This window comes from Shewanella benthica KT99 (genome assembly GCF_000172075.1).
Taxonomy (GTDB): domain Bacteria; phylum Pseudomonadota; class Gammaproteobacteria; order Enterobacterales; family Shewanellaceae; genus Shewanella; species Shewanella benthica_A.
In genome coordinates this window covers 1-57,671 of record NZ_ABIC01000009.1, presented here as the reverse complement: position 1 = coordinate 57,671, position 57,671 = coordinate 1, and the positions used below count along the sequence as shown (strand labels likewise).

Sequence of the window (57,671 nt, the reverse complement as noted above, 5' to 3'; positions counted from 1 at the left end):
ATGGTGCGATTCATCATACGTTTGGCTCCTATCGGTATTTTCGGACTGGTAGCGGCGACATTTGCTGAAACTGGCTTCTCCGCTATCGCAGGTTATGCCCAGCTGCTAGCGGTATTGCTGGGTTCGATGGCGATCATCGCACTGGTGGTTAATCCCATCATAGTGTTCATCAAGATCCGTCGTAACCCCTACCCGCTAGTATTTACCTGCCTGCGAGAGAGTGGAGTCACGGCCTTCTTTACCCGCTCGAGTGCGGCAAACATTCCGGTTAACATGGCCCTGTGTGAGAAGTTGAAGCTCCATGAGGATACCTATTCAGTGTCAATCCCCTTAGGTGCCACCATCAACATGGGCGGCGCGGCAATTACTATCACAGTATTAACCTTAGCAGCGGTTCACACCATGGGTATTCAGGTTGATATGCTGACAGCCATTCTCTTGAGCGTGGTCGCTGCGGTTTCGGCCTGCGGGGCATCAGGTGTGGCTGGCGGCTCTTTACTGCTTATTCCTCTCGCGTGTAGCCTATTTGGTATTTCAAATGATGTGGCCATGCAGGTGGTTGCGGTAGGCTTTATCATAGGTGTTATTCAGGATTCGGCCGAGACGGGCTTGAACAGTTCCACCGATGTGATTTTCACCGCGGCAGCGTGTGAAGCCGCCGAAATGAAACAGAAAAAATTAGCTGAATAATCCGTTAAAGCAGAGTTAAGTTTAGTTATTGAAAGCTCCCGGGTTCTGCAACCCGGGAGCTTTTTTGTTAGCTCTTGTGCTATCTCTAGTATTCCCCCTGGTGTCATGGTCTTGATAGAAAACCAATAACTCAACCATGCGATCGATTTGTTTGGGGAGTTGCTGTGCCTGGGTAACTGATACACGCTCGCCGTGATGAATAACCAGTAATTCTTTAGGCTTGATGGCTAAGCGCTGTAAACATTGGGTAATGGCGAGTGATCGGCGATGGCTCAAGGCTTCATTGTACTGCTGGGAGCCTGCTTCATCGGCATAAGCGTGCACCTCTATCCGCTCGGGTTCTGAGTCAAACTGGTTTAACCAAAGAGTCAGGCGCTTTATTTCACCGATGTTTAGCTGGTCTTGGTCGAAGTCAAAAAACAGCTGTAAACGTGTAAAGTGGGGGCTGGACTGCTGTGCTAGTTTGCTTTGGGTCGGCTTATCTGAAAAATCATATTCATGGGGACTCGGCTCCGTCATATAAAAAGTCAGTTGAGTTGGAATTGTCGGTATGCGCAGGCTCTGGATCTGGATGAACTGATGTTGGTACAGCGGCACCGCGATAATCTGACTGATTCTGGGAGCCCCGTGCCATAGCCAGATTTGCAGTGGTGAATGACCCATATATTGACCATCTTTATAAATGGCGGCCTCGGTTGGTTTGGTCTCTATGGTTAGCAGCTTGCTCTCACTGCCTTTGGGCACTTCTTTGGAGCCAAGCTGCGCACAGGCTGCAATTAACATGAACATAATGAACAGATATTTCACGATGAAATCTCTTCATACAGGTTCGCCAGTCGTTTGGATATGGCCTGCCATGAATAGGTTTCGACGGCTTTGAGGGCATGGCTTTGAATGTACTTATAGAGCAGCTTGTTTTGTAAGATGCTGAGCATTTTTTGGCAAAGGCAGTCCACAGACTCAACATCAAAGAACAAGCCATTTTCGCCGTTTGTTACAAAGGAAGGCAATCCTCCGACATTACCACAAAGGACAGGGGTGCCAGATGCCCAAGATTCTAATACTACAATGCCGAAAGGTTCATAGAGGCTAGGCAGTACAAACAGTTCTGCGGCGGCGTAGGCATTGGCTAAGCTTGGATCATCGAATTTCAGGTTGATGATAAAGCGAACATCCTGTTGCAGCCCTAGCTCTTTTCTCAGATTCTCTAAAAGGTCAAAGTAGTCTTGATCATAGATAACGCCAATTAAAACCAGTTTTAACTCAGGGGAATGCTTGTGTGCTTTGGCGAACGCCCTGAGTAAGGTTTGTTGGTTTTTTTGCGGGGTAAAACTACTGACGCAGAGGATTATCTTGTCGGTTTCGCTGAAGTGGTACTTGCTCATAAATGCGCATGCATTACCCGAGGCAAATCTTTGCTGGTCGACGCCATTGGGTAAATAGATCACTTTTTGTTGGGGATATTTTGCCGCTATCTTCTCACGCTCGTTTTCCCCTACACATATAACGGCATCTGCACCTTCTATCACCTTCGCGCTTTGTATTAGGAGGTCGAAGGGTTTACCCCAGTTAAAGCTACCTTTCAGAGGCTGCATCATATCGTCCAGTTGCTCTTTGGGCAGGCCCAAATAGCCCCCATGAATACTGACGACATAGGGAATACCTTTCAGTCGAGCGGCGATGCGGGCCAAAGCCCCTAATCTTCCCATGGTATGCAGGTGGATAATGCGGATGTTTTTACTGAAGATAAGATAAAAAAACAGCGGAAGTGAAAACATGTTTCCGCCGCGTTTATCGAGCAGCAGTCTATGCTTCTTCGATAGGCCCAGACGAGTATAACTATAGTTAAAACGTTTAACCGGAATACCGAAAATACACTCATGCTTATTATTGGATAACGCCAGTGTCGTCACGCTCTCAAGTCGGTATCCGATAGACTTAAGCTGATGCGCTGTTTCAGTTATCACTGTTTCGGTGCCGCCCCATTCATCTTTTACGAATCTGCGGGGGATATTGATAATGGTTCCTTTCGTCATATTCTTTCTCCAAAAAGTATATGTTGAAAATTCACTCATCTAGTTGTTTGATAAATACTAGTCATGTATTGGCTCGATTTACAATTTCAACTGCCACCTAGGCAGCATAGAACTGATTATGTGTTTCAATTGATGGCGCTCACCGGCAGACAGACAACATTTGTAGGCAGAAAAGAGCGCCGGGATCGCGCAGATCACGCTGACCGCAATGATATGCAGCAGTGAGTTATAATTTTCTGTCACTTGTTCAAATAAAACTAGCCCAGAGGCGAACGGCAGACCAACGGTAAAGCCGACGATAATCAGTGGCTTGTAGGACTGCCAATGTGATGTATTAGTAAATTTTCTTGTCATGGGGATGTTGACGAAGATGGCCAAGAGGATATTTGGGATCAGTGTGCCCAAAGCCACACCCAGGATGCCAAGGGGTTGTATCAGCAAACAGCTTAATATCAGGTTGGCTATGCATTCGGTTATTCCTATCCACATCAAAGGTTTTTGGTAACCACACATGAGTAAGATTTGGTTGGTGGTATTGCGATAAATAACCAGAATGGCGATATTCAGTAATAAAATTCGTGCACACCAAAAGGTTTGTTGATTATCAATCTCGAGCCAGATCCGCAGCAGATCTTCGATAAAAAACCATGAAGGCACAATGAGTAAGACGACGATAAGACAGACAAAGCGTTGACTACGGAGTAAGAGTTGTCGTAACGCCTGTTTATCTTGTTGTGCGTGATAGCTTGAAGACATAGGGGCTAGCAGGTCATGTATTTGTGAGCAGAGTAAGCGGAACATCTCGGCCACACGAGTCGTTACGTGGTAGTAGGCCACTATGCCTACACCAGCCAGGGCTGAGATGACTATTTGGTCGGTTCTAAAAACAATCAAGTTACTGATGGTGATCACATAGGCGCAGAGTGAGAAGCTCATCAGTTCGACCATTTTCGTTGGGCTGTATAAACGCCATGAGAGCCGTAAACGCGGCAAAGCACGCTTTGTGGCGATATACATGGCAATATTCGCTAAGCATTGACTGGTGACTGCGATAATGGCGAGTACACGTATGTCAGCATGCATTCTAAGGGCTATTACCAAGGCAATACAGTTGGCTATATCTCTGAGTACCTCGATACGATTGCGCACCTGGATGCACAGAGCGCCGCGCAACACCTCCATAAATATGCCGAAGGGGAAAAGCAAACCAGTGCCAATACCAAAAAAAAGAAAACATTGGGTGTATATGTGCCCTTGCCCCGGCTCAAAGACAAAGATCACATGCAAAAAGGGGGCACTGAGGCAGGTCAGTAACACGATGACAAAGCCTAATAAGAAATAAGTACCGAATAATGTGGATGCGGTGCGGTTGTAGCTATCCCAATCTTGATGCACCAATACTTCACTGGTTTTTTTCTGTAAGGCGATGCCAAAACCAAGATCCAGTAACACCGAGTAGCCAAATATGGACCAAAGCAAGGCCCAAAAGCCATAGGACTCCCTGGGTAATTGGAGAAACATCTCCCGGGTCAAGTACACCATCACCACAAACTTGATGATGGTGGCCAAATAGTTTGAAGCGGTTAATTTAATTAATTGTTTAGTGCGAGGCATATACATGTTCCTCCACCGTTTGGAGCAGAACTTGTTCCACTTTCGCTTTGACACTCTCCAGTCGAAAGTGAGCGTCGACATGCTGATAGCCGGCATTAGTGATGTCATGATAACGTGCAGGGTTGTCGATAAGCTGTGCCATGGCATCGGCTATGGCGATAGGATCCTCCGGGTCGATCAAAATACCCAGTTTATCATCATTAATTATCTCGGCAGGCCCGAAACGGTCACTGGCGATGACTGCCAAGCCATTGGCCATGGCTTCTATGATGACCAGCCCAAAAGGCTCAGGCATCAAGGTTGGCATCAGTAACACATGGTGTTGTTGATAAACATGCTTCATGTCATCAGTAGGGGGTAAAATCTGTACATGTTCACCTAAGTGCGCGTTATGGATCATCTGTTCGATAACCTGCTTGTAACGGGACTCTATCGGGCCTATACAGGTTAGGCTAAGCTGTCTGTTAGGGAATTTAGCTAATAATAATGTAAATGCCAGTAGGCTTTGCTCTATTCCCTTGATTTGACATAGTCGTCCACAAAACAGGAAAGAGGTAGGCGGCTTACGGTTTCTTTGCGGCTCTGCGCCCAGTTGAGTACCATTGTGTATGACGGCGACATTTCGTGCGTTGAGTTGCTCTTTAATGGCTTTGCCCACCCAGTGAGAGCAAGCGATGCAGGGGCCAAAATCGAACCTTCCGCCAATCAGACCCGGTAGCCAAGGTTTTACCTTGCGTTTTAGGGCATTAATAAAGCCTGGACGAATATAAGCGGCGGGCCAAAAGTCACCAATTTCATAGAGTTTAGCAATACCACTATTTTGGCTGGCAAGTGATGGTGCTAAAGAAAGGTATTGCTGATTCCACAGATAGATAAGGTCGGGTGATAGCTGATTAATATATCCTTGGCAGACTTGGTAGTTACCCGTTTCAACCTCGGCTCGTTGGCGATAGCTTGGGTTATCATAATCAATGTAAGTGAGTTCCCGGTGGACAGCGCCCATTTGCTCAATGTTTGATTGAGCCCCGTTGCCTTTATTCCCCGTCAGTACCGTTACCTTATGTCCTTTCTTAGTTAAGAATTCCACCGTATCTCTACAGGCGAGTTCATAACCGCCGATGTGAAAGGGTGGGTAGTAGTTACTGATAATCAAGATATTGAGTTTTTTCATAGTCATGACCTAATTAAATCGACAAGGTAAAAATTCTTAAACCGGTCGTTCCCCCTGTACACCAGCAGAGAGAAATGGCGCAAGAACCAGAAGCTAAGCTGCTGATAAAATGATTAGCATCTCTTTCGTTTGGCTTGGCCATGTAGTTCTCCTGTTTGGATCATTCGGTCCATGGTGGCAATAAGTGCAAATACCAACATCAATTGATAAAAATTATTGGTCTGTTTCAGCACCCACTCTAAGGTGGACTGCAGATAGATACAGGTCAGAGAGGCAATCAAGGCGATGCTGATGTAGCGACTCTGTGAGCCTTTCAATCGGAAATAATTTTTTATGTTTTTGATATAGAAAAAGAGTAGCAAGCTAATAAAAACAATCAGATTTAACCAGCCTGTTTCGGCTGCAATCATTAAGTAAACGGTTTCCACCAAACCATGTTTTTCATCGGGATCATTGTCGTCGACCATGGGGATATGTGATGAGTATGAATAGGGAGGATTGATTTTATGCGCGAAGTTATTTAAGCCCACACCAAGCACCTTGTCATTGGCCATATAAAGCGCTGCTTTGGCGAGTCGAATTCTCACTATCTTTGACTCTTCCGGAGCGGATAAAAATCGTTCCATAATGGTGTCTGAGGCCTTGATTAACACCAGAGTTCCCGCCAGCGGTAAGATGATCAGTAAGATCAGGTGACGCTTTCTGACCTTGGCATTGCTTTGTTTACTGCATACCGAGATGAAAAACACCATTAAACTATTGAGAATAAACAGGGCAAGGCCAGCGCGCGAGAGGGTGGCGAGTATGCAGATAGAGGCCATGCCGAAGATGGTGAACCAAAACCAACTTCGGCTGCTGGCAACATTGAGCAGATAGGCATGGGCCATGGAGCCGAAGATTGAAACGTACATCACCAATGAATTTTGATGGGGAAAGGGTCCCTTACATTGAAACATGCCGAGCAGATATTTTTGTTTCATGACAGAGAAAAATATGTAGATGATAATGGCGCCGATGGTGGTCATCAGCCACTGCAGTTGCTGCTCATTTCTCAGGTAATTTGCAATGGTCCAAAAGTAGACATACATACGGCACATCTTGAGTATTTCGAAGGCGGAATAGATTCCAACATCGGCATTGATGATCGATGCCAGGCTAAACAGAAAATACAACAGGTATAGACTCGAGCCCATTGGGAACCAGTCGATGGGCAATTGATGCCTGCGCTTAAGGACTAAACTCAACAAAATATACAGTGAAATATCCACCATGCCGAACTCAAATCCTCTGGTGGTGCCACGATAAGTCTCCATGGATACAAAGTTGATATCGACCATGTCGCAGGTAAAAAATATCACCAGAAAGAACACCAACTTCTCGCAATTTTTAGAATGCAGACAGCAGAGGTAACCCAGAGGCACCCCTATTATCAAGGTCATGAAGAAGATGAGGTACTTAAACTCAGTCATGTCCGCTCGCCTTAATTACGACTTTGTAAGTCGTGTACTCTGCGTTCGAGTAATGAGCCTGTCAGCATGGTTTCCAGGGTCGGCATTAACTGAGTGAGAAATGCATTCCACGAGCCGATCATACTCTTGGGCACGTAAACCAAATCGTTGGGCTGGATCAAAAAGTCGCGGGTTTCTCCGGTGAGAATCTTGTCTATGTTGACCTTATAGACCAAGGGGTGTTTGATGTTGCCGCGGATCACCAGTACATGGCTGTTGGCGGAAAGTAATAGGCCTTGCGCTCTGGACACTAGGCGCGCTAGGGTCATGCGTTCACTGTAGCCATAATAGCTCGGCTTATGGACTTCACCCGTGATGAACACTTCCTGGCTCATGGCAGAGGCAATATAAACGTAATCGCCGTCGATTAAGGGGACATTGTGATGCATATTTCCTTTACGAATAAGCTTGGTTAAATCAACGGGTAATAAGTATTCTCCTCGCTGGATATAAGAGTGTTCTAGATCCGCTAATTCGATGGTGTTGTCGTCAAAAATACCCGTGGAGAATCCGCCTGCCAGGCCAATGGCTTCGGCGGCTCTCAGTGAACCATCGAAGTAATATACGCCGGGGTGAATGACTTTACCTATGATGGTGATGGATGCACTACGCATGTCGTAGGGCATCAGGGTCACCTTAGGAAAGTGAATATAACGCTGTAATTCTTTTTCAATTAGGGCGGTGGCCTGTGGCACGGTTTTCCCCGCAATTTGTATATCACCAATGAGCTTAAAAGTGAGGCTACCATCGAGTTTTACTATCGCCTGTTTACTGTCTAAATCAGGCTCGCCATAAACAAAGACATTAAATTTATCCCCGGCTGAAATTTCATAAGTACCGGGTTTTACCTGATGTAACTTGGTTAATTCTTGCTCTCGGCGCTGTTGAGTAATGTGCATTGGCTCATCTAAAGTCTCAACATCAGCCATTTTTTGTAGCGCTAAGGGTAATTCAAGGGGCGCTTTACTACTCGGGTCCAGGCTGGTACAGCTGGATAACACAAGCGTCAGTGCAAGTAATCTAGTGAACAGGATGAAATTATGCATGGTAGATGTCCTTAGGTACTTGGGTGAGTATGATCCCTATGGGCTTAATATTCTTTTCGCTCAGATAATTGCTCACACGGTTGAGGTTGTCTTTTCGGGTAAATAGACTTTTTGCTATCAATAGAATTGCGGCAGGAGAGTTGTTGATCACGCTGTACAATTGCAAATGGCGCTGGGCAGGAAAAAGCTCCCAGATAACCACGTCATAGTCCTGAGATATGGTATTGATAGTGATGTCGAAACTGGTTTTATCCAGATAATTTAAATAAATGTCTTGATCGTAAACGAAGTAAGCATGATCGATACTATCGGCAACATTGAGGGGCTGCCATTGGGACTCTTTTCCGTAGATGAAGGGATTGAGTATGGCTTCATCGACCCCGTCGCCTTCTTCAACTGACTCAATATACAGCACGCGCTTGCCCTGACGCAGGTAAATATCTGTGAGGGCATTGGCAATGGTGGACTTGCCTTCATGCTGGTGAGTGCTACTTAAGGTGATCAGTTTACTTCGATTTTTACTCTCACTTCGAAGTTGCTCTAGGTTACTAAACAGGCCCTGGAATGCGCTGTAATAGTGGCATTCTTCGACGGTGTCTTTATCGGGAATAACACCGATTAAACGTTTGGGATCTAAGTCATTACGGGTTTTCACTCTTGGATCAAAAAGGACTCTGGCGATCAGTATCAGTGCGCTAACGGTAAAGCCAAATACGCCGGCTGTGATGGCCATAAGCTTGCGATATGCACGTTCAGGATATTTTGGCGGCAGCGCGTTTTCGATGATTTCAAAGTCACTGATATTCGACTCTAAAGCAAGCTTAGAATCGGTGACCCGTCCTTCCAATGTGCTAACCAAATGACGATATTCAATCATTTTGTCCTGATGACGTTGATGTTCTTGCCTCAGGGCACTGAGTCGCTGCAGACTGTCTTTGGTATTATTAATGCCTAGGCGATAACCGGCTAATGACTGATCTGAGACATAAAGATCAAATTCATAATGGATCATCTCCAACTCTAACTCCAGATAGAGGGGGTTTTGACCATAGATTGTTGTGTCGACCCGGCCGGTAACAGAGGTGTTATCGGAATTAATCTGCAGAGTGGCAATTTTTTGTTCCAATGCCATGACCTTAGGATTTTTAGAGGTGTATTTCAGTTTGAGCAGTTGCAGGTTCTCACGTAGCCCATTGATACGGTTCAGAGCGGCACCGGCAACCATGGTTTCCAGTGGGATCTCCTTTGGAATGGTGGTGAGTTTTGAGATTGTCGCTTTTAGCTTGGCTCTTTTTTCGTCTGTGGCGACCTGGCTTTCGATGTATTTAATTTCTAACGTCTGTATTTTTTGGTAGTTCGATGCCATCTGATTGTCAAATGATAACAAGTTGTGTTTCTGCCTGAAGTCGGACTCTGCTTGCTGCGCCGCAATGAGTGCCTTACGGCTGGTTGAAAGCTCATTGAGGAAGTAGCTATTGACCTTCTGTGCTGCCGAGTTTTGTACGCTGGAATAGGATTCAAGAAAGACCGCACTGACAGCGTCCGACATCTTGACAGCCATTTCTGGTTGGTGCCAGATAGCGGTAATATTGATAATATCTGCGCGATTCCCCCGGCTGATAATGATGTTTCTGTACAAGTCTTCGGGTGTGAGGGAGATCTCCAAGCGTTCGATAACCCTAAGCAGATGATCCCGAACCAATATCGTTTGCATTATGGTATTAAAATCAATTTGTAGATACAGGTAGGGGATGTTAGCTTGTGAGGACATGTTCTTTTGATGGCGGATGATGATGGTGTTGGCTTTCCAGCTATCTTTTATAAAATACTTAGTCAAGAGCAAAGTCACGGCGCCGCACAATATGGCCACCAGGAATGGTAACCATATTTTGCCTTTAACTTGCGACCAAAGCAGCTCCAGATCGATCTTAAGATCAGCTGTTTCAGTTTGATCATCCTCGGCGGAGGAATATTCAGGTACGGAGTTCATGCTCGATGATCCCGCGGATATCTGTGATACTTTTCACGTTTGCTGTGATGGGTTTATTGGCGGCGATCATGGCGTAAGAGTCTTTGTCCTCTGGGTGATAGCCATGCATTCCCGGAATGGATTTAAGCCCCATGTAACAAGGCGTGATGAGCATTCCTGGCTCCATCAAGAAGAACAGCTCACCAAATCTGTGGTCGTCAAAATACACATGCATCTTCTTCAGTTCATCGTCTTCGACGATATCGCCGTGGGTTTGCTCTTCGAGTACCCGGCGAATGATGGCTTCTGCATCCGGTTGCATAAACCAAAATCGCGCCATGGTGGAATCGTACATGGCAACATAATCTTTACCGTATTCCAGTCCGGTCGCCTGAATATCTGGAATAAGATCGATATCACCGGTGACATCCTTCATGCCGTGGTCGGAAATGATGTAGAGCGCTACTTCATCATATTGGCTTAGCGCCAGTTCATATAAGGAACGAATTTGTTGGTCTAGCCAATTTATCTGTTTTCTAACGGCTGGGTGATTGGTGCCATATTGATGCATGATGCCATCGAGACTGGGCAGATAAACATAGTTAAATCGGCTCTCACCTTTTTCTATTTCGGCGCGGTTACTGGCCAAAATCTCTTGTTCACTATGACGCCAGTTCGAACAGTAATAGGGAATATCTTGGTTGACACACCAGTCGAATATCGTATCGGTAGCCATGATGCCGCCTGGGACGAAGTAGTCACGTTTCTCCAGATAATCAAAATAGGGCAGATGAGCAAAGGGCACTGAATACATCTCGAAATAGCCCGTATAGCCGTATACTTTGGCCATGATCTTGCTCAGCCAATGGCGCACACGGCCACGATCGAAAATGGCACTGGGAAGATAGGCTAGGTATTTAAAGGCTTTAAACGGAGATTTTTCTGGGTTGTAGTTAAAGCATGACCAATGGGTATGTTCGTCCGGAAAGCGACCCGTGAGTATAGAGGGGTCTGCTCCGGAGGAAAAACCGAATGTGGTTTGTAGCGGATGGGCATCTTGGATGATCCCTTCAAGAAACCCGTATCTCTGATAAATCTCCCAACCAAACGCATCAATAAATGTAAAAAGAGTCAGTTTCTTTGTCATGGGCCTTGCTCCAGTTGTTTTTTGTATGCTTCTGGTAATACCCAATCAATCGTCGTGCCAAATCTTTCCAACTATACTTTTCCCGTACGAGATCAGCGCCTTGCTTTGAAATTTTAAGAGAAAATGGTAAGTCGGATAGGGTCTTTAAAATGTTACTCGCAAATTGGGATGCATTGTCTGCGTAGCAAATATGTTGCTGGTCGCATAATGCCAAGCCTTGTGCACCGACCCGGGTGCTAACCACAGGCCGCTCCATTGCTAAGGCTTCTACTAGTTTTAGTCGTGTTCCACCGCCTATGCGAAGGGGACAAATATAGACATCAGCCATGGCGTAATAGGGACGAATATCGGCGACTTCACCTGTGACGATAACTTGCTCACCATTTTGCCAACTGTAAACTTCTGTCGTAGGCTTAGTACCCACGATAATTAAGTGAGCATCAGGGAGTTTTTCTAATACCTTGGGCCAGATATCTTGTATAAACCAGCGCATGCCGTCTAGGTTTGGTTCGTAGTCCATGGTGCCAGTAAAGACCAAGGTTGGATGGTTATTCATGGGTTTTTGTTGTGGGTAAAAATAGTCACTGTCGAAGCCATTTTCTAATACTAATGGAGGAGTGTCGAGTTGCTGGTGGCGCATTATATAATCTTTGTCTTCTCTTGAGCACACGACATGAAGGGGGAATTGTGTACTTAATCGCTTCTCGAAACGGCGCGTTTTAAACATGTTCTCTCTGGCTGACAGACGGCGTTTCCAGCCTTGTAAGTAGGGCAGTTGTTCTAATTGGTATTCGCTATCTATCCTGCTATGGTCGTTAATTAGCGGGCATTGACAATTTATTTCCTGAAAATACTGAGTCATACAGATATCACTACAGTGCACTAGGTCAAATGAATTAGATTGCACCAACTTCCTGAGTGCGTGACTGATCTCAATATCAAACCAGTGGTGTAAGGTATCGGGAAGAGGGTCAAATAAGCGTTTTGACAGACTGCGCCAAGCTTTTAATTTTATCGGCTCAGTGTGGAACTGGCTAAATGGCAATAGTGACTGTAATTCTTTGGCCCGTGATAGCTCGGCATCGCTATGGGTCAGGCTAAAAAAAATCACCTCATGCTCATCACATACGGCCTTAAGCAGATTAAACACGCGTTGGTTCGTGCCGCTGTTAAGGGGATAGGGGATATAAGGTGTCACAAAAAGTACCTTCATCATGATCTCCTTGTCTCGGTTGTTTTTGAGACTTGGTTACGTTATTGAGTGTTCATTTTTTCCTGCTTGTTGCTTAACGTATTGAGTAACATTCTGGTATGAACTCCCCAGTCGAACGCGGTTACCCGCTCGAGTCCCCGCCGGATCAGCTCTTGCTGAAAAGACGGCTGTGTGAGTATTTTTCCTAGGCATTGGGCAATACTTGTTGAACTTTCCGGGTCGAAACAAAGGGCTGCCTCTCCCACTACTTCCGGCATCGCCCCTCGATTAGAGCAAGCCACAGGTGTGGCGCATGCCATTGCTTCCACCAGAGGGAGTCCGAACCCTTCATAAAGTGAGGGCATCACAGTCGTTGCAGCGCCGTGATACAGGCTAGGCAGATCGCTGCTATCAACAAAACCAAGTACCCTAATGGAGTTTGCTGCAGGTGAGTCGGCAATGCGTTTAAATACCACTTCGGCACCAGACCAGGCACTACCGACAAACACCAAGGGGTGCTTGTTACGTATTGTCTCGGGCAGCTTTTCATACGCTTGAATCAGGCCGATATGATTTTTGCCCGGATGTTCTATACGCGAGACATATAACAGGTAATCCGGTTTAAGCTGCAGGCGCTTCAAGCGTTGGGCTAAATCCCGAGGTTGTTGCTCATTGAACAGACTCTTGTCGTATCCATTGTGTAACACACTGATATGATGAGCCGGAATGTGCAGAAACGTTTCCATATCCTTACGGGTATTGTCACTCACGGCAATGAGATGAGGCCGGTAGGGACTCGCTATGGGTTGCAGAAATTTTGGGATAAGGTGACGGATGTAGTGCATACGAAGAATATCGTATTTATTGGCGATATAGCATTGGGACAAATCGTGAAACGTGGCAACCGTAGGTAAGGGATAATGACTCAATACTCGGCGGTTGGCAGCCGGTAAAATAAGCGCATCATAATGGTTAGTCTTGAGTCGTTGCTTGAGGCTGTGAGGCAGTATCCAGGTGTGGTAAACCATATTGGCGATGGGGTGGTTTAAATACCACGGGAGTACCACGAGTGTTTGCCTGGGGTGTTCAATGGGCCAGAACGGTTGATCGCTGTTATTGATTAACACAGTAACATGATGTGATTTGAGTAATTCAGCCACCACATTTTGCATATATTGAGAAATGCCTGATTTGCCGCAATCGAAGCCGCAAGCACTAAATATAAGACGCATATCCATCCCTCTTGTTAATATCTTATCTATGGAACTGGTTTAAGAGCCTGCCACCTGAAATTCGCTACTTACTGTAATGCCAGTTCTCTACGGTTCGATAAAATGCCTCTAAATGGCAGACAAGCTGAGGCCAGCAGTATTCGCTTGCAACTCGAGCAAGCCCATGTTCGCTCAGACGTGTCGCCAAGGATGGTGAGTTCAATACCTTGCTGACATTCGCCTGCAGTGAGTCCAGGTTGTCTGGATTAAAAAGCAAGCCATCATGATTGTGCCTGATCAGGTGAACTAAGCTGCCAACACGACTGGCAACCACAGGTAATCCGGCGCTCCATGCTTCCAATACCACAATGCCAAAGGGTTCATGAGTGGAAGCGAGTAAGAAGCAGGACGATTGTTGATAGAGTGCTGGCAGCAATTCATTATCGGGCTCAATGCCTGGAATAATCGTGACATGGGCCTGCAGTCTAGTGTGCTCTATGCGTCTGAGTAATTGACTCAAGTAACTTGACTGGATCACCGGGCCGGCCAATATCAGTTGATACTGAGTCTCTCCCTTAGCATGTAACCGGCTGAGCAAGTCGATAAGCATCAATTGGTTTTTCTGACTGTCGATACGCCCGACGGAGAGCAGTAATTTTCGGCCCTTGGGTATGTGCAGATGTTGGTGTACATCCAGGCTTACCGGTGTTGAGAAATGGTTAAAGTTCACTCCGTTTGGCAAATAAATTACCGGTTTATCAGGGAAGCATGCTTGGGTTTTTAGGTATTCATTGTAGCCAATACAGATGATGCCACTGGCATCGGTCAATACTTTCTGCGGTTGCAGAAGCAGATCGAGAGCCTTACCGGCATTGAAGGTGTTTTGCAAAGGTTTGCTCAGGCTGTCTATTTCGCTCTTAGGAACCGTAAATTGACCGCCGTGTAAGGAGATGACATAGGGGAGTCCACGCCGCCTGGCTGCATATCGCACCATAGCAGCCATACGCTGCATGGTGTGGCAATGATATAAACGAAATTCACCTTTCAATAGTCTCTGGCTAAGGGAGAAAGAGTAGGGATTGCCCCCTTTTTTATCCAGATTTAGCCTCTTTTCTTTGGTTAACCCTATGTAAGGGTAATGGTAGCGAAAGCGTTCGATAGGGATGTTATCTATCACCTCTGATGGAACGCTATTGAGTGCTTGTGTACACAAAATATGGCTATTGATGTGATGTTGTTGTTTTAAGCCCAGGCTGGTATTCCAGACGGCACCTTCCATGCCGCCCCATTCCTTTATATGGAATCTACGCATGACTTGAGCGATAGGATATTTGTCGCGATTTTTCATATTAGGTCCCTGATATAACTTGCGCCATGTAGGCATCTCTCTGAGTTTCTGAAAGTATTCAAGATTTAAGATCACTGGTATCGGGATAACACGGCTCGTTGACCTGTCGAATCATTTTTTAACTGCTGGCTAATCCGGGTGTTACCCCAGCGTAAGCCGGAATAATATGCCCAGTGGTAGACAAACGCTCGACATGGAGTGGCGAGCAGCCCAGCTAAGTCAGCGGTGATGATGTGGTGATAACAGCCGTGGATAAATCCTTTGGCAAAATTGGCGCAGGCTGAGATAAACTTATGTTTTTTATGATAGATAAACGCATCCGCTTCTCCCTCCACAAACCGTCGACCGTACAGTTGTTTTAGCGTGTAATTATGAGAATGCATAACTAGTGCCAGGGGGACATAGGCTAATTTGTATCCGCAAGTTTGCGCCCAATGCCCCCATTCAGTATCTTCAGATGCCCAGACATCCTCATAGAAAGGATGTTGTAGCCAATATTGTCGGCGAATGGCGGCAAAGGGTAGAGACAGGGTGATCCAGCTTGGGGGAGTGCCTGTTGCTGGAAAGCTGGTGGCATAATCGCGCTTTACCCATTGATGGGCTTCGGGGCGGGGGAGCTGACGGCCGAATGCTGCCACCGTGTCGGGATCATTAAATGCATCGAGTAAATTAGACAGGGAGTCGTCCCTCAGTAATACGGCGTCGGAGTTGAGAAAAACCACGATATCAGCCTGACATTGCTCAATGGCCTGATTGAGCACCTTACCTGGGTAGTAATCGCCTGGCTCTATATGGATCAGTTGGCAGTCGTAAAAGCTGGCGATTTCCAGGGTTGTATCTGTCGATCCTGAGTCTACGAGAATCAAATCATAATCTTGGAAATCTTGTGAATGGAGCGCCGCAAGCGTGTTGGCAATGACCCAAGCTGAGTTTTTTGAGCGCATGATGATGGCGATTTTGGGGCCGCTGAAATTAAGGGACGTGACTATTTTTGCTTTCTTATGGTCTTGTGAGGATGATTCAGGCATGGCGAGTTTCCTCTGTGAAGTCCTGCGAGGGGTGAGGGACTGGGATTGAGTCACTGAGCCAAGCCGTCTCTTGTGTACTGATGTAGTCGAGTATCTTGTCGAAGCATTGAAACTTGTCACATAAGTACATGGTGATGGGGTGGATCAATAAGTTGGCATCAAGCCCCTGAGCTGCACAACTTTTCAGTTGGCTTAACACCCGCTCTGTCCATTCGCGGATATAGTAGCTTTGGCTGCCAAAATCATCGGACCATGAATAACGTTTTTGCCAGTGTTCGACCCATTCGGGGGTGCGCTCTGCGTGATAGAGGTGCTCATGGTCAGGAATGATGTTGATAGGGAAGTTATAAATTCCATGCTTGGATTCTAGGGGCTGAAAGTTGTTGCGTTTTACGCCATCGGAGCACAGCTTGATCCCGAGTTTGCTCAAGACTCTGTCGGTATGGGGACCGTGCATATACATGTGGTTTCGCCAGCAGGATATCCGTTTACCAGTCTTGCTTTCGATGATCTTGATGGTGCCTAGAGTATCTAAATATTGATACCAGTGTGGGCCGTTATAGCTGCCTAATAGCTTGTTACAGATGCGGTGCCAAATCTGTGGCGTAAACCCACTCCAGGTGTGGCCGCCAATTTCAACCCAATCACTCATGCATAACACCCGTGTATCGGCCCATTCTTCGACGAAACAGCGACCGGTAATAAAACACGTTACCTTAACTTGCGCCTGTTCGATACGCTGAAGAAATAACTTTGCTGTGCCTAGCTCTGAGATATCACAATGGGCTTGATTGCCCGTTCGCAAACTGGCGTGATGAATATCTGCACTGAGATAAATCATAAGTTGGCCTCCTCCAAAGACAAGCCTAAGCCGTCCAGTAGGTTACTTAGGTTAGCATCCACAAAGTCCTGCCAGTTTTTAAGGTAGCGCCGGGTCAGGGTATCGGTAGAATTTTCTGTTTGCTTCCCTTGGCGATAGAGCACATAAGGAAAGCACAGCGGCAGTTTTTCAGCTTGAGTCAATGCCAGATAGGTCCAGGGAGAAGGCTGTTGGATAATGGCAAGCCCTGGCGTCTTCCTTCTTTCCACCATTAGTCGACCCAGAGTTCGCTTCAGCAGATTCTTAACCTGGTTGTCGTTATGCCAAAAGGCATCACTGGCTGCGTATTTAAGGTAGCTTGTCCAGGTGAGATTCGGTTTGTTCAGACGCTGGCGCTCACAGCGCAGATGGACAGGCTGCAAGGCGGTTATTATGGATTCGTTCCAGGCTGTGAGACTGATATCCTGAAACCGAGTATAACTGGGAGAAAAGCGAAAATTCATTGCCTCTAGATACAGCTGTTTGAACTCAGGTTCTATGCTGGTTTCATTTGCCATACGCAGCTGTTTTTCTGCATAAGACCAATGGTATTTCCCCAGGGAGAACAAGAGTGCATCACCATAGCCAATGATCGCTTTCATGGTATGTTTAATGATGGTAGAACGATAACGTTCGGGTTCGTTTTGAGCCAACAAGAATCGATTGATAAGTAAGAGAGACCCCCTGTTAATCAAGAGGTTTCGTGCATCCCAAGCCGGGATGTTCTGTAGCGTATGTTGGCTTAATGACGGCACGAAATCTTCATCCCCTAGCAAGGTTCGATGACCGTGTCGCATGTCATACCAAATCACGCGGCAAGCCGCATTACGCATCTTAGTTCGGGTGGTAAAAGAGATATCAATTCCCAGCCCAGCTTGCTGGCTAATAGGCTGCAACGCCTGATTAATAGACTTTTTTAGCTGTGGATGTGCATTTATCTGCTGGTTAAGGATCAGTAGCAGATCGAAATTATTGTGTGGATAGAGCCGGCCACTCACAGGGTGCGAGATCAATCCTCCTTCACCGCGGCCATAACCGCCTAATAAGACTAAGGCGCAGACTTGGTTTTTATCCAGATATCTCGCGACGGTAGCGCACACCTGTGTCAGTACATCTTGGCAAAAGGCTTCCGCTTGGGGATCTTGTAGCAGAGTGACGTGTTTAATGGTTAACATGGCTGCTCCCTTCTGTGATTGACCTTGCCGTGATGGTGTGGCTTGAATTTTCCTTGAGGACATGGTTAAAAACCTGTAGCAGCTGGTTAATATGAGTCTCTATACTGTATTGCCGCATAATAACTTGCTGAGCATGCAGGGCATGGCCCTGAGTCGTTTGAGGATGTAGCAGCAGCTGCTCAATAGCGTCGCTGAGTGCGAAAACATTATTACTCTCTACTAGAGTGCCGTTCACTCCATCTTGTAACCACTCTGGGATAGCGCCGACACGGGTTGCGATTACGGGGCAGGCGTAGGAAAGTGCCTCTATACCAGCCAAACAAAATGTTTCTGGTGTGCGAGACGGGATCACCAGTGCCGATGCTTGTTGGTAGTATTGGGCCAATGTATCTGGATGACACTGGCCCTTAAATTCCACTCTGGTTTCAATGCCAAGTTTTTGGCTGAGTTGTTGTAACTCCACTTTTTGCGGACCTTCTCCGCAGATCAGTAAGTTAGCCTGCTTATTCTGCCTAGCAATTGCACCTAATAAGAGGTCGACGCCTTTTCCCCGCGTCAGGCTGCCTACGTAGAGCAATTGGTTCGAGTATCTGGGCTGTGATGGCTTGATAGTTGCGATGTTGGAGGTGGTGAATAGCGGGATCACATGGGTTTTATTAACGTCAAACTCATGTTGCTTGAGGACCTGTGACATATATTGTGATCCAACAATAAACCCAGCTAAATCTTGATTACTATGTTGTTGAGCACGCAAATTACCCAGTCGATTCAGGGTAAATTTATCTTGGGTATTTCGACCAATAAAACCTAAGCAGGCATAGCAGGCTGGCCCCGTTTTGCGCTGACAAGTGTTGAGGCCTATGGTGGTGTATTTGTGCTCCCTAAGGCAGAAGAGCTTATGGTCGTGATAAAAACGAATACTGGGAATACCACTGTTAACGCAAGTCTCTATATCTTGTACATGGTCTAGTTGATGGAGATAAATAAGCGTGGCGGCTTGGTTTTTTAGTTGTGTTTTAAGCTCTGTGATGGGATAGACACTGTTAAATACATGAGTGAATCTAGGATGGATTTTTCCGTCTAACTGATATAACAGAGTTGATTTAATGCCTTTTTCAGCTAATGCCTTCACGGTATCGTAGATATAGCGCTCCGCTCCGCCAACAAAATCCGCATGTTTATTTATCCAGATAACATGTAATTCATGGGTATTTGTATTCTGCATACGACTATGCGAGTGAGTGACTGCATAATTTGCCTTTTGCATGCCAGCTATCCTTTTTGCTTTAGGAATGCTGAGTTATTGCATGGAGCTTGCCAATACGGCAGATAGGAAGACAGTGCTACCTTTGTTTATCTGGTGAACATCATGCTCATCACTTTCTTTTCAGGTCATAAAATCGAATGAATGAGCGACTGGGTAAGTATTAGCCAATATTTTGCATAAAAAGTGATTTAGATCGCGTTTTTATGGTGTAAATGGTTTACACTTTTAGTCAGTTATTGAGCTAAACTGAGTGGTAACTAGCTTGTGGTTATTTAATATCAGTTTAGCTCGAAGTGTGCGCAAATCGTTAACATGTCTAGTTTCAATGGAGTTAATTGAAAATGAGCTCAGTGGCTGAAGTCATACAATACCCAGATCGCCCTACAGAAAACAGAGAATTACTTAAGGTGATTAAAATGTCAGTAGTAGATAAGCGAAAACGCTTAGGTTGGCAAGATAAAGACTTAGAGGCTCGTGGCATCATTGGTCGATGGATTGATGGCACTTCAAACAGATTAACGCTTTATAGGCAGGACGATAAAATTTATTTAGAGACTTGGTCAAGCGATGGCTGTCATAGCTTAGATGTTATGATATGCACTCAGACTGAGCAAGGCTTAAAACTCGAAGATAAAGGCGGAAATATTTTTGGTGAATATTTTTTGTTAACTGATGATAATTCACTGCATTTTTGTAATGCCAGCGAGTGTTACTATACGGCTAAAGCGGTATAACTTAATAATGGAACTGGTATTTAGTGTGAAGGACTCATGCTTATGCCTCTCATGGTCATGTTGAATCAGGGCTATCTTGCTGAAATGGACCGATTAAAAAGGGTGAGAACTCTTGAATGTTATCTCTTTAGCCGAAAAGGGATGCCTGATGCTCAATGACATTGCATGCAATCTAAGCCTGCTTGAAGCCGCTATTACCTCTTTATCGCCATAAAAGTCATCGCCTAATATTGGATGGCCTATAGCCAGCATATGAAGTCTGAGTTGATGTGTCCTTCCTGTCACGGGTTTTAATTCTACTAAGGTCCTGTTTTCTCTGCGCTCCAGCACCTTGTAATAGGTCTTAGAGGCTTTGCCATCTGCGGCTATCTCTTGCAGTGGCGGCCGGGTTTTATTGGCTTTCATTGCCAGTTCTATCACGCCTTGATCTTGGCTTAATAATCCACGAACCTCAGCAATGTAGGTTTTCTTACTCATTCTATTCTGAAATTGGGTCTTGATATTGGACTCGGCCTTCTTATTTAGCGCAAAAACCATAATGCCAGAAGTCGCACAATCGAGACGATGTACCAGTATAGTTTCAGGGTAGCGCTGCAGTAAACGAGTGAGCGCACAATCGTAGGTATTCTCTGCACGGCCGGGATTAGACAGTAGACCCGAAGGTTTATTGATCACGAGTATATCTCGGTCTCGATAGCGTATATCTAACCAAGGGACCGAAGGGGGGGCGTAAGTGAATATCTGCATGAGTTCTCCTGTAGCGGCGAATTCTAGCAAAAACAGGTCCAGTTGAGAATTGCTAAGCCTAACTTTTTAGCTGATTTTATGCTGCTAAAGCCCTAAAGCCCTAAAGCCCTAAAGCCCGTTATAAGTATTCTGCCGGGGTCTTACGAGCCCAAATCTTACTGTAGGCCATCAGTTGAGGATAGAATGTTCTAAATGCAATCTCTATCTCAATATCCAGCTTGTCGACCGCTTGGGTAGCACCTTGGAAAATTTCCGGCTTAGAGATGCGTTGAGCGACGGAGTTAATGGTTCGATGGAGACCTTTTTTGCTTCTATATGCGCTAAGCCAATTTTCGCTGCGGATCTTCGGCGCGAGTTGTTTGAGCTTTTCTGGCAAGCGTTCACAAGCATCGATGGCATCGTAAGCATTTTCGGCAAATTGTTGCAGAGTGAGATGGTGATACTCTTCCCAATATTTCGCCAACATATGGTCGAAAGCCAGATCGACAATAATAGGCGCGGCTCTGGTTAAACTCTTGGGGAATTTAGCGACTAAGTCTTTGGTGAGTTCGTGACTGTCTGTGAGCTGGTCAATTTGTCTATGTATCCAGATCCCTTGCTGTAGGTGTTTAGGATAATTGGCTATATTGCCTTTGGCAAAATCACCAGCAAGATTAGCCGCGAGACTGGTTTTACTGTTATCGGCAAGATGTAAGTGTGCAAGGAAGTTCATGACGTTGTTGTTAATTTTCTTGGTGATAACTCAAATTTTACGTTATCATGTGCTCGGATGCTAAGATAGTTTTTCTCTAATTTAAATTGATTTTAGAGTGACTTCTTAAGGATGTGCATCGTTTTGATTATATTCTCATCAATTATCGGTTTAAGGGTCAAGGAAGATGTGGAACTGGTTATCTAAAGTATTTCCCAAGAAAGAGCAATCTCAGCGAAAGCGTGTGCAAATAGATATTCCCTACGAGCAGCATAGCTACCGCAAGGAAGATTTTGATATCGATGAGCAGTCCAACACCTTGGAAGAAGGTAAAAGCAGTAACTGAACCTTGATCTTCTCTGTCTCTGTTAATAGACTAGCGCCGGATTTATGTTAAGCAGAGACCAACCATGCGTGTGAGCGATTATTCTTTCGAACTTCCTGATGAGCTTATTGCTCGATACCCTACCGCCGAACGTACCGCGTCGAGACTACTTTCTTTAGATGGCAATACTGGTCAGGTCACAGACAAGCGATTTACTGATATTCTCAATATGGTCAATCCTGGCGATCTTATGGTGTTCAACAACACCAGGGTGATCCCGGCGCGACTGTTTGGCAAGAAGCAGACCGGTGGCAAGTTGGAGCTATTAGTCGAGCGTATGCTCGATGATAAAAGCATATTGGCCCACGTTAGGTGTTCGAAATCCCCTAAGGTCGATTCGATTATCTGTTTAGATGGAGGCTATGAGATGATCATGCTTGCCCGTCACGACGCCTTGTTTGAGCTTAAACTCCTGTCGGACAAAACCATACTCGAAGTGCTCGAAGATGTAGGGCATATGCCTTTGCCGCCCTATATCGATCGCCCCGATGAAGATGCTGATAAAGAGCGTTATCAGACCGTCTACAATAAGACTCCGGGGGCCGTTGCCGCACCGACTGCAGGATTACATTTTGACAATGCGATGTTAAAGGCGTTGGCAGATAAAGGTGTTGATGCCGCGTTTGTGACCTTGCATGTTGGCGCAGGGACCTTTCAGCCGGTAAAAGTTGACAATATCCTCGAGCATAAAATGCATTCTGAGTGGGCCGAAGTCACTCAAGAGGTTGTCGACAAAGTCAGACAAACTAAAGCGAATGGAAAACGTGTTATTGCCGTCGGTACAACATCGGTGCGTTCATTAGAGAGTGCGGCTAAGGCAAGTTCTGCTGAGCTGGAAGCATTTTGCAGTGATACCGACATCTTTATCTACCCCGGATATGAGTTCCAAGTGGTCGATGCCATGGTGACAAACTTTCATCTGCCCGAGTCGACCTTAATCATGTTGCTCAGCGCCTTTGCCGGCTTCGATGAGGTAAAAAACGCCTATCGACACGCGATCGCGCAAAAATACCGCTTCTTTAGCTATGGAGACGCCATGTTTGTGACTAAAAAAGCGAACTGATTTCGAAAATTGTTTTAAAATACCCACCCACAAGATGAGGTGGGTATTTTTTTCTGCTATTTTTTGTGCATTTTTAACGATACAGGGTTGATACTCAGTTGTTTGCCCTTATCTCTAGTCTTAATGTTAGCTTGTACCGATTATTTAGCTTAGTGCAGGCAATTATGAGTCAGACTGTTTATCTGGCGAGGTGTAATCATGAAATTTGAATTAGATACAACAGATGGGCGTGCCAGACGCGGCCGTTTGATTTTTGACCGTGGTACAGTAGAGACTCCAGCCTTCATGCCTGTGGGTACCTATGGCACAGTCAAAGGCATGACACCGGAAGAGGTGCGAGAGACTGGCGCCGAAATCCTTTTAGGTAATACATTCCACTTATGGCTGCGTCCGGGCGAAGAGATCATGCGTAAGCATGGTGGTCTGCATGACTTCATGAATTGGCAAGGTCCAATTTTAACCGACTCAGGTGGATTTCAAGTATTCAGTTTAGGTGATATCCGTAAGATCACCGAAGCAGGTGTGCATTTTCGTTCACCAATCAACGGTGATAAGATTTTTCTGGACCCGGAAAAATCGATGCAGATCCAGAACTCGTTGGGCAGTGATGTGGTGATGATTTTCGATGAATGTACACCGTATCCAGCCACAGAAGATGAAGCGCGTAAATCGATGCAGATGTCACTGCGTTGGGCTCAACGTTCACGTGATGAGTTCGATAAGTTAGAAAACCCTAACTCTCTGTTTGGCATCATTCAAGGAGGTGTCTATGAAGACCTGCGTGATGAGAGCTTACAAGGGTTAGTCGATATAGGTTTTGACGGCTATGCAGTCGGTGGTTTAGCAGTCGGTGAGCCTAAAGAAGATATGCATCGTATTTTAGAGCATGTCTGTCCTCAAATCCCTACTGATAAACCTAGATACTTGATGGGGGTCGGTAAGCCAGAAGATCTCGTTGAAGGTGTGCGCCGCGGTGTCGATATGTTTGATTGTGTGATGCCAACACGTAATGCCCGCAACGGCCATCTGTTTACCAGTGAAGGTGTGATCAAGATACGCAATGCGCGTCATCGTGATGATACTGCCACACTCGATGCTAAATGTGATTGCTATACCTGTAAGAACTATTCACGGGCATATCTTTACCATTTAGATCGTTGTAATGAAATTTTGGGTGCTCGTTTAAACACCATTCATAACCTTAGGTATTACCAAAGGTTGATGCAAGGTTTGCGCGGTGCAATCGAGACAGGTACATTAGACGCCTTCGTTGAGGAGTTCTATACCAGTCAAGGTCGTGAAGTTCCTAAATTATTCGATTAATTTTAACTACTGCTAAATAAGAAGAGAAAACTATGTTCATTTCAAATGCGTACGCTGCAGATGCCTCAGCAACTGGTGGCACCATGGAGTTAATTTTCATGCTGGTTATATTCGGCCTGATATTCTATTTCATGATTTTCCGCCCGCAGTCTAAGCGCGTCAAAGAGCAAAAGAACTTAATGGGTTCATTGAGCAAAGGTGACGAGGTGCTCACCAGTGGTGGTATTTTAGGTAAGATTGCTAAAATCAGTGAAGGAAATGATTATGTGTTACTGACAATCAATGAAACATCTGAAATTACGATTAAAAAGGATTACATAGCGGCCATATTGCCTAAAGGCTCTATTAAGTCACTTTAAGCCAAGAGGGCGATGGTGTGTTAAATAAATACCCAATGTGGAAAAACGTGATGGTGGCTTGCATCGTCTTTGTCGGTTTTTTCTATGCAATTCCCAATCTCTTCGGTGAAGACTATGCGGTACAGATAGTTGCCACTCGTGGAGCCGAGGTGACTGTGGCGACTCAGTCGACAGTCAATGATATTCTTGCCAGTAAGAATATTGCGATGAAGCGTTCGGAGCTTAAAAATGGCCAATTGCTTGTTCGTGTGATGGACGGCGATCAACAGTTACTTGCCAGAGAAGCGATAGCCGCTGCGCTGGGTGACAAATACACCGTCGCCTTAAACTTAGCGCCGGCGACGCCAAAATGGCTGGAAGCTATGGGCGGTAGCCCAATGAAGTTAGGTCTGGATCTACGAGGCGGTGTTTACTTCTTGATGGAAGTGAAGATGGACGAAGCGGTTCGTAAGATGACCGAGTCTAAGATGGCCGATTTCAGGACCGACCTGCGTGGTGAGAGAATTCGCTATGCGGGTATACGTGAAAGTGCCAAAGGCATAGAGATCAAATTCCGTGATGCCGAGAACTTAGCTAAGGCTGAGCGTTTCCTCAAGTCTCGTGACAATGACATGGTGTTCACCGATACCTCATCGGGTGGTAACTACTTTTTGATTGCCAATCTCAGTGATAACTATCTGAAACAGATCAAAGAGGATGCACTACAGCAAAACATCACTACGATTCGTAACCGAGTAAATGAGTTGGGTGTTGCTGAGCCTGTGGTACAACGCCAAGGTGCAGAGCGTATTATCGTTCAGTTACCCGGTGTGCAAGATACCGCTCGCGCCAAGAAAATTCTGGGTGCTACGGCATCGATTGAATTTCGCATGGTTGATGAGAAAGCCGATGCTGCCGCTATAGCCAGTGGTCGAGTCTCTCCTAATTCTCAGGTTTACGATCGCCGTCAAGGTGGAAAGGTTGCGCTTTATAAAGAAGTCATGCTATCAGGCATCCATATTCAAGGTGCACAGCCAAGTTTTGACGAATATAGTCGTCCTCAGGTAAGCATCAATTTAGATTCCAAGGGTGGCTCAATCTTCTCGAATGTGACTAAGGATAACATTGGTAAACCAATGGCCACCTTGTTTATCGAGTATAAAGATAATGGTGCTAAGAATCCGGATGGCAGTATAAAGCTGGAAAAGATAGAGGAAGTTATCTCAGTCGCGACCATTCAAGCACGTCTGGGACGTAATTTTGTTATTACAGGTCTGGATCATTCTGAATCACAAAACCTAGCGCTACTGCTTCGAGCCGGAGCCTTGATTGCTCCTGTGGTTATCGTTGAAGAACGTACTATTGGTCCAAGCTTAGGTGCTGAAAACATTCAAAACGGTGTTCAAGCGATGATCTGGGGCTTGGCCGTTGTACTTATCTTCATGTTAGTCTATTACCGTGCTTTTGGTCTGATTGCCAATCTGGCGTTAACCGCAAACCTAGTCATGGTGGTCGGTGTGATGTCGATGATCCCTGGGGCTGTTTTAACACTGCCAGGTATCGCTGGTATGGTATTGACCGTAGGTATGGCAGTTGATGGCAACGTGCTGATTTATGAGCGTATCCGTGAAGAGCTAAGAAACGGCCGTAGTGTGCAGCAGGCAATTCATGACGGTTATGCTAATGCATTTTCTACCATTGCCGATGCTAACATCACCACCTTTATGACAGCACTTATTTTGTTCTCGGTCGGAACTGGTGCAGTAAAAGGTTTCGCAGTCACCTTGATGATAGGTATTGCGACTTCTATGTTTACCGCTATCGTGGGAACCCGCGCAATAGTTAACGCTGTTTGGGGTGGTAAGCGCGTTAAGAAACTGTCTATATAAGGAAAGTTGATTATGTTTCAGATTTTATCGATAAAAGGCACAGTCAACTTTCTGCGTCATGCCGTGCCAATCAGTATACTGTCGCTTATTTTAGTTATTGCCTCTTTGACGTCGCTAGCGACTAAAGGTATTAACTGGGGGCTAGACTTTACAGGTGGTATCGTTGTTGAGCTAGAATTTTCATCGACTGCAAACCTTCAGGCACTTCGCGCGGAACTCACCAGCGAAGAAACAGAAGGTGTCGTGGTACAGCATTTCGGTTCAAGCCGTGATGTGATCACGCGTCTTCCTATTAAGGAAGGGGTTAAGAGTGAAACTCAAGTTGCACAGATTATGGAAGCCGCGATTAAGCTAGATCCCCAGGTGATCCAGAAGCGTGTGGAGATGGTGGGACCTCAGATTGGTCAAGAGCTAGCAGAGCAGGGTGGACTCGCCGTGTTAGTGGCACTGATCTGTATTTTGATTTACGTATCCTTCCGTTTCGAGTGGCGTTTAGCACTCGGCGCCGTTACGGCACTGGCACACGATGTGATTATCACCTTAGGTGTGTTCTCTCTGTTGCAGTTAGATTTTGATCTTACGGTACTGGCAGGTATCTTGACGGTTGTCGGTTACTCACTCAATGATACTATCGTTGTATTTGATCGTATCCGTGAAAACTTCCTCAAGATGCGTAAAGGCTCGCCAGAGGAGATCATTAATATTTCAATCACTCAGACCATGAGTCGTACCATCATTACGACTGGTACCACTCTGGTTGTGGTTGTCGCCTTGTTCCTCAAGGGCGGTACCATGATCCATGGGTTTGCAACGGCACTCTTGATGGGTATTTTCGTCGGTACTTTCTCATCTATCTATGTGGCGAGTTTCCTGGCGATTAAGCTTGGGATCAATCGTGAGCATATGTTGCCCGTCGAAATAGAAAAAGAAGGTGCAGATCAAGAGAAATTGATGCCTTAAGCCTTGTTAATATAGCAAAGCATAAAGAAAACCACCTTAGGGTGGTTTTTTATTGTCATTTATATATTGACTGCTGCAACAATGTCCCAAACTCTAATAACTGAATTCTCGTTTGTTATCCGCCTTGGCCGCATTTATCCTCGACAGACTCGCTTATTTAGCAGTAGGATGTTGGCACTCATATATGAGTTAACATATTTGTCACATCTAAAGTTTGCCAGAAGAGCAAGAGTTGTAGGGAAAAACATGGAAGAGCGCAGTAGAATGGTTGCGGGCGGTAATTTATTACAAGCTCACACGTGGAAAGGTCTGTTAGAAACAAGTGGAATTGAAGTTGAGCTTCGTGGTGAAGCGTTACTCGGTGGAATAGGTGAGCTGCCAGTGGATCTGCAAAATGTAGAACTCTGGGTATCTGAGTCTAAATATGAGCTTGCTAAAGCGCAACTCGAATCTCTTAACGCCGAGGGGCCTCGATGGCGCTGCGTAAAGTGCCAAGAAATGAATGAGGCTAGTTTTGACTTGTGTTGGCAGTGTGGCGCAGAGTGTGATGAGATACACAGCTAACTGTCAGTTACACATCAATACATATAGTCTTCTGTTTCACTGGTGCCCATAGGTTCCAATACGATTGCCATTAATACAAGTTTAGGAATTATCATTAATGCAGTACTTTCCCCTATTCGTTGATACATCCAAGCTTAAAGTCTTGTTGGTGGGTGCTGGTGATGTGGCCAGTCGAAAATTAGCGCTGTTAGCCAGAACCTATGCTGAGATTGTGGTTATCGCAACAGATATCTCCGCAGAGGTGTCTAAGCGTGCTCAGCAAGGCCGTATTACTCTCGTTAAGCGCGCTGTAGTGCCTGAAGATATAACTGGGTTCGATCTGATTTATCTTGCGACTGCCGATGACAAGCTTAATGCAAAGTTTGCGAGTATTGCCGATGAGCGTGGGATCTGGGTGAATGTTGTAGATAGCCCTGAATTGTGCCGATTCATCACCCCATCGATAGTGGATCGAGGCCGCCTGCAAATCGCGATAAGCACGGCCGGCGCTGCACCCGTTTTCGCTCGAGAGCTAAGGGCGAGACTCGAGTCCTGGTTACCTCTGTCTCTCTCGCCTCTGTTTGATTTTGTTGCGGCTAAGCGCAAAGAAGTGCAACAAAGATTACCTGAATTTAAGCAAAGAAAGCTATTTTGGGAGCATTTCTTCAGAGCCAATGGTGATAATTTTGATGATGAAACTCCTGTTCATTACGATAACGGTTTCCAAGGATTGTCGATAGGTGGAGAGATCTTACTTATGGATGATGAGACTCAAGCCTCTTTGTTACCCATAGCTGCAATGCCATTAATGCAGAAACTCGATCATATATTTAGTCTTGAATCGCTGCCTTTTATGCTCAATGAATTTATCAGACGCGATGCCCAGAGAGGGAAGTTACCCTCTCTCAGCGAGCTGAGTAAGCTATACCAAGGTGGTCAACGTTGTCTGGTGTATGCGGATAACGAGACTATTACCCAATTCAAAGCCCATTTCCCCATGGCGAAACACTTGAGAGCCGGGAAAATCTAATATCCTGTTAGTCGAGTTTATTCATCGAATTAAGGTCGATATATCTCATTAAGCGGGAGATTGAGTTACACTAGCGCCAATTAATTGAGAGAATTAGAATTTATGGCACCAAAAGCTACCGTATACAAAGTCACTCTGCAGATAGCCGATATGGATCGTGGCTATTATCACGATCATCAACTGACATTAGCCCAACATCCTTCAGAAACCGATTCCCGTATGATGGTCCGTTTGCTGGCTTTTGCAATGAATGCCAGTGAGTCATTGGCATTTAGCAAAGGGCTTTGCGTCGAAGATGAACCTGAGCTTTGGGAGAAGTCGCTGGTGGGCGATATCGAGCTTTGGATTGAGTTTGGCCAGAGTGATGAGAAGTGGTTAAGGAAAGCCAGTGGCAGGGCGAAGCAAGTACAGTTATTTACCTATGGTGGACGAGCCGTTCCTATATGGTGGCAACAAAATGAAAAAGCATTAGCACGTTATAAAAATCTTAAAGTGTGGAATATCCCTGAAGAGGCCGTGAAGCAGATGGGAGACTTGGTCACTCGAAATATGGAGCTTCAATATAATATCAGTGATGGGGAGATCTGGCTATCCAGTGAGCATGGCAGTGTTCAATTTACCCCAGAAATACTGAAAGCTTAGCCTTCATCCTTAAATTGATGTAAATCAGCCAGTCATAGACTGGCTTTTTTTGTTTATTTATTCGTCTTGGGTTATGGATCAAAGTTTTAAATTCAAAAATTGATTATAAACACATATATTTATTATCTCTTAAAGGTAGCAGTATTATGTCCGAATCCGTTCATGGCCATCAAGTGATGGAGTTAATGCTTACATTAGGTAAAGCAATAACCAAAGAAGAGCTTAAAGTATTGATGCACCAACATTTTGGTGAATCGGTGCGCTATCATACTTGCTCTGCGAGTGAGATGAATGCCGATGCGCTAATTGAGCTATTGGAAAAGAAGGGCAAGTTTATTGAATCAGCTGCCGGTATAGAGACTGCTGCGGATAGGATCTGTTCCCATTAAGTTTTAATTTTACCGCTTCATATAAATCAAAGTACGAATTATTGGTTAGTTGAAACCTAGTTATCGTTTAACTCGATAATCGTGCTTTGCTCATGTTTGCTTTTTACTGAAAACTCACGAATTAAAATTCTGATGAGGCGTGATTTAGCTAATTTTTTCTCAGCCGCTATTCTGTCTAATATCCCTATTGTATCTTCAGTAAGAGAGTAAAGTAGCGTGTTTATAAATTTTGCTTGAATGTTTATCTAAGCCTTTATGCTTAACTCTGCTTAGTTTTTTTCTACTTTTGCTGACGACGTTAGGTTGGCCAAAGGCGTAATTATTAGCATCTTCGATGAAATCCTCGATGGAGACTTTATTTTGAGGTGTTTTCTTCTTGTGCCTTTTTAGATCAGTTAAGCTCATAGCAATTTTCTAGTTCTATAGCAAAAAGTTCATCTGCAATTGCTCGTATCTCAGCGGCAGCTTTTCCATCGGGCTCCATTTCTATAACAGATGAGCCAAGTTCTTCACTATCATCGTAAATATTTCTGTTGAAAGTCACTGCATTTAATACCCGTAAACCAAATGATTTGACCACTTCTTTTGCTTCGAGAATTCTTTTAAATTGGCTGGGTAGAGAGGGACATTGAGTCATAACTATGGTTGCGACCATTTTTGGGTTGACCATCTTACAGGTACTTAGCATATCTTCCATATGGGGTAAGGTTTTTAAGTCTCTACGCTTGGGTCTGAGTGGAAGTATGACATAGGTTGCGACAGACATGGCCGCACGCATAGCTAAATTATCTTGGCCACCACAATCGACGATGACATAATCGAAGTGTTTCTCTTGGCTCAAGAGGTCATTACGGATTTTTCCGTAAAGTTGAATACAGTTGATGGTTGGAAGGTCTGGATCTTCATTGCGAGCCTGAATCCAATCTGACGTTGTGCGTTGTGGATCACAATCAATCATTAATACATTCGCTTGGTATTTCTGTGTGATATGAACAGCTAGATTTTGGGCCATACAGCTTTTCCCTGCTCCACCTTTTTCTCCGCCCACAAGCAAGATCATAAAAGTATCTCCATGTCTTTCAGCACTCATTATCTGTGATTATTTAAAGAGTTAAGTATAGAGCAGACTATAGAGTTTTGCCGAAAACTCCCTCTTCGGACATAGGGGGCATAATACTAACGCTTAGATAAGTTGTATTGCGATATGGAAGCTTTTGGGTTTACAGTGGGTGGTCCGACAGACTTGCCCTTTGACCATATGCTTTTTATCATTATCCGGATTAAAGGTTATAGCGAGAAGTTCGCCCACTTTAAAGCTATTTTTATATTCAATTAACATCCCGTGCCTCGCCAGGTCGATGCAGATCCCATCGTCTGTCTGTTCCTCGCCATTTTCACCTTGCCAAGCCAAGATAATACGTTCGGCTTCAAGGTCAATTCTGGGAGAGGTGCGTCGTTCACCTAAGTCTTCGATATTATCTGGCATCAAAAATCCTTTATGCGGAATGAAAAACAAGCTCTTTAAAGTAGCATGATTTTTGTTCTAACAACAAAGTTAGTGGATACGGAATGGTATTACCTATGGATACTCGATGAGCGAAGTGAGAGAAGGTTTGTTAATGATCATCTGTGCGTGGGTAAGGAAGTTTAAGCTGACCCCAGCGAATAACAATAACGGTTATTGAGAGTACTAGAGTAGATAACGCTATGGTTATGATTCGCCAATCATCCATGGCTTTTATATCTAATATCAGGTAACGAGCTAGTGCAACAATCGCGATATAAATGGGCATGCGTATCGGTAGCTTTCCAGATTCGGCATAACTAGCCACCATAGCCAGTACTTCTAAAAAGATAAATAGTAATAATAGATCGGCTAAATCGACCCGGGCATTGCCGATGATATGTACTACCTCTTGACCGATGGCGACAATTGTCGCGATGGCAATGATGATGAGCACGAAATGTTCGACAGCTTTAAGACTTTTCGAACCGTATTGACTGTATAGCTTTCCCATAGCGATCTCTGGCAGGTGTTTTTTTTATGGTAGCAATATTTGAGGATTTTGCTTATTTATCTATGTGACGGGGTTCACATTATTGGTATACGTAGGGGAATGGATAACAAGCGAGCGTTTGCTAGTTGGCTTGCAAGCTGTGACCTATAATAATTCGTGTAATATTTTTAGACTCGTTGAAACAAAAAAAGCCATCTGGCTGATGGCTTTTATCTGTTCTTTTAAGTGCTAAGGTTAGCGTTTAAGTGCTTCGCTCAGTAATGGGCGAACAGTTTTAACGATAGCTGATGTCGTTTTCGGAGCGCCAGCTATGATATTACCCGAAGTCATATAGCCGTGATTACCAGCGAAGTCGGTAACCGTGCCGCCAGCTTCACGTACGATGAGATCGCCTGCGGCAATATCCCAAGGCTTGAGGCCAATTTCGAAGAAACCATCTACACGACCCGCAGCAACATAAGCAAGATCCAAGGCGGCAGAGCCTGCACGGCGTAAATCTGCACATTGAGTAAACAATGAGCCGAAGATTTTCATGTATGTTTCTGTGTGTTGCTTGGCTTTAAACGGGAAGCCTGTCGCTAAAATCGTGTCCTTGAGATCGTTACGCTTAGATACGCGCATACGGTAATCATTGAACTTAGCGCCTTGACCACGTACCGCGGTAAATAGTTCATCACGGATTGGGTCATAAATGACAGCGACTTCTGTCTTGCCCTTGTATTGAAGGGCTATAGATACTGCGAAATGAGGAATGCCCCTAACAAAATTGTTAGTGCCATCCAGAGGGTCAATGATCCAAAGGTAATCTTTATTCTCGCCTTTGTTCTCTCCACCTTCTTCACAAATAATGGTGTGATCTGGGTAAGATTTACGGATCTGATATGTAATGGCGGCTTCAGCTTCTATGTCTACATTTGTTACGTAGTCATTCACTCCTTTCGCTGTCACTTCGACTTTATCGAGTTCAGCAAAAGCACGTATAATCGTTTGGCCGGCGGCGCGAGCGGCGCGCACGGCAATAGTCTGCATCGGATGCATTACAATCCCCTGGATGTTAAAGAACAGATATAATAATCGGGGCGTAGTATACGTTATCCAGTGAATATATCAAATGCCGATTTTTGTATTAAGCAAACAAAGTTCACTGTGTTAATATCTATGCATTGTTTAATCATCAAAATTAAGTAGTTTCATGCTCAGCAATATTCGTGTAGTACTCGTCGGCACATCCCACCCTGGCAATATTGGCTCTACCGCCCGTGCAATGAAAACCATGGGACTCTCCACTCTATATCTAGCTGAACCTAGGGTCCAACCCGATGGTCATTCTATAGCGCTGGCAGCGGGTGCATCTGATATATTGAAACATGCAGTGATAGTGGATAGCGTTGCCGAGGCGATTGCCGATTGCAGCTTGGTTATCGCGACTAGTGCGCGTAGCCGCACGTTAGATTGGCCCATGCTTGAACCAAGAGAGGCTGGCGAGAAATTAGTCGCATCAGCACTAGAGGGTCCTGTTGCAATCGTATTTGGTCGTGAAAATAATGGCTTGACCAATGAAGAACTGCAGAAGTGTGATTATCATGTTGCTATCCCAGCTAACCCTGAATACACCTCTTTGAATCTAGCTCAGGCCGTGCAGATCATCTGTTACGAGGCGCGTGTCGCTCATTTAGAGCACGAGAAGCGAGAGCTTGATAAAGGCCGCTCGGTAGATTATGTCGAAGAAAAAATCGAGTATCCTTTTGCCAAAGAACGTGAAAACTTCTTTGAACACTTAGAATCAACCTTATTAGGCACTGGATTTATCGTTAAACAGCACCCAGGTCAAGTCATGACAAAATTGCGTCGTCTGTTTAGTCGCGCTCGTCTTGAAAGACAGGAGATGAATATTTTACGAGGCATGCTGACTTCGATAGATAAGAAGATGCCACCGAAAGACGACAAACAAGCATAAGGAATCGAACTATGGGAGTCATTGCTCGATTAAAAGATGATATTAACTCCATCTATCATCGCGATCCTGCGGCTCACGGAACCTTGGAGATATTATTGAACTACCCAGGGATGCAGGCCATTTGGATCCATAGGGTAAGTCACAAGCTTTGGCGACGAAAATGGCGCCTGCTCTCTCGTTGTTTATCTACTTTTTCCCGCTGGTTGACCGGTGTAGAAATACATCCTGGCGCCATCATAGGCGATCGGTTTTTTATCGATCACGGTATGGGCGTGGTGATCGGAGAAACTGCTGAAATAGGTGATGATTGCACCCTATATCATGGGGTGACGCTAGGCGGTACCACGTGGCAAGCGGGTAAGCGTCATCCTACGTTGGGTAATAATGTGGTGATTGGTGCTGGCGCCCAGGTGTTGGGTCCGATCACCATGAACGATGGTGCGCGTGTGGGCTCTAATTCTGTGGTGGTGAAAGATGTACCTAAAGATACCACAGTGGTAGGCATACCAGGCCGTATCGTTGCAACGCCCAATGCTAGCAATATAGCCCAGAGTAAAAGACGTAGTGAAATGGCCAAAAAGTATGGTTTCGATGCCTACGCCGTTTCTGCGGATAACCCGGATCCGGTCGCTAATGCCATCGGCCAGATGCTAGACCATATGCATCTGATGGATTCAAAAGTCCAGGAAGTTTGCCAAGCGATTCAAACCATGGGCGGCAGTGTTTGTACCGATAAACTACCAGAACTTGATGTCGAAGATTTCAGTGATGCTGAGTTGGCTGCGGCAAAGCAACGTGAGAAGGCAATTAATGAGTTTGATCCTATTATCTGATTCTTAGTGGCAGAACCCCTAATCATTGATTGAATATTGAGACATGAAAGGGTTAAATACTCCAGTCAAATTGAAGAGTATGATTAAGTGCTATAAATTCATTAATACTTAACTGTTTTACTAGGTTTAATACTTGACTAAATTACTCAGGTATGTTTGAATTCCCCTATGCATTATTGGGAGCCATGGTCGCTATGAAACTTACCTCGAAAGGCAGGTATGCCGTCACTGCTATGTTAGATGTTGCTATACATTCTACATCAGGGCCTGTACCTTTAGCCGATATTTCTGAGCGTCAAGGGATATCTCTTTCTTATCTCGAACAACTTTTCGCAAAACTTAGAAGACATGGACTGGTTTCAAGTGTCAGAGGACCCGGTGGTGGCTACCGTTTAGGTGCCGATGCTGTCGATATCTCCGTTGGTATGGTCGTTCGCGCCGTCGACGAGTCGGTCGATGTAACTAGGTGCAAAGGCCAGGGGGATTGTCAGAATGGCACCCGTTGCCTCACCCATTCCCTGTGGGGTGACTTGAGCAAACAAATTTCAGATTTCTTAAATGGGATCAGCCTTGCTGGCTTAATGAATAAACGAGACGTTCAATTTATTTCAGTGAAGCAAGACGCAATGCAACAGGAACAAAGAGTGACGTTATAAGTTAACTTTGTATTTTTATATTATTTTTTGTACATATGTTTCGCCTCTCTGAGGCTACGCTGTACGGAGTGTGTGATGAAGCTTCCTATTTATCTAGATTATGCTGCGACAACGCCGGTTGATCCACGTGTTGCAGAGAAAATGATGCAGTGCCTGACTATGGACGGTAATTTTGGTAATCCTGCGTCTCGCTCCCATCGTTATGGCTGGCAGGCTGAAGAATCGGTTGATATCGCTCGAAATCAGGTCGCGGATCTGCTCAATGCAGATCCGCGTGAAATTGTATTTACCTCGGGTGCTACCGAGTCAGATAATTTGGCCATAAAAGGTGTTGCTCATTTCTATCATAAGAAAGGTAAGCACATCATCACCAGTAAGACAGAACATAAAGCGGTATTGGATACCTGTCGTCAGCTAGAGCGTGAAGGTTTTGAAGTCACTTATCTTAAGCCTGAGTCAAACGGATTCATTCCTCTCGAGCGAATTGAAGCGGCAATGCGCGACGATACCATTCTTGTCAGCATCATGCAGGTTAACAATGAAATCGGTGTCATTCAGGATATCGATGCTATAGGTGAACTTTGCCGTAGCAAGAAGATAGTTTTTCATGTCGATGCAGCCCAGAGTGCGGGCAAGTTACCCATAGATGTGCAGAAGACTAAGGTTGATTTGATGTCAATCTCGGCCCATAAGATGTACGGACCTAAGGGTATCGGTGCCTTGTATGTGCGCCGTAAGCCGCGTATTCGCCTCGAAGCGACGATGCACGGTGGTGGACATGAGCGTGGTATGCGCAGCGGCACATTGGCGACCCATCAGATTGTGGGTATGGGCGAGGCCGCCGCTGTCGCTAAAGCCGATATGGCAGCAGACAATGCCCGCATCAGAACATTACGTGACAGATTGTGGGATGGCGTCAAGCATATCGAAGAGACCTACATCAATGGCGATAAAGCACAAGGTTATTGCGGTAGCCTCAATGTGAGCTTTAATTTTGTTGAAGGTGAGTCTTTGATGATGGCATTGAAAGATCTTGCCGTATCATCGGGTTCGGCCTGTACATCAGCCAGTCTGGAACCAAGCTATGTCTTACGTGCGCTTGGCTTGAATGATGAGATGGCACACAGCTCGATCCGTTTCTCAATCGGTCGTTTTACCACCGAAGAAGAGATAGATCACGCTATTGAAACAATTAATAAGTCTATCGATGACTTGAGAGAGATGTCTCCACTTTGGGAGATGTTTAAAGATGGTATTGATTTGAGCACGGTTGAGTGGGCACACCACTAAGTCGCATATCAACGGATAAAGATTTTGGAGTAGTATCATGGCTTATAGTGAAAAAGTAATCGACCATTATGAAAACCCACGTAACGTAGGTTCTTTCGACAAGAATGACCCATCAGTTGTGACCGGCATGGTCGGCGCACCTGCCTGTGGTGATGTGATGAAGTTACAACTTAAAATCGATGATAAGGGCATGATTCAAGATGCCAAGTTTAAGACTTATGGTTGTGGCAGTGCTATCGCATCCAGCTCACTGATCACCGAGTGGGTCAAAGGCAAGTCTATCGAAGAAGCTGCAGCGATTAAGAACACGGATATTGCTGAAGAGCTTGCATTGCCCCCAGTGAAAATTCATTGCTCTATCTTGGCTGAAGATGCCATTAAAGCAGCAATCGAAGATTATAAGTCAAAGCAAGCTAAGTAATTTTCCGGAGTTAAGATGGCTATTTCAATGACTCCTGCCGCCGCAGATCGCGTTAAAAGCTTTCTGAGCAACCGTGGTAAGGGGATTGGTTTACGTCTGGGGCTTAAAACCTCCGGATGTTCAGGCATGGTTTATGTCATCGAGTTTGTCGATGAATTGAATGACGATGATGAAGTCTACGAGGTCGCAGATGTTAAAATCATTATCGATGCAAAGAGCTTTATCTATCTTCAGGGCATAGAGCTGGACTTCGTTAAAGAAGGCCTCAATGAAGGTTTTCAGTTTAATAACCCTAATGCAAAAGGTGAGTGTGGTTGTGGCGAAAGCTTCACAGTCTAACTAGCCGAAAGAATTAAGCCATGAACTATTTTGAGTTGTTTAGTCTCACGCCCTCCTACGACATTGACACCGCCCTACTTGCAGAACGTTATCACGAACTGCAACGGGCGGTTCATCCCGATAAGTTTGCTAATTCCAGTGAACAAGATAAACGTATCGCCGTTCAACGAACCGCTCAGGTTAATGATGGCTTCTCGACGCTGAAAGATCCCCTGTCGAGAGCCGAACATATCTTGGCTCTGGCAGGCATAGATCTCCGCCACGAGTCGACCACGGTGAAGGATACGCAATTTCTGATGCAGCAGATGGAATGGCGTGAGTCGTTAGAAGATATTGCTCACAGTGAAGATCCCGATGCTATGATAGCCGAGTTATATGCTTCTTTTAATGTGTATAGCAACTGCATCAGTCAGGACTTAGCTGGCTTGTTACTCAGTCATTCTGAGTCGGATCTCGCAGCCGCAGCAGACCTTATCCGTAAATTGAAATTTATGGCAAAATTACAAGTCGAGCTGGAACGCATCGAAGATGCACAGTTTGACTAGTCGTGTTTACTCTTTTTTTGATTAGCTATCCTTTCTCAATGGCTAATATTTAGGTTGGAATTTTATGGCCCTTTTGCAGATCGCAGAGCCTGGACAGAGCACAGTACCACATCAACATAGGTTGGCTGTTGGAATTGACTTAGGTACTACAAATTCGTTAGTGGCTACGGTTCGTAGCGGCGTTGCTAACACCTTGGCCGATGATCAATCGAGACACTCGTTGCCTTCGATTGTACGTTATACGGACGATGGCATCCAAGTCGGCGCCGAAGCCGAATCTTATTCGGCACAAGACCCGCAAAACACCATCATCTCTGTTAAACGTTTTATGGGTCGCAGCCTCAGCGACATTCAGTCAGGCAGCCAAGATCTTCCTTATCGATTCGAAGCCAGTGAAAATGGCCTTCCCCTGTTTGTGACTAAGCAAGGTCAGGTGAACCCGGTGCAAATTTCGGCCGAAATTTTAAAGCCGCTGATCTTGCGGGCAGAGAAGACCTTAGGTGGCGATCTCGAAGGGGTAGTGATCACAGTACCTGCCTATTTCGATGATGCCCAACGTCAGGGTACTAAAGATGCAGCAGGATTATTGGGTGTCAAGGTCTTACGTCTATTGAATGAGCCTACCGCTGCAGCGATAGCCTATGGCCTGGATTCGGGTCAGGAGGGCGTGATTGCCATCTATGATCTGGGTGGTGGTACCTTTGACATCTCCATATTACGCCTGAATAAAGGCGTATTTGAAGTGTTGGCCACCGGAGGTGACTCGGCGCTTGGTGGAGATGACTTCGATCATCTCTTGCATCACTATTTATTAAATGAATGGCAGCTAGCCACCCCTTCTGCGACGATCAGCAGGCAACTGCTTATCGAGGCCAGACGCATCAAGGAGCAGTTGACCCAAGATACTGAGGTCACGGCTTCATTGACCTTAGAGGATGGTAGCCAATTACAGCACAAGGTCACCAGAGCCTTATTTGAGTCATTGATCGGTAAACTGGTGAAGAAAACCATTAGCAGTTGTCGTCGCTCTCTGCGTGATGCTGGGATTAAAATCGATGAAGTACTCGAAATTGCCATGGTGGGCGGCTCGACTCGAGTACCTATGGTCAGACAACATGTCGCCGATTTTTTTGCTCGGGCGCCGCTGACATCCATAGACCCTGATAGTGTCGTTGCCATAGGCGCCGCGATTCAAGCGGATATCTTGGTTGGTAATAAACCTGAGTCCGATCTCCTGCTGCTGGATGTGTTACCTCTGTCTCTGGGAATCGAGACCATGGGGGGACTGGTGGAGAAGGTGGTATCTCGTAACACCACCATTCCGGTTGCCAAGGCGCAAGAATTTACCACATTTAAAGATGGCCAAACCGCGATGGCTTTCCATGTGGTTCAAGGTGAACGTGAACTCGTGGATGACTGCCGCTCTTTAGCAAGATTCACCTTGAAAGGCATACCGCCAATGGCTGCCGGTGCCGCTCATATTCGAGTCACGTTCCAGGTGGATGCCGATGGCTTACTCAGCGTCACGGCGATGGAAAAGTCTACCCAAGTTAAATCCAGCATTCAGGTGAAACCTTCATTCGGTCTAACCGATATGGAGATTAGTGCCATGCTCAAAGATTCCATGGCCAATGCTAAGCAAGATATCACCCGGCGCATGTTAGCAGAGCAGCAAGTAGAGGCGGCTCGGGTATTAGAGACCCTGACCGCAGCTTTAAGCAAAGATGCCGATCTGATATCTGCTGATGAAGGTGTCGTTATCGAGAAGAGTATGGCTGAGCTCGCTCAAGTTGCTGCTCTTGATGATACCGATGCCATTGAAAAAGCCATTAAGACATTAGATGCTTGTACGCAAGATTTTGCATCTAAGCGTATGGATAACTCTATCCGGTTGGCACTTACAGGCAAATCGGTTGACAGTATTTGACAAATAATCAATAGATTAATTGGTAATCAATAGGTAAAAAAGATGCCACAAATTGTATTTCTACCCCATGAAGAGCTGTGTCCAGATGGTGCAGTCGTCGAAGCTAATGTTGGTGAAACCGTACTTAATGTAGCATTGAAGAATGGCATTAACATCGAACATGCATGTGAGAAGGTGTGTGCATGCACTACCTGCCACGTGATCGTTCGTGAAGGGTTCGATGAGTTAGCAGAAAGCGATGAGCTCGAAGATGACATGTTAGATAAAGCCTGGGGACTCGAGCCCGAGAGCCGTCTATCCTGTCAGACCAAAGTGCCAAATTGTGATCTCGTTGTCGATATTCCTAAGTACACAGTAAATATGGTGAGTGAGGCTAACTAGTCTAAATCGCCACTTGTGTCTATTTGAAGATAATGAGTCGAAGATAGTTAAGCCAGTCTCTTGAGACTGGCTTTTTTTATGCGGTGAGATGCCAGCTATACTCTAGTTATTACAATTATGCTCAAGGGGTTGGATATGCCATTAAAGTGGATAGATTCACTCGATATTGCCTTAGACTTGTTGGAAATGTATCCGGAAACCGATCCTGAAAGGCTTCTATTTACCGATCTGCGTGAATGGATCTTAGCGCTGGACTCGTTCGATGATGATCCAGAACACTGTAATGAGCGCATATTGGAAGCAGTCCAAGCCTGCTGGATAGCCGAGCAGTGATATTCAATTCCATTAGGCTATCTATGGCGTTATCGGTAGCCCTAGTGTTTTGCTTGTCATCGGCTCTGGATAGCGATGAAGCAGGATGAAGTTAACGTAATATTCCATTCCTTGGGCTATAAAGTTAGGTTTTTTGTGACAAACCTCGTATAATCCGCGCGAAAATTAAAACTGTTTATTATGAAGGAAGCTTCTCATGGCTATCGAACGTACTTTTTCTATCATTAAACCCGATGCTGTTGCAAAAAATAACATTGGCGCTATTTACAACCGTTTTGAAACTGCAGGCCTGAAGATTATAGCTTCTAAAATGGTTCACCTAAGCAAAGAGCAAGCTGAAGGCTTTTACGCCGAGCACAGCGAGCGTCCTTTCTTCGGTGCGCTAGTTGCATTCATGACTTCTGGTCCTATCATGGTCCAGGCTCTGGAAGGCGAGAACGCAGTTCTGGCTCACCGTGACATCTTAGGTGCGACTGACCCAGCTGACGCTGCATCGGGTACTATTCGTGCTGATTTCGCTGAAAGCATCGATGAGAATGCAGCTCACGGTTCTGATTCTGTTGCTTCTGCTGAGCGTGAAGTGGCTTACTTCTTCAGCACAGAAGAGCTTTGTCCACGCACTCGTTAATTCGACGCTAAGTAAAGTTGAAAAGGAGCCTTATGGCTCCTTTTTTGTTGTCGGTATTTTGAATGTTTACTCGTCTCCTCCTTTCTACCCAGTTAAATCCCTAAGTAATGTGTTAACAAATTATACCGCAGTAGAGTTAGGCTTATTTCCCGATCGATGTCATGGTGAACAAGTTAACTGGGTTGGCTTTATGTGTTGGGTAATTGCTAATTAAAATTATTTGTTTTTGTTTATACGATTATTAGGTTATTTATATAGAGAGGATTGTGCTTATTGGTTTTTTATTCTGTCGTTTAATCTAATCGTGGGCAATGACCCTAAGTTTATTTGGTCCTCTGCTATTTATTACTCTGAGTATGATTAACTTGCTAACTTTCAGTGTTAATTGGTTACATAGATCTCATATTGTATCTTGTGGTTGTTGTTATTTGTAATGTTGAGTTTTTAATATAAATCTGTTCACGCTTATATCATAACTATATGTTTTTAAGCGGCTTGGTTTGTTTTGGTGTTTGTTTTTGAATATGTTATTTTTTGTATATGTATCAATCGTTATCATTTAGGTTGTTTAATTGTAATTTCGGTCGACTTAAATGCTGCATTTAAACAATATTCAACCCGAAGGCATTAACTGTTGAATTACAGTTTTGCAAAAACTAAAACAATAAAGTAATAATTATTATCACAATGCCGGTATTAATCGTTCAGTTATTAATTAATGTCTAAGTGATGAGGGAGAATATATGAACTCAATGACCTTAACAGCAAAAGCAGTACGTGTTGGTTTATTAGCAGCCGCAACAACAAGTGTTGCACTTTCTGGTCTAGCGTTTGCTGAAGAGCAAAATGATGGTGCAAAAGTTGAACGAATTTCTGTTACTGGCTCGCGGATTCAAAGAACGGACATGGAAACTGCAAGTCCAGTTACTATTATTGATGCCAGTGCGAGCAGGGCTTCTGGGGCAACCTCTATCGATGAAATATTACAGAAAATGACAGCAACCGGAGGAGCCATGACCAACCCTGGTATCAATAATGGTTCTCAGGGTAATGCAAGCATAAACCTTAGGGGCTTAGGTTCGCAGCGTACTCTAGTCTTGGTTAATGGTCGTCGTATGGTTAACTCTGGTACAGGTGCAGCCTCTACTGTTGATTTAAATACCATACCTGTATCCATGATTAAGCGTGTAGAGATTTTGAAAGATGGCGCATCGGCTATTTATGGTTCTGATGCCGTGGCTGGTGTCATTAACATTATTCTTAAAGATGACTTCGAAGGTTTTGAGGCTAATGTACAGACTGGTATCTCTGGGCACGGCGATGTTCAAGAGACCAGCTTTGACTTAACCATGGGTGGCAGTTTTGGTCGTGGTAATGTCGTTATGGGATTACAATATATGGACCGTGGTGAGGCGAGTATGGCCGACCGTGATTCAACCCAGTGTGACTACGCTGAACGTACTAATGCAAACGGCGATCTTGAACTTTATTGTGGTGGTAGCTCCTATACTCCAGTTTAATAGAGCATGGCCATGAGTATGGTGACAAATTGGATTATGGACGTCGTATGGCTGATGTCGGTAATCGTGAGTTTTCTCAAGTCGTGGATACTGTGCGTGTGGTTGTCGGGCTCGATGGTATGTTAGACAATGGTTGGTCTTGGGATACTTCTGTTAACTTCGGCCGTAATGATTCGGTCGACCGTTTAGCTAATCTAATCAACATGGGATCAGTTAATACAGGTATTACAGAGGGAACATTCAATCCTCTTGATCAAGCATCTTGGTCTCAAGAGAATATGACTGAATATTTATATACTGGGATTAACTCTGGCGGCAGTGAAATGTTTATTGTTTCAGCTGATTTATCCGGTGAAATTATGGAGTTACCTGCCGGTTATTTAGGTTTTGCCACAGGTCTTGAGCATCGTACTGAAAAAGCTTGGTTTATTCCTGATTCATTAACTTCACAAGGAATGGCAAATGATCCAAAGGTTGAGCCAACAGGCGGTGAATACGATGTAAACGAAGCCTATATTGAATTCGCCATCCCTTTATTATCCGGTCTTCCGTTTGCTGAGCAAGTTGATTTAAGTGCGGCGATGAGATATTTCGATTACAGCACATTCGGTAGTGACAGTACTTGGAAGCTAGGTCTAACATGGCGTGTAACTGATGACTTTATGCTTAGAAGTGTAGCATCTACAGCATTCAGAGCACCGTCAGTAGATGAGCTATATTCAGGTAAGTCTCCTTCATTTGACCAAGTACAACATCCTGTTGGTCAAGATCAAGCCTAAGTCACTCGTGGCGGCAACCCTAACTTGACTCCTGAAGAAGCTGAGACCTTTACTGCTGGTTTCGTTTATTCTCCTTCATGGTTTGATGGTTTCTCTATCACAACAGATTACTATGATATTTCAATTACTAATTCAATAGCTTTAGTGAATTCACAATATATCCTTGACCAGTGTATGGACGCTCAAGGTAATCCAATCAACACTGAAACTAGCTTATGTCAATCAGCTGATACTAAGATGGGCGGTGGCAATCGCATCATCTTTAATAACCAATTGCAAAACATAGGTGCAGAGATTACTTCAGGTATCGACATCAATTTGGCGTATACCTTCGATGCTGTAGGGCTAGGCTGGAAAATGGGCTTAGATAGCACTATCTTACTTGAAAATGAGTCAATTATTCTGGGTGAGTCTATCGATTATGCTGGGGTAATTACTTCAGGTAGTGGTGGTTTTGCTAAATATAAGACAAACTTTGATTTAGGTGTAGAAGGAGATAGTTGGGGGGCTCATTATCAAGCTCGTTACATCTCAGGCATGGACAGCTATGTCTGTCAAAGTGAACCATCTACATGTTATGCGCCGTCAACAGATAGCATTGTTTACCATGATATTTCAGCATCGTATTTCTTATCGAATACTTGGGCAATCTCAGCGGGTGTAAACAACTTACTCGATGAAGATGCACCGTATTACACAGGTAATAACGATGACAGGGGGTATAATAGAGGAGCTTGTACTGGGAAAAAGCTGGGTTAACATGCTTTTATCTGAGAGACGTTAGTAAAACTCTTGAATTGTACTTTATCTAATTTGATTGCGAAATCATTTTTATTTAGTGGTTTATAGAAATAATACCCCTGGATCTGGTCACAGCCGAGTGCAGATAAATACTGATATTGCACCTCAGTTTCTACTCCTTCGGCCACCACGCTTTTTCCCAGTTTATGGGCCAGCATGATAATGGCTTCGACAATTTTACAGTTGTCCTTGCTCTGAGGCAGTTGGTCGATAAATGACTTGTCGATTTTTAACACATCACAGGGAAATTGCACTAAATAGCTTAAGGACGAATAACCGGTACCGAAATCATCGACGGAGATATGAATATCCAGATCTTTGAGTCGGTTGAGTATCTTAATGTTGTCTTCGCAATGATCCATCAACAAGCGTTCCGTTATCTCAATTTCGAGTCTGTTGCCAACCACCTGATATTTTCTTAGGGTATCTTGAACACTGGCCACCAGATCGCCTCGCTGAAATTCACGGCTTGGGATGTTGACTGAGATAACCGGGACCTCAAGACCCTCTTTTTGCCATCGACTTATCTGATTGATGACTTTGTCTAGTATATAGCTGTCAAGTTTTAGGATCAGATCGCTCTGCTCTGCAACTGGAATAAATTCGTTTGGTGGTATGATGCCGTTTTTAGGGTGATGCCACCTAATTAGGGCCTCTGCACCTGTGATTCTCTGGGTTTTTACATCTATTTTGGGTTGATAGACCATATGAAAATCATCATTGGCGAGTGCCAGCCTGACCTCCTGTTCCAGATATAATCGCTTCTTGGCCTTAATCGTCATCTCATTGGAAAAATAGACAAAACTGTTTTTACCATTTTTCTTGACCGAAAGCATGGCGGTTTGGGCGTAAGCATTCACCAGAGGGGGATTGACTAAGCTGAGGTTAGTCCAAATACGTCTGGGTAGTCGCATTTACCCACCACGCCCGCAATGATAGTGCTGATCACTGTTATCGGGGATAACTTGCGCTTCTTGCACGTTTCAACGACTGAGAGGATCCGAGATCGAAACTTCTCACCCCTATCTGAACTGGTGCCATAGCAGATCTTGCGCATGATCACGCTGCCACGCAAACAACGCTCGGCTTCGTTATTGGTCAAAGGTGTCCCTGGGTGATTGAGAAAAACCCATAAACCTTGCTCATATTTGAGAATATGCCGGCATCGGCCTGAGTAGCGTGAAGCGGGCACATTTTCCCCGCACTCAAGCCAGCGCTTAATATTGCGCCTTAGTCGTTGCATTCGCCGACGCCACATTATTTCGTCAACGTCACCGGCTTCATATCTATGTTGAGTGCGAAATACGGACTTGAATAGCAATACCAGTCGATTGCCGATACTCGCGGTAAGCCCCTTACCTGAATAATCGGCCATTTGTTGTAAATTACGCTGCACATGGGCAAGGCAAAATTGATGCCGTTCGGGCTCAATCCAGTTGTAGCTGGGACATTGGTCACTCACGACAATCGCTTGGGTATGCTCGCCTAATATCGATTTGGCTGCATCCTTATTACGAAAATATTTCACCTGTTGGAATACGGCATCCTCACTCGATAACAACCAGACCCAGCGGGTATGCTCTTCACCATTACGATTGTGCGTCGTCTCGTCAACATGCACTAATGACGCTTTTTTTATGTGTTGATGCAGAGCTTGGTGTGTCGGCGTCAGCATACTACTGACTCGCCCTTGCGCTTCAGAAATCAGACCGATAGAGAAATGAGTCCCGTATTGGTCTTGCAGTAAACGTTGAATTTTACGTACGCTCAGGTGATACAAGCCACTGAGCACAGCCACGTAACTGAGCAATCGTGGCCCCATCTGACCATCGGGAGCCTCTTCAGGCAAGGCTCCTTTGCTCACGGTGTTGCACTGCTGACAACGCCCGTGAAATAACTGGTATTCAGTTATATCAAGTGCAGGTTTAGGTAATTCAAATACCTGATGACGATAGCTTGGAGTCGGGTTGGCAATGACCTCGCCACCACAATCAGAACAACATGAATCGGGTAAGCAAGCGACTTGCTCATCGGTTGCGCTGAGTTCCGCTAATGGTCTTTTATGCCCCGTATGTCCAGGTTGAGCGCCAACCTTATTTCCACTACGAGGCGTTTGAGCTTTTTTCGCTCAGCCTTATCCGCAGGGGAGTCAGAGGATGGTGATTTGGATGAGTTTCTAGAGCTCAATGCTAGGCGATCTTCATATTCACGTAACTTTTCCCACAGTTCTTGAATGAGTAAGTTTGCTTTGTTTTCACCGAGTTCAGCAACCGTAGGCGGCTCTGTTGCGAATTGTTTTTTCTTTTTCATGAAGCTATTTTGACACGGCAAAGAGATCGTTCAATAGCGATATGACCAAACCTTATTGATCATCAATTGATCGTGTCAATAAGGGGCTGGTGAACGGTTACGTTTGGGCATTGCTGAGTAAAATTTCGCTGTCTCCGGTGAAGTGACTGTGATGGCAGATACCAATACTGCAATAGAGATAGATGTCGTGGTTATCTATCTCGATCGGTATGCTGGTGAGTTTAATTATCTTCTCGGCAACAATTGCGGCATCGCATTCATTCTCGATAAAGTCCAGGTAGATGGCAAACTCATCTTCACTCACCCGGCAAAGGGCATCGTTACTCCTGATGATAGACTGCAACCTGTGGCAGAAGGAGATTAATGCTTTATCACCTAAGTCATGACCCAAAGAATCATTGATGCATTTGAAGTTATCTATGTCGATATAGAGTAGACAAATATTGAGTTGGTGCCGGCAAGCCCGGGCGATACTTTTCTTCAAATAGGCCTTAAATAGCTCCCGATTGGGCAACTGTGTGAGCCGATCATAATTGAGCAGATGAGTAGTTTCTGCTGTGGCTGTATCTAACAGGCGGCTGATCTGCGCCTTCTCTTCATCAGCTTGGCTGATCCTGAATTGATTTCGTGAGATGGCATAAGTGATAGCACGCTTGAGTTTTTCGGGTGAACACTCTGACTTAGTGATGAAATCGATTGCGCCTAAGGCTAATGCATCATTGGTTAATTTTGCCGGGAATGACCCGTGAGTATGATGATAGGCATACTGAGCTGACGCTTGCCCTGAAGGCGTTTTAGTACCTCATTAGCGTTATAGTCGGGGAGTTCATAGTCGAGTAATACGCAGTCGAATCGGTTGGCATCGAGTTGATTCAGTGCGCCTTGCCCCGTGTTGGTACTCGTGACCGATAATGATAATTGAGTATGGGCTAAAAGCTCTATAATTACCGTACTCATGGCGTGATTATCTTCAACTAGCAATATCTTCAGTGGTTTATCAGGGTTTTTCATCAAAAAGTCCTTTTTTTGATAAGGCAAAAATAATGGTAATATGGACTCATTTGAAGATAGTCAAGAGGCGTTTATTTAGCAATGTCCTTAAGCTTTATACCTGAGCACAAGACTAAAAAGTCTAATCTAGGACTGAGTGATAACCACTAAGCATAATAAAGGCCGCTGCGGGGCCTGAATGAGTTATTACTCTTTATACAGTTTTAGTCTTAAATAGCTAAAAGTCTAAAATTGTGCTTGAGAGTGGGTTAGTCAATTCGATGCCGGTTGGCGGACTCACTCTAAGATTTGTGTCACCCAAGGCTGTACGAAGTCGGCAATCTGCATCTGTGCCTGAGCATTGGGGTGAATTCTGTCTCTTTGCATCAATTCAGGATAGATGGCGATATCTTTCATGAAGAAGGGCATAAGGGTTATTTCATGCTCCTTTGCTAATTGGTTGTAGACATCGGCAAACATCTGCGCATATCTGGGGCCATAGTTTGGCGGTACCATGACCTCACTCAAGAGCACTTTCGCATGGGTTTCTTTGACTAAGATGATTATTTTTGTAAGGTTTTCTTTCAGTTGTTGGGCAGTAAATCCGCGTAATCCGTCATTGCCTCCCAATTCAATCAAGACCAGCTTAGGCTTGCCAGATTCAAGCAGGGCGGGGAGTCTACGCAATCCTCCTGCCGTGGTTTCACCACTCACTGAGCCGTTTATTATCTCATGTTCCGGTAGTTTGGCTCTTAACAAATTGACCCAACCTTTATCTTCATCGATACCATAGCTTGCACTTAAGCTATCTCCCAGGATTAATATAGGGGCGGCTAATGCTTGAGTGCTAACGAGCAGGCAGGTTAAGGTTAGCAGAGTCAGCAAGCGTCTAAGTAAGATGGAATAGAAGGGTTTTATGTCAGATATCAGTGCTATCACAGTTAAGAATCTCGTTAAGTCAGTGGCTACCCAAGAGGGAGAGCTTACTATCCTCAACGGCATCAATATGGATGTCAAGCATGGAGAAAGTATCGCTATTCTTGGGCCATCAGGATCTGGGAAGTCGACCTTGCTCGGCTTGCTTGCGGCGTTGGACTCTCCGAGTTCCGGTGAGATCATCTTAGATGGCATTGCCATACAGAATTTAGATGAGGAGAAGAAGGCGGCAATGCGCAAGCAGAAAGTCAGCTTTATTTTTCAGTCATTTATGTTGGTCGATACACTCAATGCCCTGGAAAATGTCATGTTACCCGCCGAATTGGCTGGAATACCTAAGGCCAAAGAGAAGGCTAAATCCATGTTGGGCAGAGTTGGGTTGAGTCATAGACTGAATCATTTCCCCAATCAGCTCTCCGGTGGTGAGCAGCAACGCGTCGCCATCGCCAGAGCATTTATCTGTGAGCCCAAGGTGTTATTTGCCGATGAGCCCACGGGAAATCTGGATGCTGCCAATAGCAAGAAGGTGGCGGACATGTTGTTTGAGCTCAACCGCGAGAGCGAGACGACGTTGGTGTTAGTGACTCACGATCTGGTATTGGCTAACCGATGTGAGCGTCAGTTGCTGATGGACTCGGGTGAACTAACTGAGGTTAGGAATAAGCTGTCAGATGCCACTAAGCCTGCGGTAGTCATAACAGATAGTCAGCCAGCTAAGGCGGAGGCAAGTTAATGGAGATGAGTCTGGCGTGGCGTTTGTTTAAACGGGAACTCTTGCAGGGGCAACTCGTGCTCATCGTGTTGGCTATTACCCTGGCTGTGTTATCTGTGACAGGATTAGCGCGAGTCAGTGAGCGATTACAGTTAGCCATCAATGGCCAAGCCTCAAAATTTATCGCTGCCGATAGGATAATCAAGTCACCGACTAAGATTGATGAGTCGATTCTTGCCAAAGCCGATGAGATAGGATTGGCGCGAGTCTTAAGCTTACAGTTTAATTCTATGGTATTTGCGGATGATAAATTTCAATTAGTCACGGTCCGCGCCGTGGAGCCGGGGTATCCTCTCAAGGGTAAGATAGAGCTTAACTCGGATAGTCGTGTTCCCTTACCTGGCTTGGGAGAAATTTGGTTTGAAACCCGTTTGGGGGGCTTGCTGGGTTACCCCAAATCCTTAGAGCTAGGTAATGCTCTGTTTAGCTTGAGTGAGGAGATAGCACGCTTACCCGACGCCGGATTTAACCCCTTTGCTTCCTCTCCCGTGGTCTTGATGCGCATGGCGGATGTGGCCGGAACCGGTGTGATCCAGCCTGGCAGTCGGGTGACCTATCTGGCGCAATTTACCGGCGATGAGACGCAACTTAAACGGTTCGAAGCCTATGTTAAACCGCTGCTTAATGACAGCCAGCGCTGGATAGATGTGCAAACCGGTGACTCACCCATAGCCGATGCGGTTAAACGGGCGGAACGTTTCCTCTTGTTAGCCAGTCTGTTGGGGATTGCGCTGGCCTGTGCGGCAATCGGCATCGCCGCCCAGAGATATTGCCAACGTCATTATGATGTCGTCGCCATGCTTAAAACATTCGGCGCTTCGGGTAAACAGATCCGCACCTTGTTTGGCATGCACCTGTTGTTAGTGACCTTGCTCGGTGTGATGCTTGGCTTGCTCGGTGGTTTTGTGTTAGATATGGCCATAACCTTCTTGTTACCGCCTGAAATTGCCGCCTATTCTCCGCCTTTATCCAGACCGATATTACTGGGGATTGCCACCGGATTTATCAGCGCCTTTATGTTCTCGGCCTACCCCTTGATGCGGTTATTATCTATTCCGCCACTGCGGGTTTTTCAGCGTCAGTTAGAGGGGCAGCAACTGGGGATGTGGCTGCACTTATTATTGAGTCTGACAGCCATTGCGCTGTTGGGGTATCTTTATTCGGGCAGTCTGGTATTGACCCTGACGGTTGTTGCCGGTGTGCTCTTGCTGGGCTTACTATTGAGCGTGCTAGGCTTCTTGATGATCCGTATGGGCCATAGCGTGGGCATGAAAACCACTAACCCATTGCAGTTAGCCCTGGCGGGTCTGAGACGTAGAGCGAAACAAAATGCCATACAGCTGGTCGGGTTCAGTAGCGCCCTGGTGCTATTGTTGACCATTTTCGCCTTGAGGCAAGACTTACTCAATGAATGGCAGAAGCAGCTGCCTGAAAATGCGCCCAATTACTTCTTAGTCAATATCGCTCCCGATGAGGTTAGCCCTTTAGAGCGTTATCTGGCAGCCAATACGGTTAAAACCACTGATATTTATCCCGTGGTCAGAGGTCGCTTAACGGCGGTGAATGGCGAGAAGTTCCTCACATCTGCTCAGGTAGCGGCTGGCGTCGAAGGCAGGCAAGGCATTTCACGTGAGCTCAACCTCACCTGGCGAGACAGTGTACCGCCAAATAACGAAATATTAGCAGGGGAATTTAATACTAACTCTGACGAGGTGTCGGTTGAGTCGGGTATTGCGGAGCGCTTGGATCTTAAGATAGGCGATAGCCTGACCTATATCATCGATAACCAGACCTTAATCGTCAAGGTTGGCAGTATTCGTGCCGTTCATTGGGAGACCATGCAGCCTAATTTCTTCATGATCTTCACCAAGGAGTCACTGGGGGCTTTTTCTTATACCTCGATGGCGAGCTTCTATCTCGATGATAATCAGTCGCAGATTATTCTGGATATCATCAAGCAATTTCCTACGGTATCCATCATAGATGTGGGCACCATGATCAAGCAGTTGCGACAGATAATCGATCAGGTTTCCCTGTCCCTCACCTTGGTATTAGTGCTGGTGGTGCTGGCCAGTAGCTTGGTCATGATAGCGCAGACCGAGGCGGGCATGGCGAGCAGACAAAGAGAGCTGGCGGTGTTACGTACTTTCGGTGCATCAGGCTGGTTATTGAGGATGGCAACCGGACTCGAATTTGCCTTGCTGGGCACAATAGCCGGATTATTGGCGGTGATCGTTGCCGAGTTTATTCTTTACTTGCTCAAGACTCAGGTGTTCGAGTTGAATGTCTATATGCACTGGCATTGGTGGGGCCTGTCACCCTTGTGTGGTGCTGTCACTGTCGGACTCTTGGGTGTTTGGCGTTGCCGACACTTGCTAAAAAAGTCTTGCAGCGACTTACTCAAAGCGGGCTAGCGTTGACGCTTTGATGAAGGTTAAGTCGCAAGGTTGCGCCTTTTTTTCGATTGATGGGCCCTAAATTGCTTATCTTAACCGTTTATAAGTTTAATATTATTCAGTGGGTTTCAGCTATTGGGGAGCTAGGCCTATACTCACAGTATTGACATCTAATTGTGAGTCTAAAAGTCATGGTATGGCCTTTCTGAAGCTGGGCTTCTTGTTATGTATCGTTGCTATTTTCTTCTCTTGTGAGGTACACGCCGAAGTGCAAAGGATACAAGCCGCCCCTGGGGATAATTGGTAAAAAGCGTCTGCAAGAGGGCAAGGAGTCGTGTGGACTCGAGAGGTTCCAGGTACCTCGGTTAAAGAGTTGAAGTTGGAGGCGATAATTGATGCACCTATCGAACAGGTATGGCGAACCTTGACCCAAGTTGAGCATTACACTAAGTTTTTGCCTTATATGGTGGAGATCAAGGTCGTCAAGCAAGAGGGAGCGGATAGAGCTTACGTCTACCATAGGGTCAATCCGCCCCTGGTGAGTCAAAGAGATTATACCTTACTGGTTGTCAATGAAGTGGACACCGAGAAGGGGCAGTATTATCGTTATTGGACCCAGAGGAATCAGTTCGGACCTAAACCCATAAAGGGCATAGTGCGTTTAGTGGTGTGTGATGGCAGCTGGTCTCTCACGGCTAGAGAAGATGGACGTACCCAAGCGACGTACTGGCTCTATACCGATCCTGCGGGCAGTATTCCGGCTTGGCTTGCCAATACAGTCAATACCAGCGGGCTGTACGATATTTTATGGGCCATCGAGGCCAGAGCCCAAGATCTGAGTTGGCAATAGTCTCATCTCTTTCCTTTCGGCATTATTGGGTATTAATCTATCAGTGACGCAAATGCCTGCTCTAACTCGGGGTAGGTAAATTTAAATCCCGCGGCCTCTGCTCTGGTGGGAAGTACGTACTGACCTTGGGTTAATAACTCTGACATCTCTCCCAGCAGCAGCTTTAAAATAATGGTGGGCATTGGCATGAATACCGGGCGAGAGAGTGCTTGTCCTAGCAGTTGAGAAAACGTGTCATTACTGACGGGCGCGGGCGCGGTGGCATTAAAGATCCCCTGACATTTTTCCTGGTTCAGTAAAAACACGATTAAATTAATGTGATCGTCTTGATGGATCCAACTCATCCCTTGCTGACCTGTTCCTATGGGTCCCCCTAAACCTAATTTATATGGCAAGAGCATTTTGGCCAGTGCACCGCCTGATAAGCCTAATACCAGTCCAGTTCGAATGATGCAGACTCTGGTGTTGTCCGACTGAGCCGATAGCGCAAGCTCCTCCCATTGAGAGCAAACTCTTAAGGGGAAGTCATTGGTGGTGCTTTCATCGAGTGGGGTTAACACATAGGACTCATCTATGGGCTGAGTGCCTTGCTTGCCATAGATGCCTATTGCAGATGAACTCACCAATACCCAGGGCGGATTATCACTGGCTTTAATTAACTGAGCAATACGTGAAGTCATCTTCCAGCGACTCTGACAAATCAATTGCTTCTGTTTTTCTGACCAACGTTTATTGGCAATTGGCTCACCCGCAAGATTAATCACAGCGTCAAATTCATTAAAATCTGACAGTGAGGTCAAGTTTCCCAGGTATTGATGTTCTGCGCCTAGCTGGTGGTGAGCCACGGCGGGAGAGCGGGTTAAAATGGTCAGTTTATTTTCATGACTCAAGACTCTGACAAGCTGGTGGCCAATGAATCCTGTCGCACCTGTGAGCAATATTTTCATGGTTTAGCTTTTCTAAGGATGAGATTAGTCATAGGTTCAATTGTAGCAGAGAGATGTGTGTTGTCGCACAAAGCCTTTATATTTATGGTGTTTCCAGCACGTAGACGGGCTGAAATCAACAACCTGAGATGCCAGGCTCTTGATTATCTATATGGGTTAAACCGGTGCAAATCATTAGATGAGTGTCGCTCTTAATTACCTACTTAATGGAACGGGTATTACATCTTGTTATTTTTACTGTAGCAAAGTGAGAGAGACACAGAATCTGCGAAACGAAGTGCATGAGGCTTGTCTATTTCGACACTGGCAAACTCGACCCAAGCGTGATCGCTGGCGATGTTGAGCACCTGACCGGTAAGGTGCTCTAATAAATTAAATCGATTGTGTTCAACTAATTCAATGATTTTTTTTGTGATTGTGCGATAATTCAGCGCATCATCCATGTTGTCACTGTTACGGGCTTCAGCGGCGCTGTAATGGATTTCAGCATTGATTAAGATATCTTGTTTGTTTTGAATTTCGTCATCCTTGATGCCGATAAATGTCCTTAGACGTAGATTTTTGATGCGGATGATGGCGATTTCAGGTCTCATATTAGTCATTGCTCCATGCTGAAGTTAGTTTTATTACGCTATTAGTTATTAAGCCTATCAATCTATTAGTTAATCATGAAGGATTATATTCATATGCCAAGAGTTGATACCCAATCAGTTGCGTATAAAGGGTTCGCGATCATGGCATTTATCGTGGTGATCTTGGCCGGAGTTAAGGCGGCCAGCCCGATTGTGGTGCCATTTGTGCTTTCGGCATTCATTGCGGTGATCTGTAATCCGGTTATTGGCGCAATGACACGGTTTAAAGTACCCAGACCCTTGGCTGTTCTCCTCTTGATGGTGTTTATTGTCATGATGGGTCTGTGGTTAGCGCAAATTGTCGGCAGTTCAATCAATGAGTTTTCTAATCAGTTACCTCACTATCGAGATCAGTTGGTGGAGCAATTTGGGTGGATTGTGCAAAAGTTGCAGACACTCAATATTATTATCACCAAAGAGCAGATCTTGGCCTATTTCGATCCCGGTATCGCCTTATCCATGACCACTAATATGTTAACTGGTGTGGGTGGCGTGATGGCTAATCTGTTTTTAATCATTCTCACCGTGGTGTTTATGTTGTTTGAGTCTCAGACCTTGCCTAGGAAGCTACATTTTGCTCTGGATGATCCTGAGATGAGAATGCAGCAGATAGATAAGTTTTTGCATTCGGTCAATCAGTATATGGTGATTAAGACGCTTGTGAGTCTGGCGACTGGGGTGATTATTGGCTTCGGTCTGGCAATTATTGGAGTGGATTATGCACTTTTATGGGGGGTCATCGCCTTCCTGTTTAATTATATTCCCAATATAGGTTCAATTATTGCCGCTATTCCTTCTGTGTTATTGGCCTTTATTCAACTCGGCCCAACAGCTGCAGGAGTAACGGCTCTGCTCTATTTTTGCACCAGTATGGTTATGGGGAACCTCATAGAGCCTAGATACATGGGCAAAGGCTTAGGTCTTTCTACCTTGGTGGTTTTCCTGTCATTAATCTTCTGGGGCTGGTTATTAGGCTCTGTAGGCATGTTATTATCGGTACCCTTAACCATGATTGTCAAAATTGCCCTCGAATCGAGTCAGGGAGGGAGCTGGTTAGCGATATTGCTGGCCGATGATGTTGATGATGTTAAGCCGGACGATAATGACAAAGAGGATATGTCGCAGACCGTTTAAGCGAGACTCGAGTATTAACTAAGCCACATATAGGTGGCTTTGTTGTTTTTATAGAGAAATAAATTTCTACAAGTGAGAGAAATGCAGTTATTTTTTGATGAGTTGAATAAGATGACTCTGGGGGAAGAGGTTAATCGCCTTTTTCATGGTCGTGGTGGCTTATATCCGGGAGCTGAGCATATCTGTTTGGATTGGTACCCGCCAGTACTGCTGTTAACCAGTTTTAAGCCTCTGGAACCTGATGCCTTAGATAAGTCGGTAGCATTGATTAAGCAGAGGTGGCAAGCCCTTAAGGGAGATAAAGCGCTAAACCTTGTTTATCAGTACCGCAGCGGCGGACGCACCCAAACCGATTTGATAGAGGGAAGTGTCCCGGATAAGCATGCTGTCCTAGAGAACGGCGCTCAATACCATGTTCATCTGCTTAAAGGGCAGAATCATGGCCTGTTTCTCGATATGAAGAATGGCCGTCAATGGGTGAGGGACCATGCTCAAGGTAAAAAAGTACTCAACCTCTTTTCATATACCTGTGCATTTTCAGTGGCCGCACTGCAAGGTGGCTGTGATAGTGTCGTTAATATCGACATGAGCAAGGGGGCGCTGTCGATTGGTAAACAGAATCATCTACTCAATGGATTCACTGCTGGCGCACGTTTTTTCGGCCATGATATCTTTAAGTCTTGGGGTAAGTTAACCAAACTTGGCCCCTATGAGATGATTATCGCCGATCCGCCAAGCGATCAAAAAGGCAGCTTCGTGGCGACAAAAGATTACTCCAGACTGTTGAAACGTCTGCCTGAGCTGTTGACCGAAGACGGTGAGGTGTTGTTGTGTCTCAATGCGCCGGAGTTGACTATCGATTTTCTGATGCAGCAAGTTGCAGAGTTTAGCCCTAGTTTAGAATTTGTTGAGCAGCTGGCTAATCCAAGTGTTTTTGCGGACATCAGTAAAGACAAAGCGCTCAAGGTGCTAAAATACAGACGTAAAAACTTAAGTCACTGTTTTAGAAGTAAATAGTCAAGTGCTCGTTCGAATGTAGAATGGGTATTTTGATAACAGATATTCTCGAGTTAGCGAGTCTAGCTAAAGCATCAATAACCCAGTCTTTCATGGATCGTCGATTGACCATGGGACTCGATAATATGCTCTACTTTTGTTTTATCTATATATTTTAAGGCCGATATTTCAGAGAAGAGTCTTTCCTGTACATCAATTGGCATGTTCATCATGTCCATAAACATGAATATGTTGAGTGTGTCACCTTGACCAAATAGGTCAACCAGTTTTTCAGCTTCAAATTTAACAAGCGCATTCATTATTCCGTCCTCCAAAAAACTCAACGACGTTCCCACAAATATTAATAGGTATCCTTAATTGATAGCATAATTGATAGCAGTTCGAGGGCCGAAGCCTAGATTTTTTTTGCAGCAAAAAAATCACACTTAGGCCTCAAACGTATAAAAACGTGAAAGTCTTTCATGTTTTATAACGGAATTCGGTTGCTTTAAACGGATTTTTCGATGTTTTAGGCTTTCAGGTGAAACCAAACTGAAAGTTTTATGTAATTACCTGTGGATGCCTGATATAATGAGTTGAAGAAGTAGTAGAACATCTGCCACTTACTATCATGGCAAAATGTCATCGAAGTAATGACATGCCTCAGACCTTACAAACTGGATTCGGAGTTGTTATGGAAGTTCAAGAATACGAAGGCGCATACTACCAAATACAAGACGAAGTGATGGAGTCTTTACCCGTAGAGAAGGATGAAGATGCGTTTTTGGATTAGGGAACAATCCTCAATTTGAGAGTTAATACCAGTTCCTCACTAAAGCGCCTTGAATTGAAAAGCCTGAATGGCTCACCTATTTAGTGGAGTGCTGGAATAAAAATAGCAAGCTTAGCTTGCTATTTTTTTGTTCTATTTGCTAGTTTAGATTGCCTTTTTCGGGTAAGACTTCGATAATTTCCCAACGCGAGCCGATTTTGTGCAGTCGAATGCTTCTATCGTCTATCCAGGCCTCCCCCCCTTTAAGTCCCTGCATCTTTACGATAACGGTAACGTCGTCAGTGAGCTTTCTGAAGAAGTCGATATCTATCTCTTCGATCTTCATGGTGACCTCTGTCATGGAGAGGTTGAGGACGTGCCTCTGTACCGCCGCAGCGATATAGTAGTGGCTGAGTACCTCTTTCATGGGCTCATTGACAAATTGCTTGGCCTGGTTGACGTCTCGTTCCACATAGATGGCGTGAAAGAAGCCGAGAGAAACCTGTTCAGGTG

General features: G+C 45.2%; 58 protein-coding genes and 2 pseudogenes (1 of these 60 running past the window's edge). 29 read left to right on the top strand and 31 right to left on the bottom strand.

The genetic code is table 11. The features are described from left to right. Positions 1-690 carry the 3' portion of a serine/threonine transporter SstT gene (gene sstT, locus KT99_RS05970; protein WP_005498019.1) on the top strand. The gene continues 543 nt to the left of window position 1, outside the view, so 690 of the gene's 1,233 nt are visible here — the last part of the coding sequence; its start codon lies off the left edge, out of view; it ends in the stop codon at positions 688-690. 21 nt (positions 691-711) lie between these two features. Here sstT and KT99_RS05965 read toward each other — a convergent pair whose 3' ends face one another. The 15 genes from KT99_RS05965 to KT99_RS05895 all read right to left on the bottom strand — a co-directional run bounded on the left by KT99_RS05965 (position 712) and on the right by KT99_RS05895 (position 19,261). Further along, complete coding sequence (locus KT99_RS05965) at positions 712-1,497, bottom strand: OmpA family protein (protein WP_005498017.1); 786 nt, start codon at positions 1,495-1,497, stop codon at positions 712-714. Beyond that, entirely contained in the window at positions 1,494-2,726 is a 1,233-nt protein-coding gene (locus KT99_RS05960; RefSeq protein ID WP_005498016.1) for a glycosyltransferase family 4 protein, read from the bottom strand. Before KT99_RS05960 ends, KT99_RS05965 begins: the two co-directional genes overlap by 4 nt. A 78-nt stretch (positions 2,727-2,804) precedes the next feature. Next, positions 2,805-4,340 carry a lipopolysaccharide biosynthesis protein gene (locus tag KT99_RS05955; RefSeq protein ID WP_005498014.1) on the bottom strand — a complete coding sequence of 512 codons (1,536 nt, stop codon included), beginning with the start codon at positions 4,338-4,340 and terminating at the stop codon, positions 2,805-2,807. Then, positions 4,327-5,511 carry a glycosyltransferase family 4 protein gene (locus KT99_RS05950; protein WP_005498013.1) on the bottom strand — a complete coding sequence of 395 codons (1,185 nt, stop codon included), beginning with the start codon at positions 5,509-5,511 and terminating at the stop codon, positions 4,327-4,329. Before KT99_RS05950 ends, KT99_RS05955 begins: the two co-directional genes overlap by 14 nt. Before the next feature lie 113 nt (positions 5,512-5,624). After that, positions 5,625-6,980, bottom strand: coding sequence for an O-antigen ligase family protein (locus tag KT99_RS05945; protein ID WP_005498011.1), 1,356 nt, complete (start codon positions 6,978-6,980; stop codon positions 5,625-5,627). Positions 6,981-6,991: 11 nt separating this feature from the next. Continuing rightward, positions 6,992-8,065 (bottom strand): polysaccharide biosynthesis/export family protein, encoded by a 1,074-nt coding sequence (locus KT99_RS05940; protein WP_005498008.1) that lies wholly within the window; start codon positions 8,063-8,065, stop codon positions 6,992-6,994. Next, positions 8,058-10,055 carry an exopolysaccharide transport family protein gene (locus KT99_RS05935; protein ID WP_005498007.1) on the bottom strand — a complete coding sequence of 666 codons (1,998 nt, stop codon included), beginning with the start codon at positions 10,053-10,055 and terminating at the stop codon, positions 8,058-8,060. Before KT99_RS05935 ends, KT99_RS05940 begins: the two co-directional genes overlap by 8 nt. Next, positions 10,039-11,181: an alkaline phosphatase family protein gene (locus tag KT99_RS05930; RefSeq protein WP_005498005.1), complete on the bottom strand. Its 1,143-nt coding sequence runs from the start codon at positions 11,179-11,181 to the stop codon at positions 10,039-10,041. Before KT99_RS05930 ends, KT99_RS05935 begins: the two co-directional genes overlap by 17 nt. After that, on the bottom strand, positions 11,147-12,394 hold the full coding sequence (locus KT99_RS05925) for a glycosyltransferase (protein ID WP_005498003.1): 1,248 nt from the start codon (positions 12,392-12,394) through the stop codon (positions 11,147-11,149). Before KT99_RS05925 ends, KT99_RS05930 begins: the two co-directional genes overlap by 35 nt. A 41-nt stretch (positions 12,395-12,435) precedes the next feature. Further along, on the bottom strand, positions 12,436-13,605 hold the full coding sequence (locus tag KT99_RS05920) for a glycosyltransferase family 4 protein (RefSeq protein ID WP_232504258.1): 1,170 nt from the start codon (positions 13,603-13,605) through the stop codon (positions 12,436-12,438). A 64-nt stretch (positions 13,606-13,669) separates the two neighbouring features. Beyond that, positions 13,670-14,932, bottom strand: coding sequence for a glycosyltransferase family 4 protein (locus KT99_RS05915; RefSeq protein WP_232504257.1), 1,263 nt, complete (start codon positions 14,930-14,932; stop codon positions 13,670-13,672). 71 nt (positions 14,933-15,003) lie between these two features. Beyond that, positions 15,004-15,960, bottom strand: a complete 957-nt coding sequence (locus KT99_RS05910) for a glycosyltransferase (protein ID WP_005497998.1) — start codon at positions 15,958-15,960, stop codon at positions 15,004-15,006. Then, positions 15,953-16,801 carry a hypothetical protein gene (locus tag KT99_RS05905; RefSeq protein ID WP_005497997.1) on the bottom strand — a complete coding sequence of 283 codons (849 nt, stop codon included), beginning with the start codon at positions 16,799-16,801 and terminating at the stop codon, positions 15,953-15,955. The genes KT99_RS05910 and KT99_RS05905 overlap by 8 nt, the downstream gene beginning before the upstream one ends. After that, positions 16,798-17,994 carry a hypothetical protein gene (locus tag KT99_RS05900; protein WP_005497996.1) on the bottom strand — a complete coding sequence of 399 codons (1,197 nt, stop codon included), beginning with the start codon at positions 17,992-17,994 and terminating at the stop codon, positions 16,798-16,800. Before KT99_RS05900 ends, KT99_RS05905 begins: the two co-directional genes overlap by 4 nt. Continuing rightward, positions 17,981-19,261, bottom strand: a complete 1,281-nt coding sequence (locus KT99_RS05895; RefSeq protein ID WP_005497995.1) for a glycosyltransferase family 4 protein — start codon at positions 19,259-19,261, stop codon at positions 17,981-17,983. The genes KT99_RS05900 and KT99_RS05895 overlap by 14 nt, the downstream gene beginning before the upstream one ends. Positions 19,262-19,602: 341 nt before the next feature. On the opposite strand from KT99_RS05895, the gene KT99_RS05890 reads away from it, so the two are divergent. Then, the gene (locus tag KT99_RS05890) at positions 19,603-19,995 is read left to right on the top strand and encodes a hypothetical protein (RefSeq protein ID WP_005497994.1); all 393 of its coding nucleotides are present in this window, start codon (positions 19,603-19,605) and stop codon (positions 19,993-19,995) included. 93 nt (positions 19,996-20,088) lie between these two features. Here the strand turns inward: KT99_RS05890 and KT99_RS05885 are convergent, their stop codons facing one another. After that, on the bottom strand, positions 20,089-20,742 hold the full coding sequence (locus tag KT99_RS05885; RefSeq protein ID WP_040571657.1) for an RluA family pseudouridine synthase: 654 nt from the start codon (positions 20,740-20,742) through the stop codon (positions 20,089-20,091). Positions 20,743-20,860: 118 nt separating this feature from the next. After that, a complete protein-coding gene (locus tag KT99_RS05880; protein WP_005497991.1) occupies positions 20,861-21,454 on the bottom strand; it encodes an acyl carrier protein phosphodiesterase in 594 nt (197 codons plus the stop codon). A 166-nt stretch (positions 21,455-21,620) separates the two neighbouring features. Between KT99_RS05880 and KT99_RS22240 the strand changes: the two genes are divergently transcribed. The 10 genes from KT99_RS22240 to KT99_RS05835 all read left to right on the top strand — a co-directional run bounded on the left by KT99_RS22240 (position 21,621) and on the right by KT99_RS05835 (position 29,995). Then, entirely contained in the window at positions 21,621-21,779 is a 159-nt protein-coding gene (locus KT99_RS22240) for a hypothetical protein (protein WP_005497989.1), read from the top strand. A 64-nt stretch (positions 21,780-21,843) separates the two neighbouring features. Continuing rightward, positions 21,844-22,881, top strand: coding sequence for a tRNA preQ1(34) S-adenosylmethionine ribosyltransferase-isomerase QueA (gene queA, locus KT99_RS05875; protein ID WP_005497987.1), 1,038 nt, complete (start codon positions 21,844-21,846; stop codon positions 22,879-22,881). Positions 22,882-23,079: 198 nt separating this feature from the next. Beyond that, a complete protein-coding gene (gene tgt / locus KT99_RS05870; RefSeq protein WP_005497985.1) occupies positions 23,080-24,204 on the top strand; it encodes a tRNA guanosine(34) transglycosylase Tgt in 1,125 nt (374 codons plus the stop codon). Positions 24,205-24,236: 32 nt separating this feature from the next. Beyond that, complete coding sequence (gene yajC, locus KT99_RS05865; protein ID WP_005497982.1) at positions 24,237-24,563, top strand: preprotein translocase subunit YajC; 327 nt, start codon at positions 24,237-24,239, stop codon at positions 24,561-24,563. Between the two features lie 17 nt (positions 24,564-24,580). Next, the gene (secD, locus tag KT99_RS05860; protein ID WP_040571656.1) at positions 24,581-26,431 is read left to right on the top strand and encodes a protein translocase subunit SecD; all 1,851 of its coding nucleotides are present in this window, start codon (positions 24,581-24,583) and stop codon (positions 26,429-26,431) included. Between the two features lie 12 nt (positions 26,432-26,443). Then, complete coding sequence (gene secF, locus KT99_RS05855; protein ID WP_005497978.1) at positions 26,444-27,391, top strand: protein translocase subunit SecF; 948 nt, start codon at positions 26,444-26,446, stop codon at positions 27,389-27,391. 246 nt (positions 27,392-27,637) lie between these two features. After that, the gene (locus tag KT99_RS05850) at positions 27,638-27,955 is read left to right on the top strand and encodes a putative signal transducing protein (protein ID WP_005497977.1); all 318 of its coding nucleotides are present in this window, start codon (positions 27,638-27,640) and stop codon (positions 27,953-27,955) included. 97 nt (positions 27,956-28,052) lie between these two features. Beyond that, positions 28,053-28,964, top strand: a complete 912-nt coding sequence (locus KT99_RS05845; RefSeq protein ID WP_005497976.1) for a precorrin-2 dehydrogenase/sirohydrochlorin ferrochelatase family protein — start codon at positions 28,053-28,055, stop codon at positions 28,962-28,964. Between the two features lie 102 nt (positions 28,965-29,066). Next, a complete protein-coding gene (locus tag KT99_RS05840) occupies positions 29,067-29,606 on the top strand; it encodes a YaeQ family protein (protein ID WP_005497975.1) in 540 nt (179 codons plus the stop codon). 146 nt (positions 29,607-29,752) lie between these two features. After that, positions 29,753-29,995, top strand: a complete 243-nt coding sequence (locus KT99_RS05835; protein WP_005497974.1) for a YecH family metal-binding protein — start codon at positions 29,753-29,755, stop codon at positions 29,993-29,995. A 56-nt stretch (positions 29,996-30,051) separates the two neighbouring features. Here the strand turns inward: KT99_RS05835 and KT99_RS22715 are convergent. The 5 genes and pseudogenes from KT99_RS22715 to suhB form a co-directional block, all read right to left on the bottom strand. Beyond that, a pseudogene (locus KT99_RS22715) lies at positions 30,052-30,400 on the bottom strand (replication protein RepA). Continuing rightward, positions 30,387-31,055, bottom strand: a complete 669-nt coding sequence (locus KT99_RS05825; RefSeq protein WP_040571655.1) for an AAA family ATPase — start codon at positions 31,053-31,055, stop codon at positions 30,387-30,389. Before KT99_RS05825 ends, KT99_RS22715 begins: the two are co-directional and overlap by 14 nt. Before the next feature lie 123 nt (positions 31,056-31,178). Next, positions 31,179-31,481 carry a PilZ domain-containing protein gene (locus tag KT99_RS05820; protein WP_005497971.1) on the bottom strand — a complete coding sequence of 101 codons (303 nt, stop codon included), beginning with the start codon at positions 31,479-31,481 and terminating at the stop codon, positions 31,179-31,181. 130 nt (positions 31,482-31,611) lie between these two features. Further along, positions 31,612-32,013, bottom strand: a complete 402-nt coding sequence (locus KT99_RS05815) for a phosphate-starvation-inducible protein PsiE (RefSeq protein ID WP_005497969.1) — start codon at positions 32,011-32,013, stop codon at positions 31,612-31,614. Positions 32,014-32,247: 234 nt separating this feature from the next. Next, positions 32,248-33,051 (bottom strand): inositol-1-monophosphatase, encoded by an 804-nt coding sequence (suhB, locus tag KT99_RS05810; RefSeq protein WP_005497967.1) that lies wholly within the window; start codon positions 33,049-33,051, stop codon positions 32,248-32,250. Between the two features lie 154 nt (positions 33,052-33,205). Between suhB and trmJ the strand changes: the two genes are divergently transcribed. From trmJ to KT99_RS05750, 12 genes and pseudogenes are all read left to right on the top strand, one after another. After that, entirely contained in the window at positions 33,206-33,970 is a 765-nt protein-coding gene (gene trmJ / locus KT99_RS05805; protein WP_005497966.1) for a tRNA (cytosine(32)/uridine(32)-2'-O)-methyltransferase TrmJ, read from the top strand. A gap of 11 nt (positions 33,971-33,981) precedes the next feature. Further along, entirely contained in the window at positions 33,982-34,803 is an 822-nt protein-coding gene (gene cysE / locus KT99_RS05800) for a serine O-acetyltransferase (protein ID WP_005497964.1), read from the top strand. Between the two features lie 194 nt (positions 34,804-34,997). Beyond that, positions 34,998-35,459 carry a Fe-S cluster assembly transcriptional regulator IscR gene (gene iscR, locus KT99_RS05795; protein ID WP_040571665.1) on the top strand — a complete coding sequence of 154 codons (462 nt, stop codon included), beginning with the start codon at positions 34,998-35,000 and terminating at the stop codon, positions 35,457-35,459. Between the two features lie 75 nt (positions 35,460-35,534). After that, a complete protein-coding gene (locus KT99_RS05790) occupies positions 35,535-36,749 on the top strand; it encodes an IscS subfamily cysteine desulfurase (RefSeq protein WP_005497961.1) in 1,215 nt (404 codons plus the stop codon). Positions 36,750-36,786: 37 nt separating this feature from the next. Then, a complete protein-coding gene (iscU, locus tag KT99_RS05785; protein ID WP_005497959.1) occupies positions 36,787-37,170 on the top strand; it encodes a Fe-S cluster assembly scaffold IscU in 384 nt (127 codons plus the stop codon). 15 nt (positions 37,171-37,185) lie between these two features. After that, the gene (gene iscA / locus KT99_RS05780; protein ID WP_040571654.1) at positions 37,186-37,509 is read left to right on the top strand and encodes an iron-sulfur cluster assembly protein IscA; all 324 of its coding nucleotides are present in this window, start codon (positions 37,186-37,188) and stop codon (positions 37,507-37,509) included. Positions 37,510-37,529: 20 nt separating this feature from the next. Then, positions 37,530-38,054: a co-chaperone HscB gene (gene hscB, locus KT99_RS05775; protein WP_005497953.1), complete on the top strand. Its 525-nt coding sequence runs from the start codon at positions 37,530-37,532 to the stop codon at positions 38,052-38,054. Between the two features lie 64 nt (positions 38,055-38,118). Further along, entirely contained in the window at positions 38,119-39,981 is a 1,863-nt protein-coding gene (gene hscA, locus KT99_RS05770; RefSeq protein ID WP_005497952.1) for a Fe-S protein assembly chaperone HscA, read from the top strand. Between the two features lie 42 nt (positions 39,982-40,023). Then, positions 40,024-40,362 carry an ISC system 2Fe-2S type ferredoxin gene (fdx, locus tag KT99_RS05765; RefSeq protein WP_005497949.1) on the top strand — a complete coding sequence of 113 codons (339 nt, stop codon included), beginning with the start codon at positions 40,024-40,026 and terminating at the stop codon, positions 40,360-40,362. A gap of 135 nt (positions 40,363-40,497) precedes the next feature. Beyond that, complete coding sequence (gene iscX / locus KT99_RS05760; RefSeq protein ID WP_040571653.1) at positions 40,498-40,695, top strand: Fe-S cluster assembly protein IscX; 198 nt, start codon at positions 40,498-40,500, stop codon at positions 40,693-40,695. 196 nt (positions 40,696-40,891) lie between these two features. Beyond that, on the top strand, positions 40,892-41,323 hold the full coding sequence (ndk, locus tag KT99_RS05755; protein WP_005497946.1) for a nucleoside-diphosphate kinase: 432 nt from the start codon (positions 40,892-40,894) through the stop codon (positions 41,321-41,323). A 743-nt stretch (positions 41,324-42,066) separates the two neighbouring features. Beyond that, positions 42,067-44,333: pseudogene (locus KT99_RS05750) on the top strand (TonB-dependent receptor plug domain-containing protein); the annotation flags it as partial. A 44-nt stretch (positions 44,334-44,377) separates the two neighbouring features. Here the strand turns inward: KT99_RS05750 and KT99_RS05745 are convergent. The 5 genes from KT99_RS05745 to KT99_RS05720 form a co-directional block, all read right to left on the bottom strand. Beyond that, positions 44,378-45,337: a putative bifunctional diguanylate cyclase/phosphodiesterase gene (locus KT99_RS05745; protein ID WP_050774318.1), complete on the bottom strand. Its 960-nt coding sequence runs from the start codon at positions 45,335-45,337 to the stop codon at positions 44,378-44,380. Next, positions 45,298-46,733 (bottom strand): IS66-like element ISSbe3 family transposase gene (locus KT99_RS05740; protein WP_086017581.1). Its coding sequence is split into 2 segments (ribosomal slippage): positions 45,298-46,541 and positions 46,541-46,733, totalling 1,437 coding nucleotides; the frame shifts between segments, so codons are not numbered across the junction. The genes KT99_RS05745 and KT99_RS05740 overlap by 40 nt, the downstream gene beginning before the upstream one ends. 97 nt (positions 46,734-46,830) lie before the next feature. Next, on the bottom strand, positions 46,831-47,274 hold the full coding sequence (locus KT99_RS20540) for a GGDEF domain-containing protein (protein WP_269764043.1): 444 nt from the start codon (positions 47,272-47,274) through the stop codon (positions 46,831-46,833). A gap of 182 nt (positions 47,275-47,456) precedes the next feature. Beyond that, positions 47,457-47,744, bottom strand: a complete 288-nt coding sequence (locus KT99_RS05725; protein ID WP_005497936.1) for a response regulator — start codon at positions 47,742-47,744, stop codon at positions 47,457-47,459. 276 nt (positions 47,745-48,020) lie between these two features. Next, the gene (locus tag KT99_RS05720) at positions 48,021-48,662 is read right to left on the bottom strand and encodes an arylesterase (protein WP_420038532.1); all 642 of its coding nucleotides are present in this window, start codon (positions 48,660-48,662) and stop codon (positions 48,021-48,023) included. On the opposite strand from KT99_RS05720, the gene KT99_RS05715 reads away from it, so the two are divergent. The 3 genes from KT99_RS05715 (at position 48,640) to KT99_RS05705 (ending at position 52,677) form a co-directional block, all read left to right on the top strand. Beyond that, positions 48,640-49,392, top strand: a complete 753-nt coding sequence (locus KT99_RS05715) for an ABC transporter ATP-binding protein (protein WP_005497933.1) — start codon at positions 48,640-48,642, stop codon at positions 49,390-49,392. The two genes, KT99_RS05720 and KT99_RS05715, sit on opposite strands and share 23 nt — an antisense overlap. Beyond that, the gene (locus KT99_RS05710) at positions 49,392-51,845 is read left to right on the top strand and encodes an ABC transporter permease (RefSeq protein WP_005497930.1); all 2,454 of its coding nucleotides are present in this window, start codon (positions 49,392-49,394) and stop codon (positions 51,843-51,845) included. Before KT99_RS05715 ends, KT99_RS05710 begins: the two co-directional genes overlap by 1 nt. A 316-nt stretch (positions 51,846-52,161) precedes the next feature. Beyond that, positions 52,162-52,677 (top strand): START domain-containing protein, encoded by a 516-nt coding sequence (locus tag KT99_RS05705; RefSeq protein WP_005497928.1) that lies wholly within the window; start codon positions 52,162-52,164, stop codon positions 52,675-52,677. A gap of 32 nt (positions 52,678-52,709) precedes the next feature. On the opposite strand, the gene KT99_RS05700 is transcribed toward KT99_RS05705, so the two are convergent. Together KT99_RS05700 and folX are read right to left on the bottom strand one after the other, a co-directional pair. Next, on the bottom strand, positions 52,710-53,624 hold the full coding sequence (locus KT99_RS05700) for a TIGR01777 family oxidoreductase (protein ID WP_005497927.1): 915 nt from the start codon (positions 53,622-53,624) through the stop codon (positions 52,710-52,712). A 218-nt stretch (positions 53,625-53,842) separates the two neighbouring features. After that, entirely contained in the window at positions 53,843-54,217 is a 375-nt protein-coding gene (gene folX, locus KT99_RS05695; protein ID WP_005497925.1) for a dihydroneopterin triphosphate 2'-epimerase, read from the bottom strand. A 93-nt stretch (positions 54,218-54,310) separates the two neighbouring features. On the opposite strand from folX, the gene KT99_RS05690 reads away from it, so the two are divergent. Both KT99_RS05690 and KT99_RS05685 read left to right on the top strand, forming a co-directional pair. Then, complete coding sequence (locus KT99_RS05690) at positions 54,311-55,390, top strand: AI-2E family transporter (RefSeq protein WP_040571651.1); 1,080 nt, start codon at positions 54,311-54,313, stop codon at positions 55,388-55,390. Between the two features lie 81 nt (positions 55,391-55,471). After that, complete coding sequence (locus KT99_RS05685; RefSeq protein WP_005497921.1) at positions 55,472-56,407, top strand: class I SAM-dependent methyltransferase; 936 nt, start codon at positions 55,472-55,474, stop codon at positions 56,405-56,407. Positions 56,408-56,481: 74 nt separating this feature from the next. Here the strand turns inward: KT99_RS05685 and KT99_RS05680 are convergent, their stop codons facing one another. Continuing rightward, on the bottom strand, positions 56,482-56,706 hold the full coding sequence (locus tag KT99_RS05680) for a hypothetical protein (RefSeq protein WP_005497919.1): 225 nt from the start codon (positions 56,704-56,706) through the stop codon (positions 56,482-56,484). Between the two features lie 612 nt (positions 56,707-57,318). Next, positions 57,319-57,671: hypothetical protein (locus KT99_RS05675; RefSeq protein ID WP_005497915.1), on the bottom strand; the 353-nt coding region annotated here is incomplete at its 5' end.

Excerpts from the sequence above, each read along its gene's own strand:
- KT99_RS05960 (WP_005498016.1), bottom strand. The coding sequence starts at position 2,726 with ATGACGAAAGGAACCATTATCAATATCCCCCGCAGATTCGTAAAAGAT.
- KT99_RS05955 (WP_005498014.1), bottom strand. The coding sequence starts at position 4,340 with ATGCCTCGCACTAAACAATTAATTAAATTAACCGCTTCAAACTATTTG.
- KT99_RS05950 (WP_005498013.1), bottom strand. The coding sequence starts at position 5,511 with ATGAAAAAACTCAATATCTTGATTATCAGTAACTACTACCCACCCTTT.
- KT99_RS05945 (WP_005498011.1), bottom strand. The coding sequence starts at position 6,980 with ATGACTGAGTTTAAGTACCTCATCTTCTTCATGACCTTGATAATAGGG.
- KT99_RS05940 (WP_005498008.1), bottom strand. The coding sequence starts at position 8,065 with ATGCATAATTTCATCCTGTTCACTAGATTACTTGCACTGACGCTTGTG.
- KT99_RS05935 (WP_005498007.1), bottom strand. The coding sequence starts at position 10,055 with ATGAACTCCGTACCTGAATATTCCTCCGCCGAGGATGATCAAACTGAA.
- KT99_RS05930 (WP_005498005.1), bottom strand. The coding sequence starts at position 11,181 with ATGACAAAGAAACTGACTCTTTTTACATTTATTGATGCGTTTGGTTGG.
- KT99_RS05925 (WP_005498003.1), bottom strand. The coding sequence starts at position 12,394 with ATGAAGGTACTTTTTGTGACACCTTATATCCCCTATCCCCTTAACAGC.
- KT99_RS05920 (WP_232504258.1), bottom strand. The coding sequence starts at position 13,605 with ATGCGTCTTATATTTAGTGCTTGCGGCTTCGATTGCGGCAAATCAGGC.
- KT99_RS05915 (WP_232504257.1), bottom strand. The coding sequence starts at position 14,932 with ATGAAAAATCGCGACAAATATCCTATCGCTCAAGTCATGCGTAGATTC.
- KT99_RS05910 (WP_005497998.1), bottom strand. The coding sequence starts at position 15,960 with ATGCCTGAATCATCCTCACAAGACCATAAGAAAGCAAAAATAGTCACG.
- KT99_RS05905 (WP_005497997.1), bottom strand. The coding sequence starts at position 16,801 with ATGATTTATCTCAGTGCAGATATTCATCACGCCAGTTTGCGAACGGGC.
- KT99_RS05900 (WP_005497996.1), bottom strand. The coding sequence starts at position 17,994 with ATGTTAACCATTAAACACGTCACTCTGCTACAAGATCCCCAAGCGGAA.
- KT99_RS05895 (WP_005497995.1), bottom strand. The coding sequence starts at position 19,261 with ATGCAAAAGGCAAATTATGCAGTCACTCACTCGCATAGTCGTATGCAG.
- KT99_RS05890 (WP_005497994.1), top strand. The coding sequence starts at position 19,603 with ATGAGCTCAGTGGCTGAAGTCATACAATACCCAGATCGCCCTACAGAA.
- KT99_RS05885 (WP_040571657.1), bottom strand. The coding sequence starts at position 20,742 with ATGCAGATATTCACTTACGCCCCCCCTTCGGTCCCTTGGTTAGATATA.
- KT99_RS05880 (WP_005497991.1), bottom strand. The coding sequence starts at position 21,454 with ATGAACTTCCTTGCACACTTACATCTTGCCGATAACAGTAAAACCAGT.
- KT99_RS22240 (WP_005497989.1), top strand. The coding sequence starts at position 21,621 with ATGTGGAACTGGTTATCTAAAGTATTTCCCAAGAAAGAGCAATCTCAG.
- queA (WP_005497987.1), top strand. The coding sequence starts at position 21,844 with ATGCGTGTGAGCGATTATTCTTTCGAACTTCCTGATGAGCTTATTGCT.
- tgt (WP_005497985.1), top strand. The coding sequence starts at position 23,080 with ATGAAATTTGAATTAGATACAACAGATGGGCGTGCCAGACGCGGCCGT.
- yajC (WP_005497982.1), top strand. The coding sequence starts at position 24,237 with ATGTTCATTTCAAATGCGTACGCTGCAGATGCCTCAGCAACTGGTGGC.
- secF (WP_005497978.1), top strand. The coding sequence starts at position 26,444 with ATGTTTCAGATTTTATCGATAAAAGGCACAGTCAACTTTCTGCGTCAT.
- KT99_RS05850 (WP_005497977.1), top strand. The coding sequence starts at position 27,638 with ATGGAAGAGCGCAGTAGAATGGTTGCGGGCGGTAATTTATTACAAGCT.
- KT99_RS05845 (WP_005497976.1), top strand. The coding sequence starts at position 28,053 with ATGCAGTACTTTCCCCTATTCGTTGATACATCCAAGCTTAAAGTCTTG.
- KT99_RS05840 (WP_005497975.1), top strand. The coding sequence starts at position 29,067 with ATGGCACCAAAAGCTACCGTATACAAAGTCACTCTGCAGATAGCCGAT.
- KT99_RS05835 (WP_005497974.1), top strand. The coding sequence starts at position 29,753 with ATGTCCGAATCCGTTCATGGCCATCAAGTGATGGAGTTAATGCTTACA.
- KT99_RS05825 (WP_040571655.1), bottom strand. The coding sequence starts at position 31,055 with ATGATCTTGCTTGTGGGCGGAGAAAAAGGTGGAGCAGGGAAAAGCTGT.
- KT99_RS05820 (WP_005497971.1), bottom strand. The coding sequence starts at position 31,481 with ATGCCAGATAATATCGAAGACTTAGGTGAACGACGCACCTCTCCCAGA.
- KT99_RS05815 (WP_005497969.1), bottom strand. The coding sequence starts at position 32,013 with ATGGGAAAGCTATACAGTCAATACGGTTCGAAAAGTCTTAAAGCTGTC.
- suhB (WP_005497967.1), bottom strand. The coding sequence starts at position 33,051 with ATGCATCCGATGCAGACTATTGCCGTGCGCGCCGCTCGCGCCGCCGGC.
- trmJ (WP_005497966.1), top strand. The coding sequence starts at position 33,206 with ATGCTCAGCAATATTCGTGTAGTACTCGTCGGCACATCCCACCCTGGC.
- cysE (WP_005497964.1), top strand. The coding sequence starts at position 33,982 with ATGGGAGTCATTGCTCGATTAAAAGATGATATTAACTCCATCTATCAT.
- iscR (WP_040571665.1), top strand. The coding sequence starts at position 34,998 with ATGAAACTTACCTCGAAAGGCAGGTATGCCGTCACTGCTATGTTAGAT.
- KT99_RS05790 (WP_005497961.1), top strand. The coding sequence starts at position 35,535 with ATGAAGCTTCCTATTTATCTAGATTATGCTGCGACAACGCCGGTTGAT.
- iscU (WP_005497959.1), top strand. The coding sequence starts at position 36,787 with ATGGCTTATAGTGAAAAAGTAATCGACCATTATGAAAACCCACGTAAC.
- iscA (WP_040571654.1), top strand. The coding sequence starts at position 37,186 with ATGGCTATTTCAATGACTCCTGCCGCCGCAGATCGCGTTAAAAGCTTT.
- hscB (WP_005497953.1), top strand. The coding sequence starts at position 37,530 with ATGAACTATTTTGAGTTGTTTAGTCTCACGCCCTCCTACGACATTGAC.
- hscA (WP_005497952.1), top strand. The coding sequence starts at position 38,119 with ATGGCCCTTTTGCAGATCGCAGAGCCTGGACAGAGCACAGTACCACAT.
- fdx (WP_005497949.1), top strand. The coding sequence starts at position 40,024 with ATGCCACAAATTGTATTTCTACCCCATGAAGAGCTGTGTCCAGATGGT.
- iscX (WP_040571653.1), top strand. The coding sequence starts at position 40,498 with ATGCCATTAAAGTGGATAGATTCACTCGATATTGCCTTAGACTTGTTG.
- ndk (WP_005497946.1), top strand. The coding sequence starts at position 40,892 with ATGGCTATCGAACGTACTTTTTCTATCATTAAACCCGATGCTGTTGCA.
- KT99_RS05745 (WP_050774318.1), bottom strand. The coding sequence starts at position 45,337 with ATGCGACTACCCAGACGTATTTGGACTAACCTCAGCTTAGTCAATCCC.
- KT99_RS05725 (WP_005497936.1), bottom strand. The coding sequence starts at position 47,744 with ATGAAAAACCCTGATAAACCACTGAAGATATTGCTAGTTGAAGATAAT.
- KT99_RS05715 (WP_005497933.1), top strand. The coding sequence starts at position 48,640 with ATGTCAGATATCAGTGCTATCACAGTTAAGAATCTCGTTAAGTCAGTG.
- KT99_RS05710 (WP_005497930.1), top strand. The coding sequence starts at position 49,392 with ATGGAGATGAGTCTGGCGTGGCGTTTGTTTAAACGGGAACTCTTGCAG.
- KT99_RS05700 (WP_005497927.1), bottom strand. The coding sequence starts at position 53,624 with ATGAAAATATTGCTCACAGGTGCGACAGGATTCATTGGCCACCAGCTT.
- folX (WP_005497925.1), bottom strand. The coding sequence starts at position 54,217 with ATGAGACCTGAAATCGCCATCATCCGCATCAAAAATCTACGTCTAAGG.
- KT99_RS05690 (WP_040571651.1), top strand. The coding sequence starts at position 54,311 with ATGCCAAGAGTTGATACCCAATCAGTTGCGTATAAAGGGTTCGCGATC.
- KT99_RS05685 (WP_005497921.1), top strand. The coding sequence starts at position 55,472 with ATGCAGTTATTTTTTGATGAGTTGAATAAGATGACTCTGGGGGAAGAG.
- KT99_RS05680 (WP_005497919.1), bottom strand. The coding sequence starts at position 56,706 with ATGAATGCGCTTGTTAAATTTGAAGCTGAAAAACTGGTTGACCTATTT.